This is a genomic window from Pseudomonas sp. SHLD1, from assembly GCF_028640935.1.
GTDB lineage: Bacteria > Pseudomonadota > Gammaproteobacteria > Pseudomonadales > Pseudomonadaceae > Chryseomonas > Chryseomonas aestiva.
Window position 1 is genome coordinate 1 of record NZ_JAQZAD010000022.1, and the last position, 55,268, is coordinate 55,268.

46 protein-coding genes and 2 pseudogenes are annotated in these 55,268 nt (G+C 60.9%); 19 read left to right on the plus strand and 29 right to left on the minus strand.

The features are described 5' to 3' along the window. Nucleotides 1-1,082 precede the first annotated feature (1,082 nt). Nucleotides 1,083-1,466, minus strand: a complete 384-nt coding sequence (locus PVZ77_RS15820; RefSeq protein WP_273807528.1) for a response regulator — start codon at nucleotides 1,464-1,466, stop codon at nucleotides 1,083-1,085. Between the two features lie 162 nt (nucleotides 1,467-1,628). Beyond that, on the minus strand, nucleotides 1,629-3,086 hold the full coding sequence (locus tag PVZ77_RS15825; RefSeq protein WP_273807529.1) for a putative bifunctional diguanylate cyclase/phosphodiesterase: 1,458 nt from the start codon (nucleotides 3,084-3,086) through the stop codon (nucleotides 1,629-1,631). 666 nt (nucleotides 3,087-3,752) lie between these two features. Between PVZ77_RS15825 and PVZ77_RS15830 the strand changes: the two genes are divergently transcribed. The 11 genes and pseudogenes from PVZ77_RS15830 to PVZ77_RS15880 all read left to right on the plus strand — a co-directional run bounded on the left by PVZ77_RS15830 (nucleotide 3,753) and on the right by PVZ77_RS15880 (nucleotide 13,018). After that, the gene (locus PVZ77_RS15830; RefSeq protein ID WP_273808055.1) at nucleotides 3,753-5,381 is read left to right on the plus strand and encodes a methyl-accepting chemotaxis protein; all 1,629 of its coding nucleotides are present in this window, start codon (nucleotides 3,753-3,755) and stop codon (nucleotides 5,379-5,381) included. An 885-nt stretch (nucleotides 5,382-6,266) separates the two neighbouring features. Further along, entirely contained in the window at nucleotides 6,267-6,740 is a 474-nt protein-coding gene (locus PVZ77_RS15835) for a hypothetical protein (RefSeq protein ID WP_273808056.1), read from the plus strand. 178 nt (nucleotides 6,741-6,918) lie between these two features. Then, entirely contained in the window at nucleotides 6,919-8,880 is a 1,962-nt protein-coding gene (locus PVZ77_RS15840) for a DEAD/DEAH box helicase (RefSeq protein ID WP_443218062.1), read from the plus strand. 188 nt (nucleotides 8,881-9,068) lie between these two features. Then, on the plus strand, nucleotides 9,069-9,332 hold the full coding sequence (locus PVZ77_RS15845; protein ID WP_273808058.1) for a hypothetical protein: 264 nt from the start codon (nucleotides 9,069-9,071) through the stop codon (nucleotides 9,330-9,332). 26 nt (nucleotides 9,333-9,358) lie between these two features. Then, nucleotides 9,359-9,529, plus strand: a pseudogene (locus tag PVZ77_RS15850) (methyl-accepting chemotaxis protein); the annotation flags it as partial. Nucleotides 9,530-9,850: 321 nt separating this feature from the next. Further along, nucleotides 9,851-10,285 (plus strand): annotated as a pseudogene (locus PVZ77_RS15855) (Arm DNA-binding domain-containing protein); the annotation flags it as partial. Further along, nucleotides 10,239-10,517, plus strand: a complete 279-nt coding sequence (locus PVZ77_RS15860) for a type II toxin-antitoxin system RelE/ParE family toxin (RefSeq protein WP_273808107.1) — start codon at nucleotides 10,239-10,241, stop codon at nucleotides 10,515-10,517. The pseudogene PVZ77_RS15855 and the gene PVZ77_RS15860, both read left to right, overlap by 47 nt. Beyond that, nucleotides 10,517-10,837, plus strand: a complete 321-nt coding sequence (locus tag PVZ77_RS15865; protein ID WP_014646104.1) for a helix-turn-helix domain-containing protein — start codon at nucleotides 10,517-10,519, stop codon at nucleotides 10,835-10,837. Before PVZ77_RS15860 ends, PVZ77_RS15865 begins: the two co-directional genes overlap by 1 nt. 24 nt (nucleotides 10,838-10,861) lie before the next feature. Next, nucleotides 10,862-11,842, plus strand: coding sequence for an ABC-three component system protein (locus tag PVZ77_RS15870; protein ID WP_273808059.1), 981 nt, complete (start codon nucleotides 10,862-10,864; stop codon nucleotides 11,840-11,842). Continuing rightward, nucleotides 11,811-12,506 carry a DUF2326 domain-containing protein gene (locus tag PVZ77_RS15875; RefSeq protein ID WP_273808061.1) on the plus strand — a complete coding sequence of 232 codons (696 nt, stop codon included), beginning with the start codon at nucleotides 11,811-11,813 and terminating at the stop codon, nucleotides 12,504-12,506. Before PVZ77_RS15870 ends, PVZ77_RS15875 begins: the two co-directional genes overlap by 32 nt. Continuing rightward, nucleotides 12,500-13,018, plus strand: coding sequence for a hypothetical protein (locus PVZ77_RS15880; RefSeq protein ID WP_273808062.1), 519 nt, complete (start codon nucleotides 12,500-12,502; stop codon nucleotides 13,016-13,018). Before PVZ77_RS15875 ends, PVZ77_RS15880 begins: the two co-directional genes overlap by 7 nt. Nucleotides 13,019-13,158: 140 nt before the next feature. Here the strand turns inward: PVZ77_RS15880 and PVZ77_RS15885 are convergent, their stop codons facing one another. From PVZ77_RS15885 to PVZ77_RS15895, 3 genes are all read right to left on the minus strand, one after another. Next, nucleotides 13,159-14,904, minus strand: a complete 1,746-nt coding sequence (locus PVZ77_RS15885) for an ATP-binding protein (RefSeq protein WP_273808063.1) — start codon at nucleotides 14,902-14,904, stop codon at nucleotides 13,159-13,161. Beyond that, nucleotides 14,901-16,157: an SIR2 family protein gene (locus PVZ77_RS15890; RefSeq protein ID WP_273808064.1), complete on the minus strand. Its 1,257-nt coding sequence runs from the start codon at nucleotides 16,155-16,157 to the stop codon at nucleotides 14,901-14,903. The genes PVZ77_RS15885 and PVZ77_RS15890 overlap by 4 nt, the downstream gene beginning before the upstream one ends. 330 nt (nucleotides 16,158-16,487) lie before the next feature. After that, a complete protein-coding gene (locus PVZ77_RS15895; protein ID WP_273808065.1) occupies nucleotides 16,488-16,817 on the minus strand; it encodes a PadR family transcriptional regulator in 330 nt (109 codons plus the stop codon). Between the two features lie 213 nt (nucleotides 16,818-17,030). On the opposite strand from PVZ77_RS15895, the gene PVZ77_RS15900 reads away from it, so the two are divergent. The 6 genes from PVZ77_RS15900 to PVZ77_RS15925 all read left to right on the plus strand — a co-directional run bounded on the left by PVZ77_RS15900 (nucleotide 17,031) and on the right by PVZ77_RS15925 (nucleotide 23,857). Beyond that, nucleotides 17,031-17,696 (plus strand): response regulator transcription factor, encoded by a 666-nt coding sequence (locus PVZ77_RS15900; protein WP_273808066.1) that lies wholly within the window; start codon nucleotides 17,031-17,033, stop codon nucleotides 17,694-17,696. Next, nucleotides 17,693-19,087 carry a sensor histidine kinase gene (locus PVZ77_RS15905; RefSeq protein WP_273808067.1) on the plus strand — a complete coding sequence of 465 codons (1,395 nt, stop codon included), beginning with the start codon at nucleotides 17,693-17,695 and terminating at the stop codon, nucleotides 19,085-19,087. Before PVZ77_RS15900 ends, PVZ77_RS15905 begins: the two co-directional genes overlap by 4 nt. Before the next feature lie 224 nt (nucleotides 19,088-19,311). Continuing rightward, complete coding sequence (locus tag PVZ77_RS15910; protein ID WP_273808068.1) at nucleotides 19,312-20,301, plus strand: TolC family protein; 990 nt, start codon at nucleotides 19,312-19,314, stop codon at nucleotides 20,299-20,301. Then, nucleotides 20,195-22,222, plus strand: a complete 2,028-nt coding sequence (locus tag PVZ77_RS15915; protein ID WP_273808069.1) for an efflux RND transporter permease subunit — start codon at nucleotides 20,195-20,197, stop codon at nucleotides 22,220-22,222. The genes PVZ77_RS15910 and PVZ77_RS15915 overlap by 107 nt, the downstream gene beginning before the upstream one ends. A 190-nt stretch (nucleotides 22,223-22,412) precedes the next feature. Continuing rightward, nucleotides 22,413-23,210, plus strand: a complete 798-nt coding sequence (locus PVZ77_RS15920; RefSeq protein ID WP_273808070.1) for a MipA/OmpV family protein — start codon at nucleotides 22,413-22,415, stop codon at nucleotides 23,208-23,210. 59 nt (nucleotides 23,211-23,269) lie between these two features. Further along, complete coding sequence (locus PVZ77_RS15925) at nucleotides 23,270-23,857, plus strand: MlaA family lipoprotein (RefSeq protein WP_273808072.1); 588 nt, start codon at nucleotides 23,270-23,272, stop codon at nucleotides 23,855-23,857. Here the strand turns inward: PVZ77_RS15925 and PVZ77_RS15930 are convergent. Next, nucleotides 23,769-24,146: a hypothetical protein gene (locus tag PVZ77_RS15930; RefSeq protein WP_273808073.1), complete on the minus strand. Its 378-nt coding sequence runs from the start codon at nucleotides 24,144-24,146 to the stop codon at nucleotides 23,769-23,771. The two genes, PVZ77_RS15925 and PVZ77_RS15930, sit on opposite strands and share 89 nt — an antisense overlap. Before the next feature lie 147 nt (nucleotides 24,147-24,293). Here PVZ77_RS15930 and PVZ77_RS15935 point away from each other — a divergent pair, with 147 nt between their 5' ends. Beyond that, nucleotides 24,294-25,448 carry a phosphoadenosine phosphosulfate reductase domain-containing protein gene (locus PVZ77_RS15935; protein WP_273808074.1) on the plus strand — a complete coding sequence of 385 codons (1,155 nt, stop codon included), beginning with the start codon at nucleotides 24,294-24,296 and terminating at the stop codon, nucleotides 25,446-25,448. Between the two features lie 881 nt (nucleotides 25,449-26,329). On the opposite strand, the gene PVZ77_RS15940 is transcribed toward PVZ77_RS15935, so the two are convergent. The 22 genes from PVZ77_RS15940 to PVZ77_RS16045 all read right to left on the minus strand — a co-directional run bounded on the left by PVZ77_RS15940 (nucleotide 26,330) and on the right by PVZ77_RS16045 (nucleotide 52,827). Next, nucleotides 26,330-27,034: a GntR family transcriptional regulator gene (locus PVZ77_RS15940; RefSeq protein ID WP_273808076.1), complete on the minus strand. Its 705-nt coding sequence runs from the start codon at nucleotides 27,032-27,034 to the stop codon at nucleotides 26,330-26,332. Between the two features lie 3 nt (nucleotides 27,035-27,037). Then, nucleotides 27,038-27,445 (minus strand): oxalurate catabolism protein HpxZ, encoded by a 408-nt coding sequence (hpxZ, locus tag PVZ77_RS15945; protein WP_273808077.1) that lies wholly within the window; start codon nucleotides 27,443-27,445, stop codon nucleotides 27,038-27,040. Then, on the minus strand, nucleotides 27,442-28,116 hold the full coding sequence (locus tag PVZ77_RS15950) for a cysteine hydrolase family protein (protein WP_273808078.1): 675 nt from the start codon (nucleotides 28,114-28,116) through the stop codon (nucleotides 27,442-27,444). The genes hpxZ and PVZ77_RS15950 overlap by 4 nt, the downstream gene beginning before the upstream one ends. Then, nucleotides 28,113-29,645, minus strand: a complete 1,533-nt coding sequence (locus PVZ77_RS15955; protein ID WP_273808079.1) for an ABC transporter ATP-binding protein — start codon at nucleotides 29,643-29,645, stop codon at nucleotides 28,113-28,115. The genes PVZ77_RS15950 and PVZ77_RS15955 overlap by 4 nt, the downstream gene beginning before the upstream one ends. A 3-nt stretch (nucleotides 29,646-29,648) precedes the next feature. Next, nucleotides 29,649-30,338 (minus strand): biuret amidohydrolase, encoded by a 690-nt coding sequence (gene biuH, locus PVZ77_RS15960; protein WP_273808080.1) that lies wholly within the window; start codon nucleotides 30,336-30,338, stop codon nucleotides 29,649-29,651. A gap of 3 nt (nucleotides 30,339-30,341) precedes the next feature. Further along, nucleotides 30,342-31,349 carry a formamidase gene (locus PVZ77_RS15965; RefSeq protein ID WP_273808082.1) on the minus strand — a complete coding sequence of 336 codons (1,008 nt, stop codon included), beginning with the start codon at nucleotides 31,347-31,349 and terminating at the stop codon, nucleotides 30,342-30,344. 12 nt (nucleotides 31,350-31,361) lie between these two features. Next, a complete protein-coding gene (locus PVZ77_RS15970; protein WP_273808083.1) occupies nucleotides 31,362-32,282 on the minus strand; it encodes an ABC transporter permease in 921 nt (306 codons plus the stop codon). Then, nucleotides 32,275-33,387: an ABC transporter permease gene (locus PVZ77_RS15975; protein WP_273808084.1), complete on the minus strand. Its 1,113-nt coding sequence runs from the start codon at nucleotides 33,385-33,387 to the stop codon at nucleotides 32,275-32,277. The genes PVZ77_RS15970 and PVZ77_RS15975 overlap by 8 nt, the downstream gene beginning before the upstream one ends. A gap of 7 nt (nucleotides 33,388-33,394) precedes the next feature. After that, entirely contained in the window at nucleotides 33,395-34,504 is a 1,110-nt protein-coding gene (locus PVZ77_RS15980) for a BMP family ABC transporter substrate-binding protein (protein WP_273808085.1), read from the minus strand. Between the two features lie 26 nt (nucleotides 34,505-34,530). After that, nucleotides 34,531-36,318, minus strand: coding sequence for an allophanate hydrolase (gene atzF, locus PVZ77_RS15985; protein WP_273808086.1), 1,788 nt, complete (start codon nucleotides 36,316-36,318; stop codon nucleotides 34,531-34,533). A 211-nt stretch (nucleotides 36,319-36,529) separates the two neighbouring features. Further along, nucleotides 36,530-37,189 (minus strand): HAD family hydrolase, encoded by a 660-nt coding sequence (locus tag PVZ77_RS15990; RefSeq protein WP_273808092.1) that lies wholly within the window; start codon nucleotides 37,187-37,189, stop codon nucleotides 36,530-36,532. Between the two features lie 66 nt (nucleotides 37,190-37,255). Next, nucleotides 37,256-38,794, minus strand: a complete 1,539-nt coding sequence (locus PVZ77_RS15995) for a sodium:solute symporter family protein (RefSeq protein ID WP_273808093.1) — start codon at nucleotides 38,792-38,794, stop codon at nucleotides 37,256-37,258. Further along, nucleotides 38,791-39,036 (minus strand): hypothetical protein, encoded by a 246-nt coding sequence (locus PVZ77_RS16000; protein WP_273808094.1) that lies wholly within the window; start codon nucleotides 39,034-39,036, stop codon nucleotides 38,791-38,793. The genes PVZ77_RS15995 and PVZ77_RS16000 overlap by 4 nt, the downstream gene beginning before the upstream one ends. A 226-nt stretch (nucleotides 39,037-39,262) precedes the next feature. Continuing rightward, nucleotides 39,263-40,198 (minus strand): choline kinase family protein, encoded by a 936-nt coding sequence (locus PVZ77_RS16005; protein ID WP_273808095.1) that lies wholly within the window; start codon nucleotides 40,196-40,198, stop codon nucleotides 39,263-39,265. 5 nt (nucleotides 40,199-40,203) lie between these two features. Next, on the minus strand, nucleotides 40,204-41,145 hold the full coding sequence (locus PVZ77_RS16010) for an aminoglycoside phosphotransferase family protein (RefSeq protein ID WP_273808096.1): 942 nt from the start codon (nucleotides 41,143-41,145) through the stop codon (nucleotides 40,204-40,206). A gap of 11 nt (nucleotides 41,146-41,156) precedes the next feature. Continuing rightward, the gene (locus PVZ77_RS16015) at nucleotides 41,157-42,437 is read right to left on the minus strand and encodes a Zn-dependent hydrolase (RefSeq protein ID WP_273808097.1); all 1,281 of its coding nucleotides are present in this window, start codon (nucleotides 42,435-42,437) and stop codon (nucleotides 41,157-41,159) included. After that, complete coding sequence (locus PVZ77_RS16020) at nucleotides 42,415-43,173, minus strand: DeoR/GlpR family DNA-binding transcription regulator (RefSeq protein WP_273808108.1); 759 nt, start codon at nucleotides 43,171-43,173, stop codon at nucleotides 42,415-42,417. Before PVZ77_RS16020 ends, PVZ77_RS16015 begins: the two co-directional genes overlap by 23 nt. Nucleotides 43,174-43,407: 234 nt before the next feature. Next, nucleotides 43,408-44,838, minus strand: coding sequence for an amidase (locus PVZ77_RS16025; protein WP_273808098.1), 1,431 nt, complete (start codon nucleotides 44,836-44,838; stop codon nucleotides 43,408-43,410). 498 nt (nucleotides 44,839-45,336) lie between these two features. Beyond that, on the minus strand, nucleotides 45,337-46,200 hold the full coding sequence (locus tag PVZ77_RS16030; protein ID WP_108576311.1) for a replication initiation protein: 864 nt from the start codon (nucleotides 46,198-46,200) through the stop codon (nucleotides 45,337-45,339). 2,610 nt (nucleotides 46,201-48,810) lie between these two features. Further along, nucleotides 48,811-49,440, minus strand: coding sequence for a ParA family protein (locus PVZ77_RS16035; protein WP_273808100.1), 630 nt, complete (start codon nucleotides 49,438-49,440; stop codon nucleotides 48,811-48,813). Between the two features lie 992 nt (nucleotides 49,441-50,432). Next, nucleotides 50,433-50,981, minus strand: coding sequence for a helicase associated domain-containing protein (locus tag PVZ77_RS16040; protein ID WP_273808101.1), 549 nt, complete (start codon nucleotides 50,979-50,981; stop codon nucleotides 50,433-50,435). Next, complete coding sequence (locus PVZ77_RS16045; protein ID WP_273808102.1) at nucleotides 50,872-52,827, minus strand: DEAD/DEAH box helicase; 1,956 nt, start codon at nucleotides 52,825-52,827, stop codon at nucleotides 50,872-50,874. The genes PVZ77_RS16040 and PVZ77_RS16045 overlap by 110 nt, the downstream gene beginning before the upstream one ends. A 180-nt stretch (nucleotides 52,828-53,007) precedes the next feature. On the opposite strand from PVZ77_RS16045, the gene PVZ77_RS16050 reads away from it, so the two are divergent. Then, on the plus strand, nucleotides 53,008-53,739 hold the full coding sequence (locus tag PVZ77_RS16050) for a YDG domain-containing protein (RefSeq protein WP_273808104.1): 732 nt from the start codon (nucleotides 53,008-53,010) through the stop codon (nucleotides 53,737-53,739). Here PVZ77_RS16050 and PVZ77_RS16055 read toward each other — a convergent pair. Next, nucleotides 53,733-55,268: helix-hairpin-helix domain-containing protein (locus tag PVZ77_RS16055; RefSeq protein WP_273808105.1), on the minus strand; the 1,536-nt coding region annotated here is incomplete at its 5' end. The two genes, PVZ77_RS16050 and PVZ77_RS16055, sit on opposite strands and share 7 nt — an antisense overlap.

The following is a 55,268-nucleotide window of genomic DNA, read 5'->3' on the forward strand; positions in this document are numbered from 1 at the left end:
AGGGTGATCAGCAGCATCAGCACCAGGATCAGGCCGAAGCCCAGGCCCAGGCGGGCGGCCATGGAAAGGGGAGTACGCATTGATACCTCGAATCGCGATCTAGGGTTGGCAATAGGGCTATCCTGCCATCTCGGTTTGCGCGATAAACTCTTTGGAGCCATTCGGTCTGTTTATATAGATGAATGACTTGTGTCTACCTTATCCCCCGTACGAAGAGTACTACCATAGGCATCTGCGCTTGCAGGGCAAGCGTGGTGGCCATCGCTTGGAAAGCTTAAGCAAGTTAGTTTTGGCCGGTGTCATCGGCCAAAATAACGCATTGAAAGTAGGCGGAAAGTGAATCCAGCTGTGCACGTAGGGACTCTATGACAGCGTTCAGCTGAAACGGGGCTTCAAAGTCCTTTTGATCGAGAGTCATCTTAATCAGAAGAAGTGGCTCGCTTGGATGATGAATCTCAACAATATGTAAGCCTGCAGATAAGCTACTCATGACGACACGGTACGGCGTCAGAGCTTCGCTAAAGGATGAATATGCGGACATAGAGCACTTCCCTAGACTGAAGCCCGAAACGGCTTACGCCTTAACATCATAACGGCATCACTCCATCAAGATCGTTCACTTATTCGTCACACAGCACGCCTACCAGCGACAATAGGTGACGAAAAGTGTAGTGGCGCATACCTATCTAGCTGACAGCTCGCCAGAAATTTAGTTAGCGCAAAACTTATAAGCCTTAAGTACGTGACTCTAAGCGCCGTTTCTTATTAGACTCGCCAACTTAAAAGGCGAAAACCCACGTCGAAGAATATAATAACCCTTGAAGACTTATCATTATTTAAAAGCCTCACTGATAAAGAAAGTCAGTAGCCTCATGCTAAGACCAGTTTGGCTCACTCAATCGCGTGGGCGAGCCTAGCAGCATCAGAACCATTCAACCCAAGAAATTAAGCTTTTTGCTGATAGACACTCGAACCTACACCTCAATCCACAGCCTCGTAAACCGATAAAGAAACCGAAAATCCTAAAAAAAACACGGAACCGCTCATTATTCACCATCTATTAAAATACGGAGAAGTCTATCTCAAAACGTCGCCAGGATAGCTTTTTCTAATCCCCCGGGCAGCCATGGTTTAGGAAGAAAAATAGTCTTTTTGCGAGGAGGCAGCTGAGAACGATCTAAATAGCCAGAAGCTACAATAATGGACAGATCAGGCCAACGCGCCGCTAGTTGATTAGCTAAATCGGCTCCTTGCAACGTGCCCGGCAACAGATGATCTGTGACTACCAAGAATGGTGGCTTCTCAACCCCATCTAGGTATGAAGATGCCCCATCAGCAGTTCCGAAGGCCTTACAAACAGCTCCATAACACTCAAGATGGCCGATCATTACTTCAAGCAGGAACTCATTATCCTCAACCAAGACGACTGTCTTTTCTTGTAGAAAAGCCAACGCAGATAATGTCATCAGATATATCCACCGCAGTAACAGCCAGGGTTCTAGCCATAAGAGTATTGATTAATCACGGCACAAGACGGGCAAACCTATTCAGACCTGGCATTAACGCTAAAAAAGCTATACCTTTCCAACCTAACCAATCAGAAAATAAGCTAACCATCACAAGACCATCTAATTTAAAGAAGTTGCATAGTATTTTTGTACAAATTTGCAGGCATCATCAGGGGACATTGGCTTGCCAAAAAAGTACCCTTGTGCGAAATGACATCCTTCTTCTGCCAACCAGTCAGCAAGACTACCATCTTCAATGCCTTCGGCAGTGATCTGCAAATCTAGACCTCGCCCCAGCGCTAACATCGCCTTTACGAACTGGGATTGCTTACTCTCAGACCCATCCAAGAACGCCCGATCAATCTTAATCTTATCGATAGCTAAGCGGGTCAAGTGATATAATCCTGAATAGCCCGTACCAAAGTCATCCAAAGCGACACTGACACCTAACGCACGCACTTTTTTCAAGTTAGCCCGAGCACTCGGCAGATTAGAAACTAATGAGCTTTCGGTTATTTCGATCTCCAAACGATGTGGAGGAAAAGAGGCCTTCACCAATAGATCTTTAATCCAAATGGGAAAATTGACATCCTCAATCATTGACCCGGTAACATTCAGTGCAAGGATGAGATCATCCGGCCACTGGCTCGCATGGACGCACGCCTGTCGCAGGAGTTGCTCTGTTAGAGATTGTATAAGGCCAAGCCGCTCAGCCATAGGAATAAACTCTAACGGCTGTATTACGCCTTTCCCAGGATGATGCCAGCGCGCTAAGATTTCAAAACCCGCCAGACTTCGATCTGGGAGGCGTACAAATGGTTGAAAATAGGTCACTACGTGACCTATTTTTATGGCTTCAATCAACTCCTGATCAATAATCAGTGACTGCTGCTGCTCATTGCACTCAAGATCATAAAACTGATACGAATTCTTACCAATGCGCTTACCTGCACGCAATGCAAGATCCGCTCGTTTCAATAAGAGCTCAGTGGTTATGCCAGAAGCGGGCGAAGTTGCAATCCCGATTGTAGCCTCCAGGCTAAGGGCAGGAATCTCATCAAAAGGCTGTTGAATTTGAGATCGGAGTGTCTGCACCAAGCTTATAAGTTCTTGTCGATCAAAATCACCACTGATAGCAACAGAAAACTCGTCGCCGTCTAAGCGTGCGACTATAGCGTGCCAACTCGCTGCGACCGCCTTTATTCGATCAGCCAAGACAATAATCAGCTGGTCACCCACCCCGTGACCGTAGGTTTCATTTACCACTTTGAACCGGTCAATATCGAGCAACAGAACCGAAGTTGGGCAATCCGACTGACGCAATCGCTCTGTCAGTTGCTCATGAAAAATCCGCCGATTAAGCAATCCAGAAAGTGGATCATGTCGGGCAAGGGCCTCATAGCGCGCCTGAGCGGTTATCAACGCGACATAGCTGGCCTCAGACGCCAATAATAAACGCCTAACCAGTATCGCCGGAACGATCATTGACAACAGAGCGAAACCTGTCGAGGTGAGTACGAACCGCCACTTTTCAGCTGTTTCAAAATCTCCATCATAGGGAAGGCCAAGCAGTTCCATCACAGGACTTTCCAGCCAAAACTCCCAGGCCATAGATAGAAAAAAAACCGATACTAGGCATAATATCAGCAGGGCGTAGATTTTTCGTCTAGTGGGGCGAAATCCTTGCGGATACGGCATGGTTACTCGGGCTCACAGAAGGGCTAGATGCCATTACCTATACCTTATCGTATGAAAGGGGAAATGCTTGAGAGGTAGCCGACAAAGCCCCCTCTCGCACGCCGTTAACGGCTTCCAAGCACCTTGCATCGAATGCCCCTGAAGCCCTGCGTCTTCCGATGATTGCAAGCAGGATACGGTCTGTCTGCATATGTGACACGTCGACTCTGCCAAGCTGATGCTGGAGCACGTGCTGACTTGTGAATGGCCTTAGCCCCCGTACGCATCCCCCTTGCTAGCGCTGAGAATGCGGTAGCGTCAGTGGCTGTTATCCGCTGCATACCGGTCGCACTCCGGGACACAAGCTAGATTTGGCGGGTCAGCCATCTGGATATCGACGCGACCGCTTGGGTCCGGCCAGACCAGCGTACGATCTCTTTAATCTGCTAACCGAGGTAGGACGTTCTGTGATTCAGCGGCGTCGAGATGACACTGCGCTAAAGAATTACAAAAAATTGCAGATGAATTGGCTTGGAGGTCACCGTCGCAGACCTCACGGAGCTCGGAATGAACCTACGTCTGCTACGTATAGCCCCCCGCATCGCCATCTGCTTTGGAGCAGTCACTTTTTTTGTAATACTTTTAGGTGCTTTCGCCTTCATGCAGTTGGAGGCTTTGCGTTTGACTGAACAGACGATGGAAACCGACTGGCTAGCGAGCGTACAAACGGCTGATGACATCCAAATCGCACTGCTGCACACACGCCTCGAAAGCATTCGTCTCCTAGCGACCGATGACGCGACTGCCGCAAATGTCGCCATCAGCCAGATTCAACACAACCGCGAGGTCATGAACGCACGTACGACGTTCTATCGTGACCACTTAATTTCTGACGACACTGAACGTACAGGATTTGAGCAGGCCGCACAGCAAATGAAGGCTTACCTGGATGGGCTGGATCGGATTGTCGCCGTGATCAAATCTGATCGTGCACAAGCCGTCTTGCTAGCGAATGGTGAGCAAAAGAAACTGGCCGAAGCGTATCAGGAGCAGCTGACTAAGCTACGGGAGATGAACGCCGCGGGGGCCAAGCAGGCGGGTCAAAATGCGCTGGAAATCTATCAACATAGCGTTCGCATAATGGTCCTCATCGTGCTACTGGCAGTCGTCAGTACGCTCTTACTCGCTTGGCGTTTGACTCGTAGCGTTGCTCACCCAATTGGCGCCTCACTCGTTGTGGCCAACGCCATCGCCCAGGGGGCTCTCACCAGCAATATCAATCGCACAGGTGTCGATGAAGCAGCTGGTCTTATGCGCGCTCTAGGTCAAATGCAAGACAATCTCAAGGATACTCTGAACAGTATCTCGGACTCATCCGCTCGGCTTAGTGGAGCTGCGCACGCGATGAAAAATGTAACCGATGAGGCTAGTCAGACCTTATCCAGCCAAAACGCGGAAATTGATCAAGCCGCCACGGCCGTAACGCAAATGAGCGCGGCAGTCGAAGAGGTAGCGCGCAATGCAACCTCTACATCTCAGTCTGCTAAAGAGTCGAGTACCGCCGCCGTATCAGGAAATGAAAGGGTCAGTGAGACGCTGCACGCGATGCAGCGTCTCACTGACCAAGTCCAGACCACATCCTCTCAAGTCGAGAGCCTAGCCGGACAAGCTCAGGACATCGCCAAGGTTCTTGGGGTCATTGGTGCAATTGCCGAGCAAACCAACCTGCTCGCCCTGAATGCGGCTATCGAGGCAGCCCGCGCAGGTGAGCAAGGTCGCGGGTTTGCAGTGGTTGCCGATGAGGTCCGTGCATTGGCACATCGTACTCAGTCCTCCACTCGCGAGATCGAAAACATGATCTCGGGCATTCAGCAGGGATCTGCCCATGCCGTTCACGCGATGAAAGCCAGTACGACCCAGGCTCACGAGACGTACGCTATTGCTCAAGCTGCAGGGCAGGCGCTGAACGACATTCTCGAAGCCGTAAGACTCATTGAAGAGCGTAACCTTCAAATTGCAACGGCTTCTGAAGAGCAAGCCTATGTAGCGCGAGAGGTTGACCGTAACTTGCTGAGTATTCGCGACCTCTCAATCAAGAGCAGTGACGGCAATTATAGAACAGTAACAGCTAGCGACGAGCTATCCGCTATGGCGGGTGAACTTGAGGTGTTGGTTAGGCGATTCAAGCTCGCATGAGCACCTGGAAATCTTTCGTAGTAAGGTTATGGTAAAGAGCGGCGGTACCCTGGCCGAACACGCAGAGTCACGCCCTTCTTCAGAGAAGAAAATAGCGATGTACCGGACCCGTTATGGATTGCTCCGTTGTAAAGAGAACTCTGCGCTGCTCAAGTATGAGTCAGCACAGATTGCCCATCACCTCGGGTACGCCTGAACTACTGCAGAACGCGGCCACAACATCAGTTTGAAGATGCCCTACCCGAGGGTATGAACCTCCGCCGACAGGTCTCGTGCGCTCCTACATTCGCCGAGAAAGCATCTGCTGGTCGGCTGGTGGCGGCTGACTCAACGACGGATGGTGAAGGACCTGGACATGCTGTGACACCAACTAATTGTGCGAGCTGGTCGGTTCCCTATCCGCGTAGGACTGGTCTGGCTTTATTATCGAGATTGCCGATACCCGGAGATCTCTTTGCTTGGGGCATGTGCCCGCAGATCGCGCCCCTGACCGAGGGCGGCATGGTGTTCGCTGCGACTGATCCGGCGGCAGTACGTTACGATTATCTCCTCCTCAGGCTAAACCCAGCTTTGGCCCGGCGCTGCTGGGTCTTTTTTGCCCGCGATTTAGCATCCTTTCTGTAAGGTCGCGCCTCGACGTGAAGCTGCTAGAGGCGTCCATCTCTTTTTCCACCAATCTAAAGCGTATGGATCTACTGCAAAAGCAAACCGGCATAAGCCGTAGTGCATCGCATACTGACCTGACGCAGGCGCGCATAACGGTCGTTACTCACGCCAGATACGCCTCAAATGGAAACGGATAGTATCCATAATGATACCAAATGCTACTCAACTTTTTGTAATGGAAGCCGCTACCTCCTGTACTTCCATAGCGGAAAAACTTCCATGTCCAGCATCTCATCATTAAGCGGCGTCACTTTCAGCAACGCCATTACTACGACCAACTCGACTGCCAGCGACACAAGTAACACCAGCGCCGCGACTGCGGACACCTCGGCAGCTAGCGATACGTCGACAACTCAAGGGGCTGGCGGCAGTGCCACACCCGCAGGGGGCCCCCCGGGCGGAAGCTCGAGCGGCAGCTCGTCGTCCGACAGCACCTTGGAAAAACTTAAGCAGGCAATAGAACAAGCGTCTAAGGAGTTGCAGGAAGCCCAGCAGGCATTGAGCAAGTCCAGCCGAGGTAGCGGTAGTGACAGCGAGCAGGAACAACAAGCCAAACAGACCGAGCAGCAGGCCGCGCAGGCGCGGGTAGCCTACGCGAGCGCCGCGCTGGCCAGTGCCTATGCTGCCTACAGCCAAGCCCTCAGCGAATCTGGTTCGAGCACCAGTGGTACCTCAGTGAACACCAGCGTTTGATAGCGCTAATGATCGGCTGAATTACAACACTGCGGCGTTTGAGACCGCGAAAAGATCTGCCTCAACCTATGCGGGCCTGGATAGGGTTTCGTCTTTACCCGAATACCTGTCCATCGCGACCCTAGATCTTCCTTCAGTTTCCCGCAGGTCTACGCGATGTTCGCTCGGGATGTGAACTGTGGCTAGGCCATCACTACGCAACGCCTCAGGCACGCTCCAGCTGCTGCAGCGCGCCGTATTCGATGGGTACGACTTCGGCCTGAAGATGCCCTACCTCGAAGGGGCCAATCGCCTGCTGACGAGCCGGGGCGGCTCCTTCATTCGCCGCGGCGAGCATCCGTTGTCCGGGTACTGGAGACTGCCCCAGCGCCGACTGCTGGAGGACCTGGACGTGCTCTTTCACCAGCTGGGCGAACTGGCAGATGGTCGGATCGTCCTGGACTGGTCAGGTTTCAGCCGTAAGATCGCCGACGCCCAGGCCGATGCTCGGCGGGACCTCTTCATGTGGGGGATGCGTCTGCGGATCGCGCCGCTGTCCGGTGGCGGCGTAGTGCTGTCCGGTGACTATCACCCGGGTTGCGTGGCCGTGGCCAAGCGCATGCAGGGCCTATTTCTCTCCACCAGTCGCGCCTGGCGGGTGCCAGCTTCGGCCGAGCTGCTGCGCAGCAACCTCATCCTGGAGCTAGGGCTGCTCGAGGAGCAGTTCGAGATGCTCGACGTGCTCCAGGAGTTGCTGTCCGATGGATCGGTCAGCGCAGTGCGCGACGTCACCGCGATGTCGATAGGTGGACCGCCCCAAGAGCGAAGCGCGTCCTCAGCCGACGAGGACAGTGCGGCGGACGTCTACCTGGCCGCGGTGCCGGACATCGCCAAGACAAGCTGGACGCTGCAGGCTTTCGAGGCCGAGCTCAAGCCGTATTCGCTGATGTCCCACCAGCCTGCTGGAATTCGACACCTGCTGCAGCGCACGAGCGCACTGCTGGCCGATGACATGGGGCTGGGCAGAAGCCGCCAGGCGGTGATCGCCGCTGGCATCCAATCCGCTGGCCACCAGATCCTGGTGGTGGTTCTGGCCAGCCTGGTGATCAACTGGGAGCGGGAGATCCAGGCGGTCTATCCGGACGCGCGAATCGCCCGGCAGCGCTATCAGGCTGAGGCCCATTGGGTGATCGTCAACTACGCGCGCCTGGGCGACTTCGTCGCGCTCGCCGATCAGTTTGCCGTGATGATCATCGATGAGGCACACCGATTGAAGGAGCCCACGGCCGCCTGGACGCGCAACGGCTTCGACATCGCCGCCAAGGTGCCCAATCGCTACCTGCTGACCGGAACACCGGTGCTCAATCGCGAGTCGGAGCTCCATACGCTGCTGCGCCTGTCGGGCCACCCCATAGGGCAGCTGCCGCTCAAGGACTTCTGCGAGCGCTTCGCCGGCAGCTCCGAATTTCGCCAGGGGCTGCGTGCCGAGATCGGCGACTGGATGCTACGCCGCCGCAAGGACGTGCTGCCCGACCTCAAGGGCAAGCAGCGGCAGACCGTGCCGGTCGTGCTCGATGAGGCGCAGCAGGACGAGTACAACGCCATCCGCAATGCCGATCAGCCCGTTTTCGCGCGGTTGGGTCGGCTTCGCCAGCTCTTGGAGCGCGTGAAGGTGCCGGTGGTGATGGAGCTGCTGGGCGAGCTGGGTCCTGAGGACAAGGTGATCCTCTTCTGCGAGTACAAGGAGACAGTGGCCACGCTGCAGCAGCTGTGCGAGGCCGCAGAGCTGGGATGCGTCACCCTGGTAGGCACTGACAGCCTCACGAAGCGGCAGAAGGCAATCGATCGCTTCCAGCAGGAGGTCGATTGCAGGGTATTCATCGGCACGACGTCAGCGGCTGGCACCGGAAACAACCTGACCGTTGCCAACTACGTGTTTTTCCTGGGGCTGCCCTGGACGCCGGGGCTGCAGGACCAGGCCGAGGACCGCGCTTACCGCAACGGCCAGCGGCGCTTGGTGGTGGTGAAAATACCGCTGGTGGAAAACAGCATCGATCTGCAGCTGTGGCAGATGCTGCAGGACAAGCGGCGAATCGCTCACGACCTCATAGACGCGGAAGCAGTCGGTCAATCACAGAATGAGCTTGCTAGATTCCTTTGAAACCGTCCAGCCGTATGCTTTTTAGCAAAAAACTTCAGCGACCTTTTGAACCATTCCTCTAGATTGACCATGTGTCTGATAGGTAACCGCAGGTTAAATATCGCGTTAAAGATAATCGTGCTTGGGCCGACACCCGGTATCAAATAGACATCACATGTCCGGCCATATCACCTTCACGGAATCGCCTTATGTCCATCCTTCAGCACCTGTCCATCATGCGTAGTCTCAACGTAATCGCTGCCGCTGTGGAGCAACCCGAGGCCGCAGCCAGGCTCGATTCGCTGACCGGCCCAGCCCCGGTCCGCAAGGTAGCTGAAGGCTTGAAGGGGCTGCTGGCTCGCCAAGGGACTCTCGACGCTCAGTTGCACGAGATGCAAAGTGAGATCGAACAGCTGACTGCTCGCCTCGGGACGCGCAGCAAGCCCAGCATCGCGAGATGGAAGAGAACTTGAAGAACGTCACCGACATCGTCAGCTCGATCCAAGGCATTGCCGCCCAGACCAACCTGCTGGCGCTCAATGCCGCGATCGAAGCGGCACGAGCCGGCGAGGCCGGACGAGGCTTTGCGGTGGTAGCCGACGAGGTTCGAAAGCTGGCTACGCGCACATCCGAAGCGACGCAGCGGGCTGCTAACATGATTCAACAGTGATGGTGCGCACGCCGTGCCTTGCACATTCTGAACCTCAACATCACAGTGAAGTCAGTTTAAGCGAGTGCTCCAACTCATTTCTTCAGGTTGGCAATCTGAAGGCTTCGAACTGAGTTCGCCTCCGCCCTGTGCGGAGGTTTTTTTTGTTTGACGATGACTCCAGCCCGGCACTTCGCTGGACTGCGCCCAAGCCCGCTACAGCAGGTTTATCAATGACTTAGGCGCGTCCATCATATGCCGGTGCTTTCCGAAACTTGACCCGGCTTCCGGTCGCGTGGCTCCCATGTGGCTCTTGGAAACCGAGGTTTCCGAGGAGTCATCATGGCAAGAATCAAACTCACCAAGTCCGCCGTCGATGCCGCCAAGCCCCAGGCGCAGGCCGTCGAACTCCGGGACACCGTGGTGCCCGGCTTCATGTGCAAGATCACCCCGGCCGGCCGCAAGGTGTTCATGCTCCAGTACCGCACGAACGCCGGCGAGCGCCGCAAGCCCGCCCTGGGCCAGTACGGGGAACTGACCGTCGAGCAGGCCCGCGTCATGGCGCAGGAGTGGCTGGCCGAGGTGCGCCGGGGCGGCGACCCGAGCGCGGCCAAAGCTGCCGCCCGCAAGGCACAGACCATGAAGGAGTACTGCCTCACCTTCATGGAGGACTACTCCAGGCAGCGCAACAAGCCCAGCACTCAGCGGGGCTATCCCCGTGCAGAAAGACATGGGCGTGGCACTGTTCGTCGTTCAGTTGGGCGGTACGCCGGACGTGGCCAAGCCCTGGAAGGGGCTCGGCTCCGGGGTGTACGAGCTGGTGGAAGACCATCGGGGCGACACCTTCCGCGCCGTCTACACGGTACGGGTCGGCGATGCGGTGCATGTGCTACATGCGTTTCAGAAGAAGTCCAAGTCCGGCATCGCCACACCGCAGCCGGACGTGGAGTTGATCGAGAAGCGGTTAAAGGCAGTGCTCGCCCGATATGGTGCGAGCGGGAGATCGTGATGACGCGCAAAGACCATCCTCAAGGCACCGACAACGTGCTGGCCGACCTCGGATTCGCTGACGCGGAAGAGCTGTCGGCGAAAGCCGTCTTGGCGGTCAAGCTGAACGAGCTGATCGACAAGCGTAGCCTCAGCCAGACCGAAGCCGCTCACATCACCGGCATGACACAGCCTAAGGTGTCTCAGGTGCGACGCTACAAGCTGCAAAACATCTCACTTGAACGCTTGATGCAGGCGCTTGTCTCGCTGGACCAGCATGTCGAGATCGTCGTTCGGCCGGCGCGGCGCGCGCATGCCGCCGGCATCACGGTCGCAGCTTAACGATTCGAGCGAGCCAGAACCGCAATGAAATTCGCATACGAAGACCTCAGTGACCGCCAGTTCGAGACACTGATCGTTCTCCTGTGCCAGCGGCTGCTTGGGGTTTCGGTACAGGGATTTGCGAAAGGGCCTGATGGCGGGCGCGATGCCAAGTTCATGGGAACGGCGGAACTGCACCCGAGCAAGACGGCCCCGTGGGTCGGTACAACCATCGTCCAGGCCAAGCATACCAACGGCTATAACCGTAACTTCTCCGAGTCCGACTTCTTCAGCACGACGGCCGCGAACACTGTGCTGGGCAAAGAAATTCCCCGCGTTAAGAAACTGCGCGAGGCCAGGCAGCTCGATCACTACATCCTGTTCGCCAACCGTCGGCTGGCGGGCAATGCCGAAACCGAGATACGCGACTACATCGCGTCTCAATGCGGCATTCCCACCTCGTCGATCTACCTCTGCGGACTGGAGCAACTGGAAATCTGGCTGAAGCGATTCCCCGAGATTGCGAGGGAAGCAGACCTCGATCCGGTCGATTCGCCGTTGATCGTCAGCCCCGATGACCTGGCCGAAGTAGTGCAAGCACTAGCTCGACAGAAAGATGGCGTAGTCGCACTGCTTGACGATCCACCGACTGCGCGCGTGACCTACGAGCAGAAGAACGCACTCAACAACATGAGTGCCGACTACGCCAAGGCGCAGCGGCGGAAGTACCTGAAGGAGACGGCTCAAATTCGGGCTTTCTTGGCAGCACCGGAAAACCTCGACCTGCTGCGCATGTACGAGTCGGTGGTCGATGAGTTCCAACTCAGGATCATCGCCAAGCGCAAGGACTACCAGACCTTCGACGAGGTCATGGAGTATCTGGTGGACCTGTTGTTCAACCGCGATCCTGTCTTGCGGCAGCACGCCCACAAGCGCTTGACTCGCGCCGTGCTGTTCTACATGTACTGGAATTGCGATATCGGGGAGGTGGGCGATGCTGCGGCCGACCAAGCACTCTCATCCTGATCGCACGGTCATAAACGTCTCGTTGCTGCTGCTGGCTCGCCTGCGCGCTGACATCACTTCCCTGGAGCGTCAACGCGGCTTCCTGCATCGTTTGCAGGAGTTGCGAACCGAGATCAGGGCGTTGACCGAAGAGCGTGGGCATCTACAGACCCAGATCGAGGCGGATGTCGAGAAGCAAAACTCCGATCAGAATAGTTTGTTCTCGGCAATCCGCGTGTTCTTCAGCGAGATTGTCGAAGAGGTGATCGACCGCAAGGCGCTGCTGAGCGTATCGCCGAACCAAGCGGGGCATCTGGAGTTCAGGGCGGAAATTCTTGACGAATCAGGCAACGCAACCAGCGCCGACCTTGGGCACACGTACAGGAAACTGCTGTGCATCGCCTTTGACTTGGCCATCCTGCGAGCCCACTTGGACGACAAGTTCCCGCGCTTCGTTTACCACGACGGCGTGTTCGAGTCTCTGGATGATCGCAAAAAGGAAAATCTGCTGACGGTCATTCGCCGGTATTCCGACCTGGGGCTCCAACCCATCATCACGCTGATTGATTCTGACCTGCCAACGCGGGCCGAAGACGATGAGCCGGTGTTCTCGGCCGATGAGATCGTGGTCACATTGCACGACGAGGGTGAGCACGGGAGGCTTTTCAGGACGAAGGCTTGGTAGCGATGGAGGCTTTCTCGTTTGAGTCAGTGTTTCGTCCCCTCTTAGCGGAACAAGAAGCCTACCTGCGTCTTTATCTGCCTGGTGAAGCTGTGCTGCTTGCTTTGCGCGATCTGCTGGAAAGAGACAGTCGCCTACTCTACATCGATGCCAACGAGCGCTCCATCACTTTCCGCTTTGCTATGCATTTGCAGTCCCATCTGAGGGAATGGGAGATCGACTGCGAGTTCAACCGAGATGGCGTCGAGCCCAAGCGGCTTGGCCACATGGAGCTATATCCAGACAGCGAGGACGAGGAGGCGAAAACAGTCTTTCCAGATGTAATAGCCCATCGGCGCGGAAAGAAGGAGAACTTTCTCGTTGTCGAGTTCAAGAAGTCAACAAGCCACGTAGACCGAAGTATTGATCGCCGGAAGCTCCTCGGCTACAAACGCCAACTGGGATACGAGCACGCACTCTTTGTCGAGGTTGGATCGGGCGGACAGGCAAGCATTACATCGCTCGAATGGATTTAACGCCAAGGGCTACTTATACAGATCATCAAGAACAAGGCTTTGGGTTCTGAGTCTGATGTATCCGTGCCTACCCCTCTACTTCAAGCTGCTTCGACTGCCGGTAGGCTGACGCAGTCTGGCGGGCGCAGCGCGAATAAGAACTACGCCTTCCAGTGGGTTTGGTAGTTGGGGCCGTCAGAAAGAGGTTTCGCGCTCGGTGGGAAGACTTGAATGGTCAACGGAATAGGAAAATCGGCGCCGATGATCGCAGCCTCGCCGGGCTTCAGGTTGGGCAGGAACGACGAAGCGGACCGATCAATTTCGCCGCAGGCGCGTTCGACAACCTCGCGGTCCCGATCATTCGTGAGCCGATGTACCACGAGTGTTCCCATCTGGCTCAGAACACCTTCCGTTATGTCGCGTGGGCGCTGAGTTGACAGACAGATGTTGAGTCCGTACTTCCGGCCCTCTTTGGCGATCAACTCGAATGCGTCCAGGCGGGCGACCGCGTCATCGCCTCCGATATGCCGCCCGAGAAAGTTATGTGCCTCGTCGACGATGATGACAACAGGGCAACTCTTGAATGCGCCATCGCGTGCCATATTGAGAAGATGCCGTCCGATCACGTTCGCGATGATCTCGCGCGCCTTGAACTCAAAGGCAACGCCGCTCAGGCATATCCGAAGCAACCGATCTTCGTTGGAGACGAAGGACGAGATGCTTTCCGTCAATGCAGGAGCCTTCGACTTGAAGGCACAATCGAAGGAAGATGAACTGAGAATGCCGCTAATGCGCGACATCAAGGACAGGCAGTACGAGACCTCGCCTGAGTCGCCACCCCATTTGGTGGTGTCCTTCGACCCCCGGGCGACACCGAATCCGTCCGGGTAAACACACTCCTGCTCGATCTGTGAAACGAGCTTCCACACGTCGAACGCTTGCTGTGGATCGTCGAGCTTCTCCGCAATGCCAGCTTTGGCCTCTTCTGCCAAGATCGGGACTTTGGACTGATCGATCTTTTTGATGATCCCACCAGTCGCAATATGGGGAGCGAGGGTGGCAAGTCGAAGACTGCGGATCGCCGCGCGCAGCTTCGGTCCCTGAACCTTGCCGGCAGGCTCAAACAGCGCGATGAAGTCCGATTCAATAAAAGACGTTTGCGGCAAGGCGCAAGGAGAGGACGACTTCGCAGTGTTGACCGGCGCGCCCAAGTGAAAGTTGGAGACGTGCTTTCCGTCAAACCCGCGATACTCCCCCGTCGCGTCCAAGAGGATAATTTTGGTCTTGTAGCGCAGGCATTCTTCGATGATCCGAGCGGTCGTCCAACTCTTGCCGCCGCCAGTGGCGCCCAGAATCGCGCAGTGTCGGCCGAACAGTTTTTCCGGCTTGACCGACACGTAGCTTTCAGGCGCGACATCGATCGAGCCCAGCTTGAGAAGGACGTGGCTGGCTTCGGCCTCCGCCGCCTCCATGAACTTCGGTAAGTTGGCGATGAAGCTGTGCGGCGCAGCGTAGACGCGGTCGCCCAGGCGAGGATAGGAGTCAACGCCCGCCGAGATTCGAAGTGAGTCCATTGCGATGGAGCCCAGCAGTTGGATCGTCCCGATGCCGTCCAAATCTGGCACCCTGCCATGCGAGGTGTCGATCAGGCGCCTGTCAGCATCTGGCAAATGGATCTCGACCACCCGTCCAAGCAGGAGGTTGATCTGTCCCTCGATCAGGACGAACTCTCCAACTTCACCCTTTCCGTATCGGCCACCCAGAAAGTGGGAACCGCTGGGCGATCCCGCCTCGTTGAGATTGAACTTCACCACCTGGGCGGAAACGGAGCACAACTGGCCAACATACAACTCCGGTCGGAGCAATCCGCGCGGAAAAGCGTCGGTGACGTCAAGCGCGGTACTCATGTCGGTTTGACCAGCGACTTGATGTCGCGCGTGAGCCGCTGCGCGGGCGTCAGCGATTTGAGGTCCGGAATCATCTCGGCGAACTCGCTGAACGTGGCATTGATCAGCCACACGTCCTCGCCCTGTTTGGCGAGATTGTAGAGCGCATCCCAGTATCGGTTGTTCTCCTTGCTCCGAGAGGCCAGATCATCCGCCGAGGGATTGACGATGATCAACCGCAAATGCGGATTGGTGCGAACCGCCGCGACAATGGGTTCCGACAAGTGATCATCATTGAAACCGAAGCCCGATACGATGAGGCAAGTATTTGGTTCTCGCAGCGCCGCCAGGTACTGCGAGATCAGTTCCAAGTGCGGTTGGACGTAGGACTGTTGGTATTTACCTTTGGCGGGATAGATCAGACAGGCCGTCTCCGGAGTCGGGTCAGTCTTGATCTCGATATCGCCCGAACTGGATTGATCCCAGTTAACCGAACCATGCAGCTTGTACAGGTGAAACACGCCTTCCAACGGGTTGCCAACCTCATCGCCTGTCGAAGGCCGACGGACGATGTCGTACAGGAAGAACCGCGGATCAAACTGCCGGGGCTGTGTAAATGAGAAGCCGTCGAGCAAAACCAGCCCCTGCTTGCCCGCAGCGCGCTCAAAGCAAAGATCGTAGTTCGTCGTGAACAATTTCATCCGCGAGTCGCGAACGCGGCGTCGAGACAGTCGATGCAGGAAAGTGCGATGGCTCGCCAACTTGGAATCGTCGGCGCCATCGAGAAAGGCGGAACATTTTTTCAAGATCACACCCTTTGAGACGGAGACAAATTTCTCGACCTGCTCGCTTTTTTTGATCTGAAGATATGCGTCGCACCGCGAAAGCAAAGCCTCGATGTTCTCCTGTTCAACGGCAGTCTCATAGCCGATCTCAGCAATTACGGCATCAGCCTGTTCGGTCGGCTTCCGCTCATCCTCTCCAGTGTCAGGATTCGAGTTCACGCAGTGATCCCACAGCGTCCACATCGAAGGACCGTTGATCTCTCCGAGAGATGTCCCACTTCCTGCAAGGGCGACCACATGCTGCATCTGAAGCGAGGAAAGCAATACCGCCTTCAGTTCTTCGCGCGCAGCAGCGGCTTCAGACAAAATCTGCTGCCTCTTTGCGTCGTCAGCCTCGCCAGTTACATCCGGCCTGAGGGCCTTCCAAGCGCCGGATTCCGGACTGAAGAAAAGTTGTTGACCGAAGGTGGTCGGCTGTGACGTCGTCATGTCGTCCCTACAGATGTATTTGGATTCTTCCGGATGCCCGATCGCCCGGGACCAGCCTTTGGAATAGTAACAAAGCGCTCCGCACATTCTGGCCGACCCGCGGCCCAACATCCACGAAAGCCAAGGCTGTGCGTCCCGGCGCGTTCCGCCGTCGGGTTCGCGGGCTGCGCCTCGTTCAGAGTCGCGGCCATCCTGCTTTGATCCCTGGCGCCTCCGGCCCTCTCGGGCCTGCGCGCTCCGCTTACCCCCAAAGCCGACTGTGTGAATATTTCTCCAGCAAACCATGAGATCGACATGAATTCCTCAGCCGTCTCCCCTGACTTCATCACCTTAACCTTTCAGAACTCTACGAATGGTCTGCGCAATGCGCTGCCAGGAAGAGGAAATCTCGCTGCAACGACGCTCGCCGTCGGCCGTGAGGCTGTAGTAGATCCGGCTACGACCTGTAATCAGGTGACGTCTTGACTCCAGCGCGCCTTCGCGTTCCAACATGTGAAGCACGGGATACACCACACCCTCGGCCAAGATGATCGCCTCACCCGTTGAATCCCTGATCGCTTGAACCAGTTCATAACCATACATCTCACGCCGCTGCAGCAGCTGCAGGATGAGCAACTCGGGAACGCCATTGAGGAAGTTGGGATTCGAACCCCGTTTCAAAGCATCACCCTCCTGCGATAAATGGTTATATATCACCTAGAATTAATAGGTATTGAGAAGAGCCTACGGCGCGGCGGCGGCCGCGGCTGGCGCAGAGCCACGTAGAGCCGGCGGACCGTCCTCGAAGGCGCTTTCTAGCTCTTAAAAAGTTATTAATGCAGATGCTTCATGATTTCTTAAAAATTGATGTGTGCGGATATGGATTGACTCGATATGAACTTACTCCTTGTTGAAGACGACCAGATGCTGGGCGAGTCGATCTGCGACGGTGCCCGCCAAAGCGGATGGCACATCGACCACGTCGGTGACGCCAGGTCGGCGCGCACTGCACTGCTCGATCATGTCTATGCGGCGGTTTTGCTTGATATCGGTCTTCCTGGAGACTCGGGGCTGACGGTCTTGCGTGCCATGCGCGCCAGCTACGATGCGACGCCCGTGTTGATCCTTACCGCCCGTGGACAATTGAGCGAACGCATCGCTGGGCTCGACGCCGGTGCAGATGACTACCTCGTAAAGCCATTCCAATTCGATGAGCTCTGGGCGCGTGTTCGTTCGGTCATTCGCCGCAGCCAAGGCCGCGTTGTCCCAATCTTCACCTATGGTGACGTTCGTATTGACCGCAGCAAGCGCGTAGTCACCAGGGCCGGTGCCGAGGTCACTCTCAGTGCCCACGAGTACCGGACATTGCTCGCGCTTGTCGAGCGCCCAGGCCATGTAGTAACCCGCGATCATCTGCACGATGTCGTCTACGGCACATCGAGCAATGTCGAAAGCAACACCATCGCGGTGTTCATCCATCAGCTTCGACGCAAGCTCGGAGACGAGTTGATCCGAACCGTCCATGGGCTGGGCTACGTCATCGGGCAGCCAACCGCATGAAGTCGCGCTCCTTCAACGCGCAACTCATCCTGGTGATCGTCGTGGTCATCGCCTTGTGCTGGACGATAGTGCTCGGGGTCGTGCTCACGCAGCTCTCGCTCAACCGCACCAGCACCTGGGATGAAAAGCTCGGCGCGATGGCCACCCAACTCCTGGTAACGATCCCCGCCGACAGCGATTTCGACGGAGGCGGCAGGCCCGGCCTCAAGCTGAGGGAGGTCGCTGGCACCGAACGTGAGCAGTTGGTGTTTCAAGTCTGGATCGATCGCAAGCGAATGGTCGCCAGCACGCCCGGTTCACCCGAGTCGCCGCTTCAGCCCGACTTCTCCGATGGCGCGGCCTCCACCGAGGTCGAGAATCAGAAGTGGCGCGTCTATTCCGCATCCGACAGCACCGGGCGAGTGACCGTCCAAGTGGGCAATCTGCAGAGCATCGTCGATGCGGACATGCGCCACGAGGCAGCCTATGCCCTGGCCCTGGCAACGGTCCTGCTAGTTATCGCAGGACTGGTCATGTGGTTCGTCAGCCAGGCTGCACTCAAACCCGTACGTGCGCTTGGCACCGCGATGCGCCACCGCCGCCGCTTCGATTTCACTGCCCTGCCGCTGGATCGTCTGCCTCGCGAACTGCATCCATTGGTGGACTCCTTCAACCATGTCCTCAAGCAACTCGACGAGGCCATCGAGGGCGAGCGCCGCTTCATTGGCGATGCGGCTCATGAGCTGCGCACACCGTTGTCAGCCTTGCAGGCCCGGGCCGAAATCGCGCTGCGCGCCTGCGATCCTCAAGACAAAGATGCCGCCCTGAGGAAGCTGCTGGTCGTCGCCAAGCGCAGCACGCGGCTGTCCGAGCAGTTGCTCGATCTGGCCAGCATCAATGCGGGTGCCAAGGCCCCCAAGCACGTACCAGCCGATCTGAGCAAGCTGGTGCAGCACGTTGCCCAGGAGTTCGAGGTCTATGCCAGCCTGAACCAGCGCTCGCTCTTTCTGGATGTGCATGCCTGCCGAATCTCCTGCGACATCGATGAGATCGGCATCCTGCTGCGCAACCTCATGCACAACGCCATGCGCTACACCAGCGAGGGCGGCAACGTGCTCGTGCGCTGTGGCTACCTGACACCAGAGGGGAGCGAACCGACGCAGCCCATGGTCTACCTGGAAGTGGCGGATGACGGCCCGGGCGTTCCGGCCGAGCAGCGCGAGGCCATCTTCGAGCGCTTCCACCGGGTCGCGGGCACGCCCGTGCGCGGCAGCGGCATCGGGCTGTCGTTGGTCGCAGGTATTGCCGAGTCCCACAATGCCACCATCCACACCGGCACGGGACTGGAAGAACGGGGACTGATGGTGCGCGTCATCTTCCCAGGCATCGCCGAATCGGGTCACCCAGGCTGATCCGGCCAACGCTGTCCCACCCGGCGGCATTCGCTCTCGCCTGCAGTGATTCGTGATCAAACCGGATTTTGAGAGCGGTGAGAGACATGCTATTCACATTTTTCCGCTGAACGGCGCTGTTCTTAAAGAAATCCTAATAACTCTAAAAATCCCCTAAATCCGCATGGGCAGTATCCGCTCTTATAGGCGCGTCGTCTCGACGTGCCACGAGACCGGAACCATTTATGCTGGATTGCAAGCCAAGCCCGAGCGCACGGCCGTCCCTGATCTACCTGCAGCGCACCCCGCGCTGGCAGTCCGGGTCCGCACCCCACTCGTATCGCCGAGACCTGGGGATCGCCCCGTCGCAGTATCTGCGTCGCCGGACAGGCTTGTCCGGTGCCGATGCTGGGTCGCGTGGTCTGGCAATGCTGTTGCTGGCGATGCTGACAGGGTGCGCGACCCAAGGGCGATACCAGGCGACGCCTCTGGAGGCGCCCGAGGCCTGGACCATGCCTGCTGCGGAGGCGTCGCTGGCCACGCCCAGCGACGATGCTTGGTGGCACCAGCTCAACGATCCCGCGATCGATGTCCTGGTGGACGCTGCCCTGGTCGACAGTCCCAGCATCGCGCAAGCCATCGCCAAGGTCGACGAGGCGCGTGCCTTGCTCGGTGCCACCTCGGCGCAGCGCATGCCCTCGGTGGACGTCAACGGCTATGCCACGCGGGCCCGCAGCCTGGAGACCGACAGCCCCACGGGCACGATCCTGAGCACGCAGAGCGGCATCGGGCCCGAGCTGTCCTGGGAGATCGACCTTTTCGGCCGGGTGCGCAACTCGGTCGAGGCCGGCGCGCTGCGGATCCAGGCACGCGATGCGGACGCCAAGGCAGCCCGGCTGGCGCTGACCTCACAGATCGGCGACTTGGTGCTGGCCTTGCGCGCCTGCGAGTTGTCCATTGCCGTGTTGCACGAGGAAATCAACTCGCGCGAAAACACACTGGGGCTGACCCGCCGGCGGCTGGAGACCGGCTTCGTTGCCCCCATTGAAGAGGCTCGGGCACAAAGCGGCCTGGCCACCGCGCGCACGACGCTGGCCACGCGCCAGGAAGCCTGCGCACGCAACGTCAATGCACTTGTCGCCATCACCGGTCGCCGCGATATGGTGGCTGGGGTATTCGCTCAACACCCTGACGCTGCTCGCACTGGCAGTGATCGTCGGCATTCTGGTGGATGACGCGATCGTCGAGATCGAGAACATCGAGCGTCACCGGCGCATGGGCAAGTCGACCATGGAGGCCACGGCCGATGCGGTCAACGAGATCGCACTGGCCGTGATCGCCACCACGGCCACCCTGGTGGTGGTGTTCGTGCCGACCACCCTCATGAGCGGCGTGGCAGGCCTGTTCTTCAAGCAGTTCGGATGGACTGCGGTCATCGCCGTGCTCGCCTCCTTGATGGTGGCACGACTGATCACACCCATCATGGCCGCCAAGCTGCTCAAGCCCGGCACCCACACCGCCAACGAGCCCGATGGCCCGCTGATGCGGCGCTACCTGCGGCTGGCGAGGTGGTGCCTGCACCACCGCGGCAAGACCATGGCCGCGGCCGCCGCCTTCTTCATCGGCTCGATGGCATTGCTGCCGTTCCTGCCCACCGGCCTGGTGCCGCCCTCCGATCGGGGCTTCACGACCGTCACGCTGGAGTTGGCGCCGGGCAGCAGGCTCAACGACACCGTGGCCGCCTCAGAGCGCGTGCGTGCGGCGCTGCGTGAGGTGCCGGGCATTCAGAACATCTTCACCACCGTGGGCACGGCCGAAGGCGGCGGTGACGAACAGGTGGCGGACGTGCGCAAGGGCGAGATCACCCTGGTGTTGTCCGACCGCAAACAGCGCGCTGCCCAATCCGAGATTGAGCAGTCCGTGCGCGGGGCGCTAGAGAAGGTCCCCGGCGCGCGTTTCACCGTCGGTGGCGGCTCGGGCGAGCAACTGCAGATGATCCTCGCCAGCGACAACGCCGGTGCGCTCAGGACCACGGTGGATGCCTTCACCCGGGAGCTGCGGGCCGCCGGCTTGTCCGGCGTGCGCAGCACCGCCAGCCTGGAACGTCCCGAGATCGTCGTGCGTCCCGATCTCAACCGGGCCGCCGAACACGGCGTGAGCAGCGCGGCCATCGGCGAGCTGATGCGCACGGCCACCAGCGGCGACTTCGACTCCCAGCTCTCCAAGCTCAACCTGGACAATCGCCAGATCGGCATCCGGGTGCGTGTCCCCGATGCGGTGCGCCAGGATATGGCAGCGCTCGCCAGCCTGCGTGTGGCCTCGCGTGACGGCCTGGTGCCCTTGTCCAGTGTGGCTGCCATCGCCGTCGAGAGCGGGCCGGCGCAGATCGACCGCTATGACCGCCAGCGCTACGTCACCGTGACGGCCGACTTGGGCAGTCGCTCGCTGGGCGACGCGTTGGCCATCGCCCATGGCTTGCCCTCGGTGCAGAACATGGCGCCAGGCGTCTCGCTGATGCAGGCGGGCGATGCCGAGGTGGCCGCGGAGCTGTCGTCCGGCCTGACGCTCGCCATCGTCACCGGCATTCTCTGCATGTTCTGCGTGCTGGTCCTGCTGTTCAAGGATTTCTTCCAGCCCATCACCATCCTGTCGGCGATCCCGCTGTCGCTGGGCGGCGCCTTCATCGCGCTGCTGCTCATGGGCAGCCAGTTGGATGTGCCGTCGATGATCGGCCTGGTCATGTTGATGGGCATCGTCACCAAGAATTCGATCCTGCTGGTCGAGTACGCGGTGCTGGCGCGCCAGGAGCGCGGCCTGTCGGTGATCGATGCGCTGCTGGACGCATGCCACAAACGCGCCCGACCGATCGTGATGACCACCGTCGCCATGATCGCCGGCATGCTGCCGATCGCGCTCGGCTTCGGTGCGGACGCCAGCTTCCGCCAGCCCATGGCGATCGCCGTGATTGGCGGTCTGATCACCTCGACGCTGCTGAGCCTGGTCATCGTGCCAGCAGTCTTCAGCTACGTGCACGACTTCGAGGTCTGGCTCGCACGACGCTTCAAGGCCCCCCGAGCCGCAGGCGATCCGGCAGATGGTCCCACGAGCGGGCCGACGCCTTCCGGCACCTCCATCTCCCAAGGAGGGCATCCATGAATTCGCCTCGTGGGCGCATGACCGCGAACCGGGACCCACCCCTGAGACGCGACGCAGCCGAACAGCGCTGCAACACCGAGACCGCCAGGCCCCCCTGACATGCGATGAGCTCACGCCCGTTCATGCCTGCGGCCAGGCAGCAAAGAGCAATCGAGACTTTCCCCAAACGCGTCACAGAAAGGACCACCCCATGTCTCAACACAAGAACTCCCGTCACCCGCTGGCATCGTCCAAGCTGAGCCTCATCGCCACCCTGGCGCTTGCCACCGCAGGGGCACCCACCGCCTTCGCGCAGGAAAGCCAAGCCAAGGATAGCAATGGCTGGCAAGCCGTGGGCATCGGCGCCGTCGTGCTCGACAAGCCCTACAGCGACTTCGACCGCGAGGTGCTTCCGCTCCCGTTGATCTCTTACGAAAGCAAGTGGATCAGTGCCACTGTGCCCACGTTCGACTTCAAGGCCTACTCGACGGAAACCTTCTCCTTGCGCCTGCGTGCCCGTTGGGCCGGCGATGGCTATGAGGCCAAGGATTCCCCGGTCCTGACCGGTATGGATGAGCGCAAGTCGAGCCTGTGGGCCGGCGGTGCGGTGACCTGGAAAACCAGCTTCGCGAACCTCAGCGGTGAAGTTCTGGCCGATGCCATGGGCAACAGCAAGGGCACGCGCGCCAAGGTGCAGATCGACCGTCGATTCGCAGCCGGCAAGTTCGGCTTCACCCCACGGGTGGCCGCAGAGTGGGTCGACGACAAGTACGTCAACTACTACTACGGCGTGCAGCAGTCCGAGGCCCTGGCCGGCCGGGCCTTCTATGAGGGCAAGGCGACCACGAACGTGCAGTTCGGCCTGCGCATGGACTACTCGCCGTCACGCCACCACTCGATGTTCGTGGACGTCGGCGCCACGCGCTTCGGCAATTCCGTCAAGGACAGCCCGCTGGTGGACAAGACCACGGGAACCACGCTGGCAGTCGGCTACGCCTACCGCTTCTGACGCTCTCATCAAACCCACCGCCATAGGCACTTGCTGCCTATGGTTCAGGAGAACTCGGAATGAAAACTATCCAATCCCTTGTGCTGGCCGCGATCGTGCTGGGCACCAGCGCGTGCGCCAGCAATGCTGTGAAGCAAGCACCGGCAGCCGGGCTGAGCGACGCCCCCTCGACTTCCGGGACACTGGTCGCATCCGTAGTCGAGGCACCGCCAGCAGCCGTTGCCATCACACCGTCACCTGGACACACCCACACGACAACCGGGGCAGCCGCTGGTGGCACATCGCCACCAGTTGTCACTTCCGCTCAGACGGCGGAAACCAGCGCCAACGCACCCGAAGCGATGACGCAAGCTGAGCAGGAAGCCGAAGCTCTGTACGCCACCCCGGCTGTGCGAGACCCCTGGGAAGGCTTCAACCGCAAGATGCACAGCTTCAACAACGTACTCGACCGTTTTGTTCTCCGTCCGGTGGCCGTCGGCTACGACAAGATCACGCCCGATCCTGTGCAATCGGGTGTGTCGCGCTTCTTCAGCAACCTGCGCCTTCCCGCCACGGCCATCAACCAGGCGCTTCAGGGCCGTCCTGGGGACGCCGGCCACCCGCGTCAACCGGTTTCGGGAGGCCGTGCTCGTCGACAATACGGGTAGCGCCAAATGACCAGGTTTGCTCGTGCAGCTCGACCGCCATGAACACTTCCCAGTCGGTCGTATCGTTATCCGGGCCTGGGTAGGCCACCCAGGCCTCACCGATCTGCAACGGCCCGTACTGCGTCTGGAACGTGACCGTCACGTGGCCGCGGGCGTAGTGCAGCCGCGGATTGCCAGTGCCCCGCACCTTCTTGATCACCGACGTGACGGTCATTGGCGGCAGGTCTTTCTCCGGAGCGTGAGCAAGGTGCTCGAGTAACTCCACGAAATCGTCGTAGCGGATATCCATCGTCTCAGGTCCATGAGGGGTACCCCGATACCCTGGCACCTTTCCTGAGAATGCAAAGGCGATCCCGCATGGACACAAGCCGTGCAGAAGTTGCATTCCTGGGGATTGGGAGATCCTGCAGAGGTCCTTCCAACTGTGGATCTCCCCATGTCTGTCGTCGCCCGAACTGCTGAAATCGATGCCCTCCTCTCCCGTGATGCCGTTGTCGCCATCGGCGTCAGCGGCGGCAAGGACTCGGACGCCTGTGCACTGGCAACGGCCGCCTACCTCGACAAGGTTGGCCACCGTGGGCCTCGGCTGCTGATCCATGCCGATCTTGGCTCGGTGGAGTGGGAGCAGGGCCTCCCCAAGTGCGAGGAACTGGCGAGTGCGATCGGCTGGGAGCTCGCCGTCGTTCGCCGTGAGGCGGGCGGAATGATGGAGCGTTGGAAGGGCCGTCGGGAGAACAACGTTCGTCGCTACGCTGACCTTTCGTGCGTCAAGCTGATCCTGCCCTGGAGCACACCGTCGATGCGCTTCTGCACCTCGGAACTCAAGAGTGCGGTGATCGCCAGCTACCTCAAGAAGCGGTTTCCCGGACGAGACATCATCAACGTCACTGGCATCCGTCGCCAGGAAAGCTCCAGCCGCAGCAAGATGCCGGTATCCAAGGTAGACACCCGACTCAGCCGGCGAGGCCTGCAGGGCGTGGTGTGGAATTCGATCATCGAATGGACGCTGCCAGAGGTCCTGGGAGAAATTGCGGGCCACGGCCGGGAGCTGCATGAGGCCTACACCCGGTACGGTATGAGCCGCGTGAGCTGCTCGTTTTGCATCATAGCTTCCAAACCGGACCTCATCGCTTCTACGACCTGCGTTGGCAATCAGGACACCTATCGTCGGATGGTTGCCCTGGAAGCAACGTCCTCGTTCGCGTTTCAGTCTGGCGCTTGGCTCGGCGACATTGCGCCTCACCTGCTCGACCCCAAAGCGCTGGAGCAGCTCCGAAACGCGAAAGAGGTATGCCGCATACGCGAAGCCGCAGAAGCGACCACCCCTCGGCATCTGCACTACGTTTCGGGATGGCCCACCTGTATCCCCACCGCTCAGGAAGCAGACCTTCTCGCTGACGTACGACTGACCGTCGCGCGACTGTTGAAGCTTGACGTCGCGTGCACTACCGGGCCCGAGGTCAGGGCTCGTTACGCGGAGCTGTACGCGGGCAAGCCTGAAGAGGTCTTGGAGGCTCCCATTCGGCTGATCCATCCCGCTGCATCGCAGATCGCGTTCGAGTTCGAGTTCGAGTTCGAGTTCGAGTTCTGATCCGTAGGTTGGGTGCTGATCACTCGAATCTGATGTAAGGAAAGCTCCGTAACCCGCATTCTAGGCGGATTGCAGAGGTAAGGGCGGCTTAAAAAGGGAGGGATTTCGTGCCCTATCTACAGGTCATTTTCCCTTTTTTATCCTTTACTGCTTTTTCCTTTACGGGCCTCTAAAACTCGCGCCTAGCAAGGCTTCCAGCACTTTAAAAGGGAGAGATTTGGTGCATTACAGGGAGGGATGTGGTTATTGCCGGGGAGAGATTTGGTGTGTGCCATGGAGGGATCTGGCGTTTACCAGGGAGGGATTTGGTGTGGCGTTACTTACACTCTTTGCGACAGTGAATCGGCGGCGACAGGTGCGATCTTGAGGGTGGAGCACTGTCAGGTGAGGCGGACCTCGTTCCCGCTAGTCGCTATTCAGACTTGTCGCGGAAGACCCAGCCGCCTGGCAAGGAGAGACGATTCATGCCGCAATCCTTTTGTCGTATGCATACGACAAATCATAATTAGCCGTCTTATTGTCGGTACCGCTGTAGCTACCGGGAGCACAGGTACACGCTCTATCCGACGCCAGGCCTGTACCTTCTATCTAATTTCGCAGCGCACGGCCGAGCTTTCGTAATGGCGCGTTGGAAGCGCTAAAATTGGCCTGCCGCGCTCCGAAACACTTCTAAACCAGCCGCCTATCAATAGCAGCGGTACTAGAGCAAGTCACCTTAGCAAGCCAGGCAAAGCATAAAAAACTTAACTCTGTACATGCTTACTTAAGCACTTAAGCACTTAAGCACTTAAGCACTTAAGCACTTACCTATGTTCTTCTGAGCTATCTAGACGGAGTACGTCGCAATGCTGGCAAAGGTCGTAGATGAGCGCGTACGTCCTTTACACGTTGGACGCTGCCGGAGGACGCTCGAACCGGCGCCGCGCCTCGGACAGCATCGAGAGGCTGAGCTTGCGGACCTCGATCTTGCTCTGCTCGATATGGGCCCTCAGCATCAGCAGGGTGTCATCGCGCTTGCGCAGGCGCAGTGCCTTGAGGATGCTCACGTGCTCGTTGTAGGTCTCTTCGATGCGGGCGCGCTGGGAGAAGTCCAGACGCCGGACGATGCGGATGTGCTCCGTCACCTCGCGGTGCACCCGCAGCATCTCCCGGTTCCCCGTCGCGGCCACCAGCCCGCTGTGAAAGGCTTCGTCCAGTTCGGCAACGGTTTGCATGTCGGTATGGCGCTGGTCCTGCGGCACTATCCAGACCTGGCATAGCGCTTCCAGCATTTCCGGCAGGTCGACCAGGCCGCAGAGCCGATCCACGGCGGCGGATTCGAGCACGATACGCAGGTCGTAGAGTTCGTCGATACGGGCGAAGTCGAGTGGCTTGACCATCCAGCCACGGCGAAACTCCACCTCCAGATAGCCTTCACGCTGTAGGCGGTACAGGGCGTCGCGTACCGGCGTTCGGGACACTTGGTAGCGCTCAGCGATCTGCGTCTCGGTGAAGCGGTCATGGGGCAGCAGATAGAAATCGAAGATTTCCTGCTTGATTCTCAGGTAGATCTGCTCGCCGAGGGCGTTGGTCTGGAACTGGGTCATGGGTTATCCCCGGGCGTCCAAGGTGTCCAGGTCGATACTGACGTGGGCGGCGACGACCTTCCACTCCCCTTCCAGACACAGCCAGGTCTGCATCTGGCGTCCGACCCGTGCGGTAACGCCATCGCTGAACTCGGTGCTGACGGTGGCGCAGTCCTCGCCGAAGGTGGTGATTACCGTGTGGTGCAGACGTCTGCCCGCCCCGACCGGTTGGCAGAGCCGTCGATACGAGGCGATGGCCTCGCTGCCATAGAGATTTTCCGCCACCCCGAAGCGAACCGTGTGGGGCGACGACCAGAAGTATCCATCGAGCGTTTCCAGCTCGTTGGCGATCAGCGCCCGCTCGTAATCGCGGAAGGCCGCCGTTACCGCGGCCACTACCTCGGGAAGATTGATTGCGGAAACCGATGTCATGGCAGGTCCTTGTGCAGAGCGGCTTCCAGGGCCGCCAAAAAGGCCGTCCGGCCGACAATGCCGCCCTGGGCGACGATCATGTCCAGTGTCGCGCGTTTGAACGCCGGGAAATAGCTTTCCGTGGCCTCCTCGATCAGCAGACAACGATAGCCGCGGTCATTGGCTTCCCGCATGCTGGTCTGCACGCAGACCTCGGTGGTGACGCCGGCGAACACCAGGTGACTGATACCCTCGGCTTGCAGTCGCTCGTGCAGACCAGTCGCATGGAACATGCCCTTGCCCGGTTTGTCGATCACCCACTCGCCGTCTATCGGGGCGACCTCGGCGAGGAGCTGGTTGCCGGGTTCGCCACGAACCAGGATGCGCCCCATCGGCCCGGGGTCGCCGATACGCAGCCCGGGCAGTCCGTGGGCGTGTTTGGCAGGGGGGCAATCGGACAGGTCGGGGAGGTGGGATTCGCGGGTATGGATCACCCGCAAGCGGTGCTGACGGGCCAACGCCAGCAGCCGCTGCACGGCCGGGATGATGGCTTTCAGTGGCGTCACATCGTTGCCCAGCGCCGCGCCGAAGCCGCCCGGTTCGACGAAATCCCGCTGCATGTCGATCACCACGAGCGCCGTACTGGCCGGCTCGAAGGCGAAGGCGTTGGGTCGGGCGCTCACCTGGATCATACGGCCTCCGCCTGCGTCGCACCGCCCGCCATGTGGTGACCCAGCACGGCCCGGTCGGCCTGGGCGATGGCGGTCTCGAAGCCGATATGGCCGTCACGCATCACCAGGATGCGATCGGCCAGTTCCAGCAGTTCATCCAGGTCTTCGCTCAACAGCAGCACCGCCGCACCGGCATTCCTGGCCGCGACGATCCGTTGGTGAATGAGCGCCGCCGACGCGAAGTCCAGTCCGAACACCGGATTGGAGACGATCAGCACCGCGACCCCCTCGGTCAGCTCACGTGCCAGGACGGCGCGCTGGACGTTACCTCCCGACAGGGTGCCGATGGGCCGTTCCGGATCGGCCGGCGTCACCTGGAAGCGCGCGATGAGCGCCTGCGCCTGGGCACGGATGGCGCGGCGGTCGAGGCGCCAACCCTGGCGACACAGCGGCGCCTGGTCGAAGTTGCGCAAGGCCAGGTTCTCCGCCACGCTCAGGCCGGCGATGCAGGCATTGCGCAGCGGCTCTTCCGGCAGGCTGTAGACCCGCAGGTCCTGCATCTCGCGGCGGGTGGCGTGATAGCGCTGGCCGTTCACCCGGATCTCGCCGGCACTGGCCTTGCGCTGCCCCAGCAGGGCCTCAGTGAGCTCACGCTGGCCGTTACCGGAAATCCCGGCGATACCCACGATCTCGCCGGGGCGTACGGCCAGCGACAGCCCGCTGACCGCCAGCGTCCCCTTGTCGCCTGGCACATCCAGCTTAACCACCTCCAGGCGAGGTGCCGCCTCGATCATGCCGGACCGCTCGAGCTTGGCCGCGGCGGCGCCCGCCTCGCCCATCATCCAGCTGGCCAGGGATTCGGGCGAAGTGTCCGCAACGGCCGTGCTACCGACCAGCCGGCCCTTGCGCAGGACCGTGACGTCATCGGCGAAGGCGGTCACTTCACGAAACTTATGGGTGATCATCAGTACCGAGATGTCTCCTCGATGGGCCATCTGCTGCATCAACCCCAAGACTTCATCGGCCTCCTGGGGCGTCAGGACCGAGGTCGGCTCATCGAGGATGATGAAGTGCCTTTCCAGGTACAGCTGCTTGAGGATCTCGAGCTTCTGTTTTTCACCCGCCGCCAGACTGCTTACAGGACGCTGTAGGTCCAGGCGGAACGGCATGCCCGCCATGAAAGCCGCCAGCCGCTCGCGCTCTCGCGACCAGTCAATACGCCAGCCCAGGTCGCCGCGCGACAACACCAGGTTTTCCGCGACGCTGAGCCCCGGTGCCACGGTGAAGTGCTGATAGACCATGCCGATTCCGAGGGCGTGGGCGTCCCTCGGCGTGCGGATCTGTCGCTCGCGATCATTCACCAGGATCGCGCCTTCGTCGAGCGGGCCATAGCCGACGATGCCCTTGACCAGGGTGCTCTTGCCCGCCCCGTTTTCGCCCAGCAGGGCGTGCACGGTGCCGGCCCTGACCTTCAGGGAGACCTCAGCCAGGGCGCGAAAGCTGCCGAAGGTCTTGCCGGCACCGATGATCTCCAGGTCCAGGGCGCGCATAGCTCAGTCCCCTGCCAGCACGGCGAGCAGCATGGACGAGTCGCCCACCGCACCAAAGACCCCACCCTGCATCTTGACCATGTTGAGCGCGGCCAAGTGGTTGCCGTGGTCCGTGGCGCCGCAGCAGTCTTCGAGTAGGATGCATTCGAAGCCACGGTCGTTGCCCTCGCGCATGGTGGTATGGACACAGACATCCGTGGTGATCCCGGTGAGGATCAGGTTGGCGATGCCGCGGGTGCGCAGGATGAGCTCAAGACTCGTGGCGTAGAACGACCCCTTGCCGGGCTTGTCGATGACGATCTCGCCCGGTAGCGGCGCCAGCTCCGGGATGATCTCCCACCCCGGCTCACCCCGGATCAGGATGCGACCGCAGGGACCGTCATCGCCAATGCCGGCGCCGATGTTCCGCGAGCGCCAGCGCTTGTTGGCCGGCAAGTCGGACAGGTCGGGACGATGGCCTTCGCGGGTATGGATGATGGGAAATCCCTGGGCCCGCATGACCTCGAGCACCGACTTTATGGGCTCGATGGGCGCGCGGGTCAGCGACAGGTCGTAGCCCATGGCATCGACATAGCCGCCGACGCCACAGAAGTCGGTCTGCATGTCGATGATGACCAGGGCGGTGTTGGCCGGATCGAGCCGACCGTCATAGGGCCAGGGGTAAGGCGCTGAGGCGAGCTGACGTGGGCTCATGGGTCACTCCTGAGCTGAGGGCGTGAACAGGCGCTCCGGCGCGGGCATTCCGCAGGAGGTGCCATCGATGTGGAACACCTGGTCCTCCCAAGGCAGCCGATAGCGGCCCGCCGCCAGGTCATGCATGTAGGTGTAGGGGCAGTCCTGGGCGCCGCCCTTGACGGCGGAATAACCTCGGTGGCCGAATTGGTAGATGTTGTTCTCCACTCCCCAGTGCACCCGCGCTTCACGCACCAGGTCCGGACGCATTTCGCAGCAGACGATCTCGTCGGCGCGACCACCGTCCTGGTTCATCACGCTACCGTCGAAATCGACGAACATGGCTTCCCCCATCGAGTCGAAGGTGCCATCGGACCCACACATGCAGACGCTGGCGGTCTGCAGCAGATTGCAGAAGGCATTGGCCTGATTGGTGATCTGCCAGGCATGACGGATCGGGGCGGTATAGCCCGCGGTACGGATCATGATCTCGGCACCCTTGTACGCGCACTCGCGCGCCATTTCCGGGAACATGCCATCGTGACAGATGATCAATGCCAGCTTGCTGCCACGCGGGCCGTCGCAGACCGGAATGCCCTGGTCGCCTGGCTCCCAGGGCTCGACCGGCACCCAAGGGTGCATCTTGCGGTAGTACAGGCGGATCTCGCCAGTATCGTCGACGATGAGGCCACTGTTGAAAGGGTTTCCCGCTGGATTGGCTTCCATGATGGAGAAGCAACCCCAGATGCGGTTATCGACGCAGGCCTGGCGTAGCGCCGCCACTTCCGGCCCTTCCAGGGAGCAGAGGATCTCCGGTGAGGTATCCATGGACAGCCCGTGCAACGAGTATTCCGGGAAGACGATCAGATCCAGGCTGGGCATGCCCCGCCGGGCCTTGCCGACCATCTCCACCACCCTCTGGGTCTGCGCCCACAGGGCCTCCCGGGTATGGGGATCCGGCAGCGACAGCTGCGCCAGACCGATCACGACGCCATTGGGCGACTTGTTCAAACCACCAAGACCACTGGACATGAGCTTCTACCTCTAGCGGGTGAGACTGAGCTCGCCGGGAGCGCCAGTCAGGGTTCGATTCGGCCGGCAGGTGACAAACATCACCAGCAGCGTCAGGGCATAAGGCGCGGCGGCGAACAGGTAATAGCCAGTGCTGATACCAACCGCTTGCAGGGCGGGGCCAATTGCACCGGCCGCGCCGAACAGCAAGGAGGCCCACAGGCAATTCAGCGGTTGCCAGCGCGCGAAGATCACCAGGGCCACGGCCATCAACCCCTGGCCACTGGAAAGCCCCTCGTTCCAGCTGGCGGGGTAATACAGCGAGAGATAGGCGCCGCCGACGCCGGCGAGAAAGCCGCCGACCGACGTCGCCCAGATGCGTACCCTGATCGGGTGATAGCCTAGGGCCTGGGCCGATTCGGCATGATCACCGACCAGGCGCAGCATCAGGCCCCAGCGGGTGCTGCGCAGCCCCCAGTGCAGCAGGATGGCCAGGGCCACACCCAGGAAGAACAGCACATTGATGTTCAGTGCCGAGTGCACCCGCTCATCCGCGGACCAGTGCCCCAGCGAAAACGACGGCAGCATGGGTGCCTGCGGCTGGATGAAGGCCTTGCCGAGAAAGAAGGCCAGGCCCGTTCCCAGCAGAATCAGGGCGATACCGAAGGCGATGTCGTTGACCTTGGGTAGCGAGCAGACGATGCCATGCAGCAACCCCAACAGCAGGCCGGTACAGCCTGCCGCGAGCACGCCCAGCCAGGGTGAGCCGGACAGGTAGGACGCGGCATAGCCGGTCATGGCCCCCGCGACCAGGATGCCCTCCAGGCCCAGGTTGATGCGCCCGCCTTTCTCGGTGAGGCACTCTCCCAGACTGACGAACAGAAAGGGCGTACCCACCCGCACCGCGCCGGCCAGCAGCGCCAGGAAGAAGGTCAGCCAATCGAGGTTAGCCATGCTCGGGAACGCCTCCGACCGGGGTTGCCACCTTCGCCAACAGCCGCAGACGCCAGGCCGTGAGGCGCGGACTCAGGGCTTCCCAGGCCAGCAGATTGGTGAACAGGATGCCCTCGAGAATCAGCGTCGTCGCATCGGGCAGGTCCAGGCGTCGCTGCAACAGGCTGCCGCTGGCTTCGACGCCGCCCAGCAGCGTCGCGCAGAGAATGATGGCCAGGGGGTTATGCCGGGCGGCGAAGGCCACCAGAATGCCGCTGGTGCCATAGCCGGCGATCAGTGCCGCGTTCGCACTGCCCTGCACCGCCGCGACCTCGAACATCCCGGCGAGCCCCGCCGCCGCCCCGCCGAGCAGGCAGGTCATCAGTACCAGGCGATTGACGGAAAGTCCCAGCATCCGCGCGGTTCGCACGTTGCCGCCGACGATGCCCAGGGCGAAGCCGCTGACACTATGGCGCAACAGTACATAGGCCAGCAGGCAGGCGATGACGCCCGCCACCAATCCCCAATGCACGGCAAAGGCGTCGCTCACGGTACCAATGAGATAGGTATCCTCGAGCGGCACGGTCGAGGGCTTGTTCAGACTCGCCGGATCGCGCAGCGGGCCTTCGACCAATTGCCGAAACAGCGCGATGCCGATGTAGGAGAGCAGCAGGCTGCCGATCGTCTCGTTGAGGCCGCGACTCTGCCGCATCCAGCCCGACAGCCCGATCCACAGGCCGCCGACCAGCATGGCCGCCAGGCCCATCAGTACCAGCATCAAAGGCCCGGGAAACGCGGGAAGCCACAGGGGCAGCACCGCGGCGGCCAGACCGCCCAGGACCAGGGCCCCTTCCCCACCGATGATGATCAGCCCGGCCCGAGCTGGCAGTGCGACGCACAGTGCGGTCAGCATCAGGGGCGCGGCGCGCTGGAGAGTATTCTCCCAGGCGAAGGAAGAGCTGAAGGCGCCTTCGAAGACCAACGCGCCCGCCGCCAGCGCCGGCTTGTTCTGCACAGCGAGGAAGAGCAGAAACAGCGCGCCCGAGGACAGCACGGCGAGCAGCGTGGGCAGTCCGGGCAGCGCCCTGGCCGCCAGCCGGTGCAGCTTGTGTTCGAGGCTATTCATGCCACCCTCAGATCTGGCCCTGGACGCCTTCGACCAGGTAATTCATCCGCTCAAGCACCACGTCGGTCTGCGGCTGGCTGGTACCTTCCGCGATGACGACAGTGCCCCTGTTGTCCTTGATCGGGCCTTTGAAGATGACGAAGTTGCCCGCGAGCATCTGGGCCTTGATGGCGTCGGCCTGCTGCTTGGCCGCGTCGCTCACCTTCGGGCCGTAGGCCGAGGTCTTCACGAAGCCCTCCTTGAGCCCGCCACGCATGAAGTTGATCATCGGCTTGCCGGCCTGGGCGGCCTCGACATGGGCGCGATAAGGGGTTTCCCAATTCCACTCGGCACCGGTGAGATAGCCATTGGGCGCCAGGGCGGCCTGGCTGGCGTGGGAGCCGCAGGTCATGACACTCCGCTTCTCGGCGGTTTCGACGATCACCTTGGGGCCATCCACGTGACAGGTCAGGACGTCGCAACCGCGGTCGATCAGGCTGTTGGCCGCCTCGGCTTCCTTGACCGGCAGCGACCAGTCACCGGTGAAGATCACCGTGACGGTGATGCTCGGGTCCACCGAGCGGGCACCGAGGGTGAAGGCATTGAGGTTGCGTAGCACCTGGGGTACCGGCTTGGCCGCGATGAAGCCGAGCTTCTTCGACTGGCTCATATGGCCCGCCACCACGCCGTTGAGGTACTGACCTTCATCGATGTAGCCGAAGAAACTGGCCGCATTGAGCGGATCCTTGCCCTCCTGCCAGAGGCCACCGCAATGGGCGAAGCGGACATCCGGGTACTTCTTCGCCACCTTGAGCACGTGGGGGTCGAAGTAGCCAAAGGAGGTGGGGAAGATCAGGGTGGCACCATCCTGGCGGATCATCGCCTCCATGGACTTCAGCACCGCCACCGTTTCCGGGACGTTCTCCTCTTCGATCACCTTGACGTTGGGCAGGGTCTTGATGATCGCGGCTGCCTGCGCATGAGCCTGGTTGTAGCCGAAATCATCGCGGGCGCCGACGTAAATGAAGCCGACGATGAGGGGCTTGTCGGCAGCCCGGGCCAGGCTGAACGGCAGCGCGGCACTGGCCCCGATCAGCCCTGCCAGCTTAATGAAATTGCGACGGTCGATAGGATTCATGTCAAGGTCCTCGGTGGGTGTTGGGATCAGAGCGACGCGCGATAGGCGCGCCAGCCCCCAAAGCGGGTGATGTCTTGGGCGCCATCGAGGCCGGCAGGCTCGCAGATGAAGCCCTTGACCCAGCGTCCATCGGCCAACTCGACCGAACCGATACCGAGTGGCGCGGGAATCGCGCCGACGAAGGCGCCGAAGAGGCGCAGTGGCATGGCCCAGACCTCGAGGTCGATCGCCGCGCCCTGCTCCGCCACCCTGACCAGGCCAGGCTTGGCCGGCTGGGTACTGGCCAGGGCATAGAGTCGATAGTTGTCACTGGTGGTGGTGCTGGACCGGCAGCGGGCACCGCTTTCGAGCAGTTGCCAGTTCAGCGGCTGGCCCCAGAGATGTGCACCCACAACGGCTACTTCCACCTGGCGTTCACCCGCGTCCAGCGGCGCGAGGGCTATGGTGTCGCTCTGGTCTTCGCCCCCGAACAGCGACTGCCAGCGTGCGGCGGTCTCGGCTAGGTACTGGTCCGAGCCGGCGCGGCCAATCAGGGTGATACCTGCAGGCAGACCATCGGCGCGGGGTACGCCTGGCAAAGCGAAGGCCGCCATGTTCATCAGATTGACGAAGTTGGTGTAGTGGCCCAGGCGCGCATTGCTCTGGACGGGATCCGCCATGACCTCGGCGATGGTGGGCATGCACGGCGCCGTGGGTACCAACAGCAGGTCGACGTCGGCCAGCAGTTGCTCGGCCTCCCGGGTCAGGGCTTGCAGACGGTATTGCGCCTCAAAGGTATCGACCGCGCTGAAACGATCCGCGCCAGCCAGGATGCCCTTGACCACGGGATGGATGGCAGCCGGTCGTTCAGCATAGAACTGCCCTACGGCCGCCCGTCTTTCAGCCACCCAAGGTCCCTGATAAAGCAGTGCGGCTGCTTCGGCCAGGACGGCATAGGGTATTTCGTCAATCGTGACGCTCGGATCCTGGCGCAATCGCGCCAGGCTCTGCGCGTAGGCTTGCGCGGCCTGGCCGTCGCCGAAGAATTCCGGCTGCGCCGGTACCGCCACCCTACACCGCCGGCGCTGCACGGGCCGGGTCAGGGGTTGGCGCGCATAGGCGTCCTCGGCATCGTAGTGGGCCGCCACCTGCATGACCTGCCAGGCACTGGCGGCATCCGCGGCGAAGATGGACAGGGTATCGACGCTCCGGCAGGCCGGCACGACGCCGCGGCTGCTCAGCAGTCCCAGGCTCGGCTTGAGCCCGACGATCCCATTGAATCCAGCGGGCACCCGCCCGGAGCCGGCCGTATCCGTCCCCAGGGCGAAGGCGACATAGCCCAGGGCGACGGCCACCGCCGAGCCGGAGCTGGAGCCACCGGACACGTAGCGCTCATCGACCGCGTTGCGCACGGCGCCATAGGGCGAGCGGACACCCACCAGCCCGGTGGCGAACTGATCGAGGTTGGTCTTGCCCACCAGGATGGCGCCGGCATCCAGCAGACGCTGGACGACGTAGGCGTTTTCCCGGGCCACGTAGGCGAACTCTGGACAGGCCACCGTGGTGGGGAGTCCTGCCACATCGATGTTGTCCTTGACCGCGAAGGGAATGCCATAGAGCGGAAACCGCTCCTGCAGCGCGCCGCCGAACTCGTTGGCCTGCTGCTCCAACTCCCGGGCCCGCGCCTGCAAAGCCTCTTGCGGCAGACGGTGAATCCACACCTCCGGTCGGTCGCTGAGCGCCAGCGTCTCGAGCAAGGTCTGAACGGTCTGACTGGGCATCAGATCACCTGCGGCATAGCGCTGGGTCAGGGTACTGATGGGGTACGGATTCATGAGCATTCATTCTTGTATACAAGTGTGAATTCAAGATTTGCATGCTCTGTGCCAAGTTGTGTTTGGGGACTACGGGCGGCCCCTATCCCCGTCCTTGAGCCTTCAGGCACCAGCTAAAAGAACGGAGGTGACGGTCCGGTGTGAGCCCCGTGCACCGGTAGCGTGCAATCGGCGGACGCACGCACCGCTTTGGTTGGCGCCGCTTGGGCGGTTACGCCAGCCGCCAGTCGAGCACCTTCCATCCTGCGGCCTGGGCCTGAACCAGCAGTACCTCATCGGGGTTGACCGCCACCGGGTGTTCGACCTTGCTCAACAGGGGCAGGTCGTTACGGGAGTCTGAGTAGAAACTGGCGCCCGCCAGGGACTCGTGCTGCTCCTGCAGCCACTGCTCGAGACGGATCACTTTGCCCTCACGGTAGGTGAGCACGCCCGAGGTGCGCCCCGTATACCGACCTGCGACGACCTCCACGTCTATCGCCAGCACCTCGTCGATACCGAGGCAGGCCGCGATGGGTTGGACCAGGAAGGCCGCCGAGGCCGAAATTACCAGCAGACGGTCGCCCGCCTGGCGGTGGGCCTCCACAGTGCTGCGGGCGGCGGGATAGAAGCGCGGTGCGATGACAGTATCGAGGTAACCGTGCACCACCTCGGCCACCTCCGCGGGCGTCCGGCCAACCAGTGGTTCGAGGCTGAACGCCATGTAGTCTTCCATGGCCAGTTGCCCCTGGCCGTACAGGGCCATGAGCGCCTGGTCGCGGCGCGGGAAGTCCTCGGCGTCCACCCAGCCGATGCGTGCCATCCAGGCACTCCAGAGGCTGGCGCAATCGCCGTGGATGAGGGTTTCGTCGAGGTCGAACAAAGCAAGGGCCATGGGAAGTTCCCAGCGTGTTAAAGAGATGCGGCCGCCAACAGCGCGCCGGCGGCCGGGAGGGACGGCTCAGCCCATTGCCGGCGCTACCGCACCTTTGGCGGCCGGACGCGGGGCCACGCCGAGCTCGAACAGATCGGCGACCCGCCGGCTTTCCGCCTCGCTGGGCTTGATGGCCAGGGCGCAACCCACGAACACCAGGGCATTGAAGATCACGCCGACGATCCCGCTGGTAAGCGAACCCAGCGCCGCGATGTCGTCCGGGTAGAGCACCGTCAGGACGATGGCGATGAGAATGCCGGTGAGCATCCCCAGGATGGCGCCCTGCTTGTTGCCCCAGCGGGTGAAGATGCCGAAGAACAGCGGCACTGCCAGCTGGATGATCCCCTGGTAGGAAATCTGTGCCAGCAGCTGCAGGCGCGAGTAGTTGAACGTCAGGTAGGCCACCACGGCGGCGGCGGCGATGAAGACGATCATTCCGCCCTTGGCCAGCGCGGTGAGCTGGCGGTCGGTCCGGGGCGTGGTCCAGGTCGCGAGATCATTGGCGAACTGCACACCGCAGACCTGCACACAGCCGTCGACGTGACCGATGCTCGCGGCCAGGACGATGGCGATGGCCAGCGCCAGCAGCCACGGCCCGCCGATATCGAACAGGGACAGGAACCAGCCCTGCTGCGGATGGGCCGCCACGTTCGGGTCCTGGCTGACCGCGGCGGCAAACAGCATGAGGATGCCGTAAAAGCCGCCCACCAGCAGGATGGTGTAGACCGTGCCCTTCTTTACCGAGCGGACGCCGCTGGCGGTGTAGATGCGCTGGAAGCTCATGGGCCAGCACATGGAACCGATCACCCCGGTGAAGATCAGGCTGAACATGTACCAGGCGCCATAGCCGGTTCCGGTGTCTCCGGGAATCAGCAGCATCTTGGCCGGCAGTTCGGCCAGGTTGGCGAAGGAGGCGTTTTCACTGCCGCCCAGCAGGAGGACACAGAGCGCCGCGGCCAGGACGTAGGCGATCAGGCCCTGGTACATGTCGGTCATGATCAGGCCGCGCATGCCCATGCTCACCGTCCAGTATTGGCGGATCAGCACCACCAGCACGCCGGCGGTCAGGCAGGCGGTGATGCCCCAGCTGCCGAAGCTGGCGAACTGGAACAGCATGGCCAGTGCCTGGATGCCCATGACCACCCAGGGGAATACCGAGATGATGCCGATGATGGAGGCCAGTCGCTTGACCGCCGGGCTGTCGAATCTCATGCCCAGCAGGTCGGGCTGGGTGGTGAGGTTGAATCTCTGGCCCCAGGTCCAGGCGCGATTGGCCATGAGGTACATGGCGGTCACGCCGAGGGTCGAATAGACCATGCCGTAGAAGCCGAGGGCCCCGCCCACCGACAACGAGAAGAACGCTGTGAAGGTCGCGCCCGGCCACCAGGAGTTGGTGTAGCACATGGCGATGTACCAGGGCCCGTAGGAGCGACCGCCGACCGCGTAGTCGGCGAAGTCATGGCTCTGCTTGTTGGTGAGATAGAGCACGGCGATCATCCCGGCCAGGAACAGGCCGATGACGCCGAAGCTGATAAGCATGTCGAAGGAGCTACCGGCAGGGATCATGGCTGAGTCTCCTCGGGGATGTCGCCATTGGCGGATTCGACGAGATAGAGCGCCGCTACGCCGACGCCGAGCAGTACGGCGATGAGGATCCAGTATAAGATCGGCAAGGGAATGCCCAGTACCACTTGAGTGCTGCCGCTCACGCTGAGATAGAACGGCGGGAAGACCGCCATCAGCAGCAGGGCGCAGAAGTACAGACCGAAACCGCAGGTCTTGAGCGAGAAAGGCCGGGAGGACGTCATGACGACACCCCCTTCCGGACACCGCAGCGCTGCGCTGCGGACGGTACACGAGGGGAAATGAGACTGTTCACGAGGGCTGGCTCCTGTGGCAGGCCGACGGTTGATCGAAAGAGGCTTCGCGAGGCAGTCGAGGGGCGCTCCTGCGCGATGAACAGGTCATCTGCAGGGGGACGCCGGTGTTTCCTATCGTTGTCGGCCACCTTCTGCGAAGTGGCTCGGGGATCCGTCAGACCTGCCTAAGCCAGGTCTCCCAACGGGAATCGTGGATGACGCTGCGGGCGCGGCTGTGCTTAAGCGCGCCATATTTGTAGAAGTCGAAATCGATCTGCGAGACGGCGTGCTGCACCATGGCCCAGGTGGACCACTTGAGGTCGGCCAGCGCCTTGTTGACGTACACCCGCGCCAGCGTCTGAGGGGTCACGGCGCCGAAGTAGTCTTCGAGCAAGGCCAATTCCATGTCCGGGGCGAAGAACATCTCACCGAACCAGAGCGCCAGTTCATAGTGGCGATCGTTGTTGGAGGCATATTCGAAGTCCACCAGCCGCACCTCGGCCGCGGCGTTGAGCATGAAATTACCGGCCAGGGTGTCGTTCATGCAGGGCGCCAGATCGACTCCGGACGCCTCCAGTGCCTGCCGGGCACGGTGATACTGGCGGTCGAGCCAGGCATGGTCATCGGGCCATTGCCCGCCCAGCTCATGCACCTGGCGCTGGTGCTCGTCGATCATGTCGAAGGCCGTCTTGGTCTGGATCAACAACGGCTGGTCGTTGAAGGCCTTGAGTGCACGCAGCGCCCGGTGGCGGACGTCGCGATCGAGGAAGTCACGATTGGACGAGGCGCGCCAGCCCTCCATGAACTCGAAGACCTCCACGCCGTGAGCCTTGAGAAAGGCCACCACCGGGGCGCCATAACCGGTAGCCGCGGCCTTGAGGCTGGCATCGTGGGCGGTACGCCGGTCGATGAAGAGCTCCGTGCCCTGCCCCGGCACCTTGAGGAAGAACGCCGTCGGCGCTCCTTCGATCTGCACCCGCCAGTTGGTGTTGGAAATGCCGCCACTGACCGGGGCATAGTGGGCCGTGCAGCCGGCCCAGGGCTCATGAGCGAGAATCGCCTGCTCGAGCTGCCGCTCCGCCTGGGTACTCGCTTCGCCTAGTCGCTTCATCTCGCTCATCCTCGTACCTGACGGAGCCAGCTTTCGAAGCGCGACTCCTGAATCGTCATCCGGCAGCGCAACAGGGTCCACTGGCCGACCTTGGAGAACTCCAGCGGCCGCGCCGAGGCGACTCCGGCCCACAGGCCCCACAGCGTCCAGTACCAGTCATCCAGCAGACCGTAGAGGCGGCAGCGGGCGTAGTCCGCGTCGCGCGCCGTCGCACTCCAGCGGGCGATACCGGCGCGCCATTGCGGCTCGAAGGGATAGAGCTCATTGAGCGTGATGGCGACGTCATACCAGGGATCGAAGCAACCACCCCGATCGAAATCCAGCAGCCGGAATTCGCCTGCAGCATTGACCATCACATTGCCAGCGAGGCCATCGCCATGCAGGGGGCGCACCTCGCCGGGTTGCTGGCGCAGGGCCTGCCACGCCTGCTCGACGCAGTCATCGATCCAGGCATGGTCAGCGGGCAAGGCCACCGCCTGCTGGCGACAGAGCGTGCGAAGCCTTTCGAGATCGGCCCAGGGCGACCGCTCGAAGGCGGGTGCCGGCCCCTCCTGCACCGCTCGCTTGAGCCGCCACAGAACCTCCAGGCTGAGCCCCGGCTGCAGCCGGTCGAGGCGCGCCCAATGCCAGTCCTCTGGCGCCAGGCGCTCGAGCAGCATGACGCCCCGTTCGGCATCCGCGAGCCGCACTGCCGGCGTGACTCCGGCCGCGGCCGCGCAGCGGGTCGCCTCGACGCTTTGGGCGAAATCGATGAGCGGCCGCATGTCGTCGTACAGCACCTTGGCATAGAAGGCGCCCTGGTCACTGTACACCTGGAAACCCGCCCACTCACAGGCCAGGCGGGTTGGCGAGGCCACGCCCGGGGTGCCCGGGGAGAGCTGCAGGTCAGTCAGGCCGGCTGCGGTCAGCGCATGTTGCAAACGATCGAATTCGAGGGTGGACGTCATGGCGCAGGACCTCAGAGGTACAGCTCAGGTTGGCAACAGGTGCGATACAAAAAGGCCGTGAGAATGCGTAATCCCTGGTGCAAATCGGCGGTAGCCGAGAATTCCGCTTCGTTGTGCGACAGTCCGCCCTGGCTGGGTACGAATAACAGCGCCGCGGGATAGCGACGCCCCAGGCTGATGGCGTCGTGCCCGGCGACGGTGGCGCTATCGCCGGCGGGCACCCCCAGCGCCGCGCAGGTCAGTCGCGCCAGGTCAGCCAGTCCTTCGTGCAGGTGGCTGGGTTGGCGCAGTTGCTCGCTTTCGAGCGTGAAGGTGGTGCCGGTACGGGCGGCGATCGAATCGAGGCTGGCACGAAAGCGCTCTTCGGCCTCCACCAGCAGCGCCATGGACGGCGAACGAAACTCCACCCACAGCCGCGTCAATGCCGGCACCACGTTGGGGGAGTTGGGCTCGAGTTCCAGGCGGCCTACCGAGGTGTGCATGTCCAGGCCATGCCGCTCGGCTTCGGCCCTGACCGCCACGATCGCCTCGGCCGCCGCCAGGAGGGCATCGCGACGCACTGCCATGGGCGCCGGACCGGTGTGGTTCTGCTCCCCGTCGAAACGAACCCGCCATTTCAAGGCGGCCCAGGTGTGCCGTACCACGCCAATGGCAAGACCCTGGCTTTCCAGCTGAACGCCCTGCTCGACATGCATTTCCAGGTAGGCGGCGACGGGCAGGTCCAGCATCGCCTCGCCGCGATAGCCGATCTGCCCGAGGGCTTCCCCCAGCGTCACCCCGGTGCCGTCGCGGCTGGCCCAGGCCTCGTCGACTGAGAGACTGCCGATGAAGGCGCTGCTGCCGATGAGACTGGGCTGAAAGCGCGCGCCCTCCTCGTTCGTCCAGTTCACCACGGCGAGATTGAAGGCCGGCGTTTCACTGCGCGCCTCGAGCTGGCGCGCCACGCTGGCGATGGCGACCGCACCGGCGAGCACGCCATAGACACCATCGAAACGACCGGCCTTGGGTTGGGTATCCAGATGGGAGCCGCAGAGCACATAGGGCGCTGCAGGATCGAAGGTCATCAGGCCAAACTGGTTACCGACGGCATCGACCTGCACCGTGAAACCATGGGCGCGGAGCCAGGCGCTGAAGACATCGCGCATGGCGCCATCCTCTGCGGACGCGGCCAGGCGCTGCAGGCCACCTCTGGGGGTGGCACCGATGGCCGAACTCTGCGCGAACAACGCGTCGAAGGCATCGAGGTCCGCCGCGTCGGCAACGGGAAGGTCACGGGTAAACGAGCTCGACATCGGCTGACTCCAGACAGCGCACGAACTCGGCGGATGGCGGCCGGTTGCTGACCAGCGTATCCACCGCCGAGAACGGCAAGGTATTGATGAAGGTGCGGTGACCGAATTTGGCGTCGTCCGCCAGGATGACGCTGCGGCGGCAGTTCACCGTCAGCGTGCGACGCAGATGCGCCTCGGGTTCCTCGTAGTCCATGAGCCCCAACTCGGCATCCACCGCGCCGATCCCCATGAAGGCGATGTCGTAGTGAAAGCCCGCGGCGAACGCCAGGGTATGCGGGCCGATCAGGGCGTTATCGTTGCGGCGGATGTCCCCGGGGGTCATCAGCACCTGGGTGGCGCTGTGCTGCGTGAGCAGCAGGCCAATATCCAGGGAGTTGGTCACCACCCGCAGGGCTTTGAACCGGGTGAGCTGCTGCGCGAGCGCGAGGGTCGTCGTACCGGTGTCCAGGAACAGCGCCATGCCGTCCTGGACCAGCTCCGCCGCACAGGCCGCTAGACGGGTCTTGGCGCGCGTCTGGATGCGGCTACGCACCTGCAGGGGTTGCTCTTCGTTGGGCTTGGGCAGCACCGCACCACCATGGATCCGACGCAGCTTGCCGGCCTCCTCGAGGTGCTTGAGATCACGCCGGATCGTCTCTTCCGATACCTGCATGGCCTGCGCCAGGTCTGCGGCCTTGACGCGCTGCTGCAGGTTGATGAGACGCAAGATTTCGTCAAGGCGAGGCTGGTTCAGCATGGCAGGAGTCGTCCGCAACAGAGAGAAGCGCTCAGTGTAACGGGCTGCTCCGGCTGATTTCGCGCGGCGTGCGTGCAGCCTCGCCGCGACCTTGGGCGGCGAGAACAGGCGAGGCGATAGCGGGACGGGTGAAGCCATGGAGCGTTCCTTTCACGGATGGAGCGGTGAAAGGCAGGTAGGAAAGGTGGTGCAACGGGCCAGCCTCTTTAGCGGGCGGGCGCCGTGTAGATCAGGTCAACGCAGCAGGTGCGGCACTCTATGAGCCCAAGGCAGCAGTGCCTCGACGGCGGCGCAGAACTGCAGGACCGCGGCATCCGCATGCCGGGGCCCCACCACCTGCAGGCCGATGGGCAACTCGTCGGCACTCCAGGCACAGGGCAGGCTCGCCGCAGGATTTCCCGACAGGTTGAAGGGATAGGTAAAGGGGGTCCAGCGCGCCCAAGGGGTGCCGCTGCCGGCGGCCTCGAAGCCCTCCTCCGGCCCGGTCAGGTGGGCGGGAAAAGGCAAAATCGGCAAGGTCGGCAGCAGCAATAGATCGTAGGACTCGAACAACGCGTGGACCTGGTTGGCAAACATCGCGCGTTGCTGGCAAGCCGCAAGATAGTCGGCGAGATCGTACTCACGCGCCTTTTCGATCAGGGTGGCGAAGCCGGGATCGAGCTCGCCCAGTCGGCCGCCCAGGGTCTTGCCATAGGCGATGCCGCGCCCTGCTACCCAGAGCGTCTCGAAGGTCGCCAGCGGATCGCGCCAGTCCAGGGTCAGACGCTCGACCTCGAGCGGTAGTTGGCGTGCCAGGGTGTCCACTGCCGCTTCCACGCCAGCGGCCACCTCTGGATGGACGGGGGTCTCGAACAGCGTCGGACAATAGGCTACGCGCAGCGGGGATAATGGCTGGTCGCAGCGCGCCAGGTAGGACTCCGTCGGCGCCGGAAGCGCCTGGTGATCGAGCGCATCCGGCCCGGACAACACATCGAACAGCAAGGCGCTGTCGCGCACGGTACGGGTGATGGGGCCCGCGTGGCTGAGCGTTTCCGTCGCCGACCACGGCCAGGTAGGAATGCGGCCGAGAGAGCCTTTCAGGGCGAAGGTGCCGCAAAAGGCGCTGGGGATCCGGACCGAACCCCCCCCATCCGAGCCCAGGGCCGCCGGCACCATGAACGCCGCCGTGGCGATGGCGGAGCCGGAACTCGAACCACCGCTGGTCAAACTCGTATTCCACGGCGTGCGGCCGTCGCCAAACACCCGCGAGGTGCTGGCGCCGGTCCAGCCGAACTCGGTGGTCGCCGTCTTGCCCAGCACTATCCCACCCGCCGCCTTGAGGCGCTGGATGATAGGAGCATCCTGGGTCGGCACATAGTCGAGCGCCGTGAGCGACCCCCGGGTCGTCCGCAGGCCAGCGGTGTGGAACAGGTCCTTGATGCCGAAAGGCACGCCATGCAGCGGGCCGCGGAAGCGTCCTTCACGCGCCTCGGCATCTAGCAGCTGTGCCTGGTTCAACGCATGATCAGCGTAGACGTCTCCGAACGCCCTCAGCGTGGGATTGGTGGCCTTTATGGACTCCAGGCAAGCCTGCACAAGCGTGACCGAGGTCAGTAGACCTTCGCGAATGCGCTGGGCGGAGCTGATTACATCGGGTACAGCGCCCTCTAAATCCAGCTTTTGCATAGAATTCCAGACCATTTCGCCGCTCAGGTAACTGAGCGGCATTGAATAGCGAAGTGAGGTCATGGTCAAGCATAGAAAACCGGGATTTGTGGAATATGTGGGTTTTTTGGATGGCCTGACAGGAAAGTGAGCAGGTACTGATGGGAGGATGGGAAGTAGCGCTGCTCAGCGTGAAACAGCGGCGATCAAGGCAGTACACCAGCCAATAGCCGACGTTGCTAACCCTAGGCGTCAGCGTCCTTTGCAAGCCGAGCCCCTATGGCTTGCCGAACGACCAGTACGACGCCATTTTGTGGGGAGGTATAGCGCCATTTGGAATGAAAGGGGTGTAAGCGGGACCCACAAGCCGCAAAGGCATTCCACAAACTGGGTGGCAGGATCGCGCGATGATGAGCTTTCTACGCAGGTCGCCTAATGCTGAGCTGTCTGTAAAACACCTTTGGCAAGACCTATAGATCGTGAGCGACAGGGTTCCACGCTAACCGATGCAGAATTCGGCTAAGCGCCACCGGATTCATCTACATCAATGGGGAAAGTGAAGTTCGGATCGTCCTCGCTCAAATCTTCGAAGGCGGACGCCAGCAGCAAGCTGGGATCCTCCGGCAGATCAATTTCAGTCAAGGGCACAAGCTCCTCGTCACCCAAGTTGAGCGGTAACTGTTGAGCGAGATCCTTGAACATAAATTTGATCGCAACGACTCTTCTCGCCTCACGCTTCAGTTCGTAGGTGACATCCAATCTACTCTTGGTACGCAGCTCTTCCACAGCAGGATCAATCACGCGCTGGCGGAGATTATTGAAGCGCTGGTAGGCGTCAGAAAGCCCTAAAGCGGTCCTGAGTGTCTCGATCTCGATGTATGCCCATCCGGTTTTCTTGAACTGCATGAGCATCTCAAAGAGCCGAAACGAATGAGTAGAGTCGAGACGTGCGACCCGGCGGAGGTCGTAGCTGGTGAGCTTGGTGTGAAGTCGGGATAGGTACGGCATAACGTGGATCGTGAAGGACAGTTCCACCCTCCCCTCGCCAGCGATGTAACGCGCGGCATCGACCCAGCGCTTACGTTCCACTGCAGATCCATCAAAGGTCTTCACCTCGCGCTCAAACAGAACGTCGGCCGTCTCCTTCATCTGCTCGTAGGCATGACGAAGCTGCACACCGTATATCTCCGAATAGAGCAGTGCAGACACAGAGATCTTCTTCGGCATCCCTTTCCGAGGGTCGATTTGGCTTATCGCAGCCAAAATGAGCCTCTGCTCGTTGAGGGTAAGCCGATACGACGCTGTGATGAGCGTATTTGACTTCGTTACCCGAATCGGCCGAGGGTCAGCTTGATCAGGAACGGAGGTGGATACCTTGGACATGGAGGGACCTGGTAGGAAGCCTTAAACCCTACTAGTGCCTTCCCCTGTAGTCGATACCGGGTCGAGCGAAAAAAGAGTCAAAAGCCCGCGCGGCGCGCTTTCCGCGCGACAATCAACTGCCTTGGCGATCAGGCAGAGTCAAAATGTAGTCGTCTCGAAGAGACGCATTGGCAGGTAGTAAAACATCGTCCGAGCGGACACGCGAGTACCGTAATTTGTAGTCGGATCGATCAGAGGAAGCGTAGCGTGCTACCAAGAAGCCTACTGAAAGGCGTTTCTACCGTAATTTGTAGTCGCAACACCCACATGAGAAATCCCTTTGGTGCGGCAGGGCGGGTCTGACCGCTCCACTACCGTAATCTGTAGTCGCATTGGATGGTCGACACGTGTTCAAGGCGCGCAGTGATGGGTCTGAGGGGCTGGGTACCGTAATCTGTAGTCGTATCACCTGGGCGGTGACCGTGCTCGAACCTCGGAGTAGGCGCCTAGCTGCGCCTATGCCGCAATCTGTAGTCATTAGGAAAGGTCAGCCCCTAAACAGCCGTAATCTGTAGTCGATCAGCCGAGCAAGACGATTTTTTGCTCCCTAAGCGCCTGTTTAGTGCCGTAATTTGTAGTCGTAAGGTGGAGGACAACTCGATCCTGCGGTATGAGATACCGGAATCTGTAGTCGTTTCAGCGGGTTAGAGGACGGCCAAGCCGTAATCTGTAGTCGTTGACCAAGGAGTATTTCTGCGATGACTACCGGAATTTGTAGTCGCTAGACATGATGGACGCATTGTCTCGCCACTGGTACGAAGCGTTTGATGAGGATGGCAGGTGCAACCTGCAAGCCCGCCTCGGATAGGCACGATCTCAGATTTTATCGTTCAAAATCAGCACCTTAGGAACTTTTTCTTGCGGTTTTCACATTGAACGCCTCGAGGAGGGGTGAACTTAACCCCACGTTTTATTGCCTTCGTGCTAGCGCTGTGCATCTGGACAGCCGCAATTTGTAGCAGGTGGTGCTGCTCACCAGTGGATAACAGCCGGCATCCGTAGTCGTGACTGCCGGAATCTGTAGTCGACCGACCCGGAATTTGTAGTCGCGTCAGCCGTAATGCCTAGTCGCATTACCGGATTCTGTAGTCGATACCCCCCTTGGAACCCTTTGCTGGCGCGGCTTCCAGCGTCTTAAAAACAAGAGAAAAACAAGAAATAAAGATCTAAAAAGCTTTTAAAGGGCTGGCTGCTGTGGATAAGCTTCCCTCGGCACAGCCTAGGATCTGCAATCGACTACAAATCACGGCTGAGGAACCGTAGCCTGTGTAGTGACGGTCGTCAGCGTCTGCACACCTACCCCCGCACCGGATGGCACCCAACCAAACCAAATATTTGTCGATGGCAGGTCCAGAGGATCCAGCCGGCTTGGCGAGCCATCAAGACCTTGCTAACAGCCTAAACCGAATACCCAACGCTGTGATCTTGGCAGGAATACACCAAACACGGCGCCGTATTATGACCACGCGCCAGATTCCAGAGTCGACGACACCCCACACACTGAAGAGCAGGCTGCCCAGATGGCACGTGATCGCCTTCTACTCAGAAAAGCACCGATTACCGAGTTCATTGATTCCATAGAGGTACAGTCCTAAGCACCGAATTTCTATCGTGCAGAACTGAGGTGCTTCACTGATCCGTGTCTCGGCAGTTCTGCACCTCTCCAAGAAAAACTGGTACGACCAGGTTGGCTAGCAGGTGCAAGGCAATGGAGGTTTAGCACGTAATGAGCAGGCCTGTTCGATAGACACCTGAGAAATGCCACACGCATCCAGCTGGCAAAACCGGACAGTGGCCCTGCCCTGCCCTGCCCTGCCCTCGCTCTCACGAATACAAGCTGCACGTCAGGACTTGATAGGTCTCGAGGATCTGGCCGCAGGAGTATGCGGAGCGCAAGCCACGAATCCCAATGTGGCTGTCAGAACCAGTCCTGGGGCTTTAGAGGATGGGATGCTAGACGTGGAGCACTGGCAAGCGAGCTAGTCATGGCAAGACGCGATCAGATCTAGCCAGTTAGACACATCGGTCGGTAAGTCACATCGTACGCAGCTATTAGCCGAACGCGGCCGACAAGCTTGTGACGTTCACCGCCGGACCTGAAGGTATCGGCACTGAGGATATTTATCAGCTTGAGCTGAGCTAGTTCATGATGCCTGGCAGAAACGATGTGATATCGCTTGCCAGGCGTCATATCCAGGCGACATGCGGTCTATCGCCCGTATTTCTCACACCAAAGATCGAAAGCTTCGATGAAGATGTCCTGGCCGGTTAGCCCTAGGTCGATACGCGCTAACTGAAGTTTTCTGTATCGCTCAGCGTCGCACTTCACGCTGAGCGTTCTGTTTTGTCCAGCTTTCGCTGCTGGCGCGGCGTCCTCTGTCGTATGCTGCGTAACGACCGGGTTGCTCTGAGTAACACTGGGTACTGAATGTGCTGCAGATGTGACAGGCTCCGCCGCTTTGGAGGTGTTGAGCATTGAGCCGAGATCTCGAGGAGTGCGAGCCATTGGGTCTAACCTTCTTTGTAAATACTTAAACATGTGCGCGAGTGCTTAAGTGCTTGAGCAAGCACTTAAGCACGTGCTTGATGGGATTCTAACTCTTCCAAAACGTAGTCGCACAGCTTTCTGATGTCGCGCGATGCCGAGCAGCTTGGTCGAAGCTCCTGCGGTACCCTGCCGTCAATACCGGCTTCGACCATGATGGTACGGCGCGGCATCGGTGGGCAAAGCTTGCCGTGCTGAGACAGGGCCACCATCACGTCTTTAGTAATGTTCGTGTTGAGCGTCACTTCGTTCAGAAGGAAAACGAAGGGCTTGTTCTCATCTTTCACCAACGTCAGCGTCTGCCTTACTGCACGCAAATCGTGTGGGCCTGCTTTGACCGGAATGATCACGAGGTCAGCGAATTTCACAGTCGCAGTGATAACGTCGTTAGACTCAGGAGGTGTGTCAATGAGGACGTAGTTATACCCCTCCCCTTCCAGCACGCTGAGTGCCGCCCCTAAGCTCTCGTATGGGACGTTTGACATTTGCGGTTCTTCAGTCTCACGCTCTTGCCACCATTCGGTAAGACTGCCTTGCGGATCCGTATCTATCAGCATTACCCGATTTCCCCGGCGGGCCAGCTCCACTCCCAGGACTTCCGTCGTAGTGGTCTTACCAACACCGCCTTTCCTCGACGCAATCACCACTGTTTTCACTAGAGATCTCCTTAAATATTTGCCTGCCCGCTTAGGCGCGTGTTTGCTCATTTGCTTACGTACGTGCTTACGCGAGCGTTCATGCAAGCGGATAACCTGAGTATACGTTTGCATGCTCGCACGCTCAAGCGTACGCGTGCGTAGGTAAGCACTTAAATGCGTAAATGCTTACTTGAAGCCCCTGTGGTTTCTGTGTGGTCGCCTGGGCGCTTGGAGCTAATCAGGTCTGAGGCCCGCCTATCGACACCCTCTACGTGCGTAAACAAGCATTTGCTTATCTAAGCATGCGCGTCAGAAGTGGTAGTTTTGGGCGGAGGTCGGAGGTAGCTGACTGGTGAGGTTAGATGGATTCAAGCCATGACGTGTATCGCTAGGGCGCCTGATGGTAACGGTGCTGCACCGGGATTGATGCGGAGGCGCCCTAGCCGCTCTCGTAGAGGTCGGTGGCCAATACGCTTGCAGAAATCGCACCCGCCGCACATGCTTGGGTGCTTGGGTGCTTGGGTGCTTGGGTGCTTGGGTGCTTGGGTGCTTGGGTGCTTGGGTGCTTGGGTGCTTGGGTGCTTGGGTGCTTATGCGAGCGCTCGCGGATACGGTGTGCCCTAGGCGGCGAAATGATCGCTCATCACCCAGAGCAAGAGCGATGCGCACTTAAATGCTTAAGCGCGTGCTTAAGTAGGCGCGTGCTTCAGTAGTGCGCGCCTAGTACGTATGTAAGTCCCGGATTTGCTGCGAAGCCGCGGTTCCCACTATGAAGTGTTCTGTACGGGTGAGGGGGTGTAGCTCAGTCCTGAAGGTTCTACAAGCGAGCCCATGCTTGCGCGGCTAAGCGCATAAATACGTAAGTGCGTAGGTGCGTAGGTGTATGTGTGCGCATTCGATTGCGCACGTGGTATTGCTGAAGCCATTTGGGAGCTCTCGCGTTCTGATTTTGAACGTTCGCCATGAGAGGTTGCCCGCAGGTGTGAGTTATCTCGCTGCTCAGGCTGCTACTAAACAATGCCCAGTCGGCGGAGCGCAGCATGCTTAGCACCGGAGAGCTTGCCGGCCTTCAGCAAGGTTTTCTGCCGAGACACCCATGAGCCAAGCCGCAGCCCGTCGGCAGTTACATGCTTCACCGGTACCGAGCCGCCGGCATTGGCGGCCAAGTAGTCTTGGAGCGCTGCAAAGTGCTGTTGCCATGCAGCTTCAGCAGGATCAAAAGAAAACCCAGCGGCCAGCAGCCGGCCGTGATCTAGATCCTCCGGTTTGTCCTTCAGCCGCGTGCGCTGGTTGGAGCACCACCTGCCGAGCTTGTAACCGTCAATGGTCACGTAGGCGATCGGCACGTCGCAGTGACCATGCGCGGCCTTGAACTGCTCCAGATGCTGCAGGCCCTGGTCGAAAGCCGCTCCGAACATCTCCCACACGAAGCCCAGCTGGTTCAGTAGCTCAATGCGCTGCTCGTCCATCTGGCCGTCGCGGTAGCGTGCGCGCTGATTTCCCACCCAGGTACCGAGCGCTGTGCCATCGGGCAACACGAAGTCGAGCGGCACATTCACATGGCCATGCCGGACGCCGAATTCCTTCAGCGCGGCGTATGCGGCTTCCCAGCGGGCATCCAGCACTCCAGCTTCGAAGTCGAAGCCCATGGCGGCCAGCCGATCCCGCCTGGACAGGTCGATCTGACGACTGCGTTGGTTCCGGCACCAGTCGGCCAGATCGGTACCGTCTACCAGCACCTGGCGCTGGGCGCTGTGCGACGCGCAGGTGGCCATGCTCCTCCTTGAACGCCACGAGCGCCTGATACCGTTTCTCCCAGGCGTCATCGAAGGGGCTAAGGATGAAATCCAAGGCCTCGAGCAGCTGCTTTTTTCGCGGCGCCAGCCGGCCGAGGCGATAGGCCTTGCGCTGCTCGCTGCACCAGTGGCCTAGGGCGAGCCCGTCTGCGGTGACGACGTCGACGGCGGGGGAGGGCGATCCTGTGTCTGCCAGATAGCTGCGCAAGGCTTCGTACCCTCGCTTCCAGGCATGCTCCCGCGGATCGAACTCGAAGCCGATGGCCTCCAGCTGCTCGGTACGGTTAGGCGCAAGCCGGCCTAGCCGGTGGAGCGCGCGCTGGCGTGAGCACCAGGCGCCCAGGGTGTGCCCACCCGGTGTGCGATAGCTGCGCGCTACCCGAGCGTGGCCGCGGTCAGTCACGAACGCGCGCAGGAGCCCGTAAAAGTGCGGCCAGCTGCCGGCGATCCGCCCAACGAGCTCAGTGGAAAGCACAGCCTTGAGGCTGGCGGCCCAGGCGCCAGCGCCAGGACGGCCAGCAGGCGCTAGGACGTGCAGCTTGTCGAACCAGCCGGGCGACGCGGGCTGTCCGGTTTCGCCCTGGTCAACTGCGGCGCGTTGCACCTCGTTGAGCAGGGCGTCGTCCTGCTCGGCAAGCGCCGCCAGAGTCCGCCAGACCGTGGACATGTCGCTGCGCGCCACGGCCTGGATGAGAGACTCGCCGGAGCTCCGCTTCAGGCGCAGGGGGATCAGCACGTAGCCGTAGCGCTTGCCCGGCGCCTTGCGCACGGCGCGGCCGAGCGCCTGGACGATGTCGACGTGGCTTTCCCGCCGGTGCATGAAGGCGACCAGATCGGTATCCGGCACGTCCACCCCTTCAGCCAGGCAGCGCGCGCAAGACAGCGCCGCACGAGGGGCCCGGCCATACTGGTGCAGCAGGCGTGTGCGCTGCCACGAGGGGAAAGAGCCATCAATGTGGCGCGCCCAGAACTCGCCCTCGCCGATGGCTTCCCGCAGCGCCGTCGCGAAGCGCTTTGACTGCGAGATCCGCGAGTAGAAGGCAAAAGCTTTTCGGGCGCCGACGTCTGTCATCGCCCGCAGCAACTCCTGGGCATGCACCGCGTAGCGGCGCTCCTCATCGTCCAGCGCTTCGGCGAACTGTTCGTCGTCCACCTCTTCTACGGAGATGATGACGCGGAAATCGCAGATGATCCCCGCGGCGACAGCGGCGGAGTAGCTGAGCTCGTAGGCGACCGGACCGAAGACGGCCTCATCCGTCATGGAGTAGGTGGGCCCGGTACCGGCGGGGCCTTCCTCCTCAGCGATGGCCAACGGCGTCGCGGTGAGGAAAAGGCGCCTGTCGATGCGCAGGGTAGGGTGGTCACTCAGCGCGAAGCTGTTCCGCCGGCCGGCGGCGCCGGCTGTCTTGTGCGCCTCGTCGAGGATCCCCAAGTCAAAGGCAAAGCCGGGCGGCAGACCCAGGGCGAGGGTGGGTGCACTGGAGTAGGTGCACAGCACGATCAGGTCTCGACCCAGGGTGCCGACCTTCAGCGCGATCTCCTCAAGCGAGGTGGTAAGGGCGGTCAGGTTGCCGTCTGGTCGGACGGCACAACCCGCTTCGATGGCCACATCAGTGCCCGTGGCGGTAGGGCGAGCGGTAACGGCGGCAGCGTCGAGACCTCCGGTAAGCACCTGACGATCGGTTCGAATGCCTCTGTCGCCACGCTGGCGCCTAATGGCCAGACCGGAGATTGGTTACTCGACCCGAACGACTTCACCATTTACTCCGACGGCAATAGTACCGGCGATATGAAGGATACCGATGTGACGGCCGCCCTGCAGTCGTCCAACGTGACCATCAAGACTGGCGCGACGACGACCTGTACTGGCGGCCTGACCTGCACGGGCCACAGCGGCAACGGCGATATCATCCTGGCCGAGGGTGTGCTGATCGGGGGGTCAAACTGGACCAGCGGTACCACACTCACCCTTAGCGCCTACCGGAATATCGAGACGCTTCGTTTTGCTAATGTCGACACCAGTTCTGGTACTGGCAGCCTGATCATGCGGTCGGATAACACAGGCACAGGCACTGGCACCGTCCTTCTCAGCAACGAATCAAATATCTACGGAAATAGCACCGGTACGGTTCAGATCTACTACAACCCGAGCAGCTATACCTCGCCCACCAATTACGCGGGGCTAACCGATGCCAGTAGTGATCTGCTGATCAGGATGCCGGATGCCAGCAAGCTCAGTACCTACATGTACGTGAACCTGGCAGCGGTCATTGGCAACAAGACATACGACGGCAGCACGGCCGCTTCGATCAACTCGGCTACCGTCCGCGGTGGTGCCCCGTCAGACGTGACTGTCGACATCAGCGGCGCCACTGCCACATTCACCGACAAGAACGTGGGCACTGGCAAAGCGGTCACGGTCTCTGGTATCACACTGAGCGGTTCCGGCGCGTCTATGGCTCCACGTCAGTCGCGCATTCTGCCAATTCGAGACCTGCCCGCTCGAAGATGCGGTCAATGAAAATCTCGGCTTCGCGTATCGAGACCTTGCAGCAGCTCGCTGATGTCTTCCAAGCGGCCGGCCACAATGTGCAGCACGCCATCGCGCGTCTCTACCGTTCCATCTACTCGCAGCAGCTGTGACGCCACCAGCTCCCGCCGCTGGCGCTCCGCCAGGGTTCGCCAGACCACCACGTTCACCATTCCAAACTCGTCCTCGAGCGTCACGAAGGTCACGCCGCTGGCGGTGCCCGGCCGCTGCCGACCTACCACCAAGCCAGCAACCCGGGCCGGCTGACCGTGGCGCCGCTCCTTCAGCTCATGCGAACTCATCAGCCGCCGGGCCGACAGCTCCGGCCGCAGCAGGGTGAGCGGGTGAGGACCCAGGGTGGTACCCAGGGAGGCATAGTCCGAATGGAGGTCCTCACCCACGGTCGGGGCGACCAGCTCCTGGATCTCCTCCTCAACGACCGCGCCCTCTGCGAATAGGGGCAGCTGCGGCTCGATTGCGGCCATCGCCCAGCGTGCTTGGAACCGGTGCCCGGCCAAGCCCTTCAGTGCACCTGCATCCGCCAGGCACTCCCGGGCCTTGGCATCGAGGCCGGCGCGCAGGCACAGATCGGTGACATCGCGGAATGGCCGCTGCCGGCGGGCCTGCTCAACTGCACGTCCTGCTTTCTCGGCCAGGCCGCGCACCATGCGTAGTCCCATCCGGATGCCTGGCTGCCGGCTATCTGCGACAGCCTCGAGGCTGCAATCCCAGTCGCTGCAGGTCACGTCCACCGGCAGGGTCTGCAGCCGATGGCGCCGGGCGTCCTGCAGGATCTGGTCGGGGCTGTAGAAGCCCATGGGGTAGGAGTTGATCAGCGCCGCGGCGAAAGCCGCCGGCTCGTGGCATTTGAGCCAGCAGCTCGCGTAGGTCAGTAGAGCGAAGCTGGCCGCATGGGACTCGGGAAAACCGTAGCTGCCGAACCCTTCGATCTGCCGGAAGATGTCCGCGGCGTACTCCGCGGTATAGCCGTTGGCGAGCATGCGCGAGGTGAGCCGCTCCCGGTGCGGTTCAAGGCCCCCATGTCGTTTCCACGCTGCCATGCTGCGGCGCAGCTGATCGGCCTCGCCGGGGGTGTAGTCAGCGGCGAGAATGGCAAGCTCCATCACCTGCTCCTGGAACAGGGGCACACCCAGGGTCCGGCCGAAGACGCGCTCCAGCTCCGGCGGGTAGCTGATCTCTTCCTGGCCCGTCCGCCGACGCAGGTACGGGTGGACCATCCCTCCCTGGATGGGGCCCGGCCGGACGATGGCCACCTCGATGACCAGGTCGTAAAAGGTCTGCGGCTTCAGCCGCGGCAGCATGGCCATCTGGGCACGCGATTCGATCTGGAACACGCCAAGGGTGTCCGCCCGACTGATCATGGCGTACGTCGGCTTGTCCTCCTGGGGCACGGTGGCCAGGGTCAGCTCCTCACCCCGGTAGCCCCTCACCAGGTCGAAGCACCGGCGCAGGGCGCTGAGCATGCCCAGGGCGAGGATGTCGACCTTGAGCAGGCCCAT

Excerpts from the sequence above, each read along its gene's own strand:
- PVZ77_RS15820 (WP_273807528.1), bottom strand. The coding sequence starts at position 1,466 with ATGACATTATCTGCGTTGGCTTTTCTACAAGAAAAGACAGTCGTCTTG.
- PVZ77_RS15825 (WP_273807529.1), bottom strand. The coding sequence starts at position 3,086 with ATGGAACTGCTTGGCCTTCCCTATGATGGAGATTTTGAAACAGCTGAA.
- PVZ77_RS15830 (WP_273808055.1), top strand. The coding sequence starts at position 3,753 with ATGAACCTACGTCTGCTACGTATAGCCCCCCGCATCGCCATCTGCTTT.
- PVZ77_RS15835 (WP_273808056.1), top strand. The coding sequence starts at position 6,267 with ATGTCCAGCATCTCATCATTAAGCGGCGTCACTTTCAGCAACGCCATT.
- PVZ77_RS15845 (WP_273808058.1), top strand. The coding sequence starts at position 9,069 with ATGTCCATCCTTCAGCACCTGTCCATCATGCGTAGTCTCAACGTAATC.
- PVZ77_RS15860 (WP_273808107.1), top strand. The coding sequence starts at position 10,239 with ATGGGCGTGGCACTGTTCGTCGTTCAGTTGGGCGGTACGCCGGACGTG.
- PVZ77_RS15865 (WP_014646104.1), top strand. The coding sequence starts at position 10,517 with ATGACGCGCAAAGACCATCCTCAAGGCACCGACAACGTGCTGGCCGAC.
- PVZ77_RS15870 (WP_273808059.1), top strand. The coding sequence starts at position 10,862 with ATGAAATTCGCATACGAAGACCTCAGTGACCGCCAGTTCGAGACACTG.
- PVZ77_RS15875 (WP_273808061.1), top strand. The coding sequence starts at position 11,811 with ATGCTGCGGCCGACCAAGCACTCTCATCCTGATCGCACGGTCATAAAC.
- PVZ77_RS15885 (WP_273808063.1), bottom strand. The coding sequence starts at position 14,904 with ATGAGTACCGCGCTTGACGTCACCGACGCTTTTCCGCGCGGATTGCTC.
- PVZ77_RS15890 (WP_273808064.1), bottom strand. The coding sequence starts at position 16,157 with ATGACGACGTCACAGCCGACCACCTTCGGTCAACAACTTTTCTTCAGT.
- PVZ77_RS15900 (WP_273808066.1), top strand. The coding sequence starts at position 17,031 with ATGAACTTACTCCTTGTTGAAGACGACCAGATGCTGGGCGAGTCGATC.
- PVZ77_RS15905 (WP_273808067.1), top strand. The coding sequence starts at position 17,693 with ATGAAGTCGCGCTCCTTCAACGCGCAACTCATCCTGGTGATCGTCGTG.
- PVZ77_RS15910 (WP_273808068.1), top strand. The coding sequence starts at position 19,312 with ATGCTGGATTGCAAGCCAAGCCCGAGCGCACGGCCGTCCCTGATCTAC.
- PVZ77_RS15915 (WP_273808069.1), top strand. The coding sequence starts at position 20,195 with ATGCACTTGTCGCCATCACCGGTCGCCGCGATATGGTGGCTGGGGTAT.
- PVZ77_RS15920 (WP_273808070.1), top strand. The coding sequence starts at position 22,413 with ATGTCTCAACACAAGAACTCCCGTCACCCGCTGGCATCGTCCAAGCTG.
- PVZ77_RS15925 (WP_273808072.1), top strand. The coding sequence starts at position 23,270 with ATGAAAACTATCCAATCCCTTGTGCTGGCCGCGATCGTGCTGGGCACC.
- PVZ77_RS15930 (WP_273808073.1), bottom strand. The coding sequence starts at position 24,146 with ATGGATATCCGCTACGACGATTTCGTGGAGTTACTCGAGCACCTTGCT.
- PVZ77_RS15935 (WP_273808074.1), top strand. The coding sequence starts at position 24,294 with ATGTCTGTCGTCGCCCGAACTGCTGAAATCGATGCCCTCCTCTCCCGT.
- PVZ77_RS15940 (WP_273808076.1), bottom strand. The coding sequence starts at position 27,034 with ATGACCCAGTTCCAGACCAACGCCCTCGGCGAGCAGATCTACCTGAGA.
- hpxZ (WP_273808077.1), bottom strand. The coding sequence starts at position 27,445 with ATGACATCGGTTTCCGCAATCAATCTTCCCGAGGTAGTGGCCGCGGTA.
- PVZ77_RS15950 (WP_273808078.1), bottom strand. The coding sequence starts at position 28,116 with ATGATCCAGGTGAGCGCCCGACCCAACGCCTTCGCCTTCGAGCCGGCC.
- PVZ77_RS15955 (WP_273808079.1), bottom strand. The coding sequence starts at position 29,645 with ATGCGCGCCCTGGACCTGGAGATCATCGGTGCCGGCAAGACCTTCGGC.
- biuH (WP_273808080.1), bottom strand. The coding sequence starts at position 30,338 with ATGAGCCCACGTCAGCTCGCCTCAGCGCCTTACCCCTGGCCCTATGAC.
- PVZ77_RS15965 (WP_273808082.1), bottom strand. The coding sequence starts at position 31,349 with ATGTCCAGTGGTCTTGGTGGTTTGAACAAGTCGCCCAATGGCGTCGTG.
- PVZ77_RS15970 (WP_273808083.1), bottom strand. The coding sequence starts at position 32,282 with ATGGCTAACCTCGATTGGCTGACCTTCTTCCTGGCGCTGCTGGCCGGC.
- PVZ77_RS15975 (WP_273808084.1), bottom strand. The coding sequence starts at position 33,387 with ATGAATAGCCTCGAACACAAGCTGCACCGGCTGGCGGCCAGGGCGCTG.
- PVZ77_RS15980 (WP_273808085.1), bottom strand. The coding sequence starts at position 34,504 with ATGAATCCTATCGACCGTCGCAATTTCATTAAGCTGGCAGGGCTGATC.
- atzF (WP_273808086.1), bottom strand. The coding sequence starts at position 36,318 with ATGAATCCGTACCCCATCAGTACCCTGACCCAGCGCTATGCCGCAGGT.
- PVZ77_RS15990 (WP_273808092.1), bottom strand. The coding sequence starts at position 37,189 with ATGGCCCTTGCTTTGTTCGACCTCGACGAAACCCTCATCCACGGCGAT.
- PVZ77_RS15995 (WP_273808093.1), bottom strand. The coding sequence starts at position 38,794 with ATGATCCCTGCCGGTAGCTCCTTCGACATGCTTATCAGCTTCGGCGTC.
- PVZ77_RS16000 (WP_273808094.1), bottom strand. The coding sequence starts at position 39,036 with ATGACGTCCTCCCGGCCTTTCTCGCTCAAGACCTGCGGTTTCGGTCTG.
- PVZ77_RS16005 (WP_273808095.1), bottom strand. The coding sequence starts at position 40,198 with ATGAAGCGACTAGGCGAAGCGAGTACCCAGGCGGAGCGGCAGCTCGAG.
- PVZ77_RS16010 (WP_273808096.1), bottom strand. The coding sequence starts at position 41,145 with ATGACGTCCACCCTCGAATTCGATCGTTTGCAACATGCGCTGACCGCA.
- PVZ77_RS16015 (WP_273808097.1), bottom strand. The coding sequence starts at position 42,437 with ATGTCGAGCTCGTTTACCCGTGACCTTCCCGTTGCCGACGCGGCGGAC.
- PVZ77_RS16020 (WP_273808108.1), bottom strand. The coding sequence starts at position 43,173 with ATGCTGAACCAGCCTCGCCTTGACGAAATCTTGCGTCTCATCAACCTG.
- PVZ77_RS16025 (WP_273808098.1), bottom strand. The coding sequence starts at position 44,838 with ATGCAAAAGCTGGATTTAGAGGGCGCTGTACCCGATGTAATCAGCTCC.
- PVZ77_RS16030 (WP_108576311.1), bottom strand. The coding sequence starts at position 46,200 with ATGTCCAAGGTATCCACCTCCGTTCCTGATCAAGCTGACCCTCGGCCG.
- PVZ77_RS16050 (WP_273808104.1), top strand. The coding sequence starts at position 53,008 with ATGAAGGATACCGATGTGACGGCCGCCCTGCAGTCGTCCAACGTGACC.